Genomic DNA, 40,676 nt, shown 5'->3' on the forward strand with positions numbered 1-40,676 from the left:
GAAAGTTCGATTTATTCAACAAAACCTATATGACTACGATGCGCAGGCAGGAGAGGTAATGGCGCGGATGAAAGCGATGAATACCATGACGCTGTTGAGAATGCAGCTTAGTGTTTGAATTACCTGAAAACATGAAAATGGCTCTGCTTCGCCTAAGAAATTGATTCACTCAACAAAATTTGGTTTTATACAAACGCAGCCTCTGCAATCATGGACAATCCCAGCATTCAGAAGCGAGAACAACAACACTGATGCGATCACCTGCTCGCTTATCACGACGGTGTTCGGTTTCTTGCTCAGAATACCTTCATAACAGATGAGCTATGGTCTCTCGACTGTATAAAATCAAGCACCTCTAATTTTTTTCATTAGAGTAGCAGGTTATTTTCTGATCTTTTTTACTACAAAAGAAAAGATCGTCCGTCTTATCATAAAGTACATTTTCAGACCATATAATATTTGCAGCATTGCGTTCTTCACCTAAAATTAAAGAAATACCATGCGCATTTAAGCCTCCCCAAATCAGGCTGGCAATGAAAACAGCCATGCTACATACCATGAGCGCCGTTTTTGCAAAAAATTTTCTTTTGGAGAAAAAATTGTGAAATAAAGGTAGCATAGTGGTAAATAAAAAATTTCGATCTGTTATGTATTGTGGATTATCCTCAGACGCTTCAGATTCACAATTTTCCCACGTAACGTTCTTCTGCTCTATTTCGCTAGAATCCACATCTGGCATGCCAAAAGATGGCGGTGTCGCAAGCTGATACCCCAATTTTGGGATCGTAATAATAATATTTTTATTTTTGTCTGACAAAGTGCATCGTAATGATCTAATCACTTGCGCAATACTTTGAGAAGTGACATATCCACCCCGCCATACCTCTACCAAGAAATCATCTTGTGAGACGGGTTCTGGATATTTATGACATAGAAGAGCAAGCACATCGGCTTCTTTTTTTCTCAATTGAAAAATCTCTTCATCTTTTTGCAAAACTCTCATTTTCATGTTGAAAGTGAAATTAAGGAAATAAATGCTCCCGTCATTCATTGATATATCCTTCATATTCAGGCCCATTAGATATTTTTTCATATACTCGTCATACTTCAAGTTGCATGCGCGTTGGCTACGCTACTCGACACTCTTACGTGCACCTCGCCCCGTTGGGGCTGTTGCAAGCAGTGTTCAAACCTGCCAAAGGCAGGTTTGTCAGTCACCCGAATCACTTACTTGAGTAAACTCATCGGGATGAAATAAAAGGCACCCTGTCTCTCACCGAAGGCCAGCCGTTGGCTGGTCAAATTCGTTCTCGACGAATTTATCCTTCTCTTGCCGCCTGCCTGAAACTCGAATTATTTAGGGTATATAATGATAATGCACCGTAAATAAACCCGTGGCACAAGCACCCAGCTAAATTTTCATAAGCACTACGATAAAATTTTCTAGCTTTATTTTAACAAAATAATGTTAATAGAGTGTAAAAAAACAGATTAGATGGAAAAGCATTTCATTATTGAGAATAACGATGGACATAGTCTATCGCTTGCTTTTTAAACAAGAAGCAAACGAAATACAACACAGTGCTGTCATGACATAGCATTAGCGGCAGAGAGAAAGGGTGTTTCTATGGATAAACAATAACTTTCATAGATTATCATCAGATAAATTACAGCGAAGCATTAATAATAAAAAAGAAACACATTTCTAAATAAATTTTAGTAATAGCACACATTTTTTGTGTGGCATCTTAGCTAATGTCGATCTTATGTAACGGAGACAGAAACACTAACGTACGAAACTATTTATATAAATAATCATATGCCAATTTAATTAAACTTACCAATAACTCTTGTTTTACTTATATTTTTCCTTTATCGCGCTACATGTAAGCAAGAGAATTTAATCTCTCTTCAATTCTCGTTTTTATCCCGACCTGCCCTGCGTACCTTTCTCCATCAAAAAGGTACGCAGGGCAACCAAGATTTTTTGAGTAAGAAGCTCATGGAGATGACTAATCCTTACTTGCTAACAACAATAACATCAGCATCCAGCAGGCTCTACCAAAAAACGCCTTAAGCTATAATGAGTAAAGAAGCATAAGCATCCCAATAAAATAAAACGTTCACTTCTCAAAATGTTTCCACATATAGATTATGTCCATCTGAGTATATTGTGATGCGTAAAGTCCAATTCGCTGAGCACAATTCATCTCATCGCTATTCTTAAAACGGCACACTACTCTAAGTCTTGATTATTCGCACCATCCTTACTTCCCCCACATATCCTTAATTACACACTTTTAAATTATTATTTACATTTATGTAAAAATTGATGTCTCCGCATTAATTTATAGGTATGATTTTAATCATTATCAGATAGATGCAATAGATATCAGTACAGGGATCACACAATAAGTTATCCGCGTAGTCATCCTTCTGATTTTTCTATGTTATCTGAATACTCATTTGTGTATTGCTGAAATATCAAGCAGATAACAACCCGAAACCCTGCCTGCACATTCTTCTAATGAAGATCTATGTTGTCGGCGTTATAACTTAACAATAGCCTAAGAATTGACTCTATGACATCAACACCTGCATCACTCACCGCATTGCTTTCCCGACGCACTCACCTGCGTGAGCTATTCACCACCCATCAATTTGATGCGCTTGAGGCCTTACTTGAGCAAGAGCACCAGACTTGGCTCGATGGCCCGAATCTGCCTTATTCCTACAATTGGAGCGTTCGTTCGCTTTTTGACCCTATCGTGCCCCATACCGATATCCTAGCGCACCTGCAAGCCTGGGTTTCCTCCCGTCCTAATGCCTACCATGCCCATCTGCTGATGGGGAATTATTGGGAAGATGCTGCGGCGCGTATTCGTACCTCAAACGGAGCTGAGTATGTAGAAGACGATCGTTGGGTGGGTGCAGAACTAGCTCGCAATTTGGGGGTAACTGCCTACCTGAACGCCATCGCTTCACATCAGCGCCCTGCTTTAGCTTTTTCACGTCTATTTCGTCTGACTAGTTATTTAGGTGAGCCGCATTGGCTACAGGTACTGCTGCAAGGTGCTGAACCTTTAACCTATATGCAGCGTCAGGCACAGTTTGAACCTGAGCTTTGGGAAGCAGGCTTACAGCACTTGCGCCATGAAGGAGCCGAACAACTTGCTGAACTCCCTCATACGCTTCCCGCCAATCTGCCCACCCGTGAAGAAAGCGAATGGGAGGATCCAAAGCGTTACTGGCTGCGCACTACACTAAACGTCCGCCCGCAGGACTTTGCGATTCGCAACGAATATCTCTATTTCCTGTATCCGCGCTGGGGTGGGAGCCATGAGGAAATGACTCAGTTTATTGATGGACCATGGTGTGAAGCTCTGACCGAAGCAGAGCGTAATGGTCTTCATGTCACACGATGTTGGGACTATTTGGGTTATTCCTCGCTTATGCCTGACGCCGATGACCAAGAAAGTATTGTCTACTGCCGAGAAACATTTGACTGGCTGCTTAGTCTGGAGCTTCATGCTGAGACACGCGCACGCGTGCTGCGTAAATATGCCAGCTTCCTCAGCCATTATGGTCGTAGCGAAGAAAATGATGAGATCCATTGGAACAACGCAGATATGCAGAAGACCTATGATCTGATGGCAGAAGCGTGGCAGGTCGATCTTCCGGATGCCGATCCAGAAGATGGCTCGATCGACACCTTGATTTGCTGTCTGGATTTTGCCTGCATTGAAGACCGTTTCAGTTTGATGCCACAATTACTGGCACGCAGCCAGTCCTGGGCCGATTCACATTATGAAACCACCATCGCCGCCCTCGCCAGCAAATTTGGCATCTACGGGGTGGCGAAAGATCAATTCGATACCGATACGCTGCTCGCGCGCTGCCGTGTCATGACGTCAGATACGAATTTTGGCCAGGTCGCCGCAAACCTGTTTGGATCTGTTTCCGAAGAGGCTGGCGTATTTATGATGCACGAAGCCGCCGACTGGGGAGAAGCCTCTTCAATGGCAGCGCTCTCCGATTTATATTCTGGGCATTTGTCCCGTCGTAACGGGCGCGATCCTTCTTCTTATGAAGATCAAGAAAAAGCGAAATACTGGCAGGAAAAAGCCGCAGACGCAGGCAATGAATTTTGCCAGTACAATATTGCCTATGGCCTGGTAAGAGATAATGAGACGCTGACGCCAGAGCAATACCAGCGCGTGCGTGAACTGATGCTCGGTGTCCTGCACCGCCCTAACGTGGGAAGAACGGTCTGGACACGTGCAGCAAGGGAATTAAGTTCACTGTTGTTGTTTAGCGATATTGCGGAAGACCAGAAATTCTGTCTGGATGTGGTCCTGCCTGAATTATGGAACGACGAGGATGATGCCAACCGCGACTATGCGGCGGGTTACTATGCCCATGCTTTCCGTACTGGCGCGGGCGTCACCCAAAATAGCTATCTGGCCAAAGTGTGGATCGACCGCGCGCTGGAAATCAGCCCTGATAGCCAGTACAACCACGATCGGGCGAACGAAATCTATCAACGGAGCGGCATGCTGAGCGGCGTTCGCGCCAAAATGGGCTTCAGCCGCGATAAAGCGCAAATGGATGCGCGTGGACGCGCCATCACGTTTGGCGATGACGCCCATCAGGAGCACCAGTAAGCCACGACCGGTTTTCCCGTTTCATCATGGGGAAATCGCGGCATAGTATTATTGGGGCAGCAGCGCTGCCCCTGTTATTTTCAGGTGTTAATATCTATCGAGCTTCAAATCGCACAAGCATGGGCTAAAACGACAAACTGAAACCAGAGCAGCCCTCTATTGCAGTTGCCAATTCAGCGCATTTTGTACCATTATATTCCCCAAAATAAGCGCCGCTAATAAGTGAAAACTCAGAAAGTCCCTTTATCTTTTTCTGACGTGGCACACACCTCAACAAATAAGGCAGGTCAGTGTGGATGGTTTCAGTAACGTAATATTTCGCCACGCTTTTCAATTGCTGGCACTTTCCTTATTCGCGTTTGCGACCCATGCGCAAACGAGCGACCCACTCTTGACAATGCCCTCTCATGACACACCCTCTCTCACGTCTACTGACAATCAGGCTCGCGGCATTCTGATAGCGGTGGAACAAGCCACGCTGTCCAGCGAGTTGGCCGGACGTATTGTGGAAATACCGTTTAGAGAAGGGGAATCCTTCAAGAAAGGCGATTTATTGGTGCGGTTTGACTGTTCCATTTACCAAGCTCAATTGGCTGCGGCTTCTGCTGCCACACGAGCCGCAGAAGCGGAACTGAGCCAAAACCAGCAGTTGGCACAGATGAAATCAGTAGGGAGACACGCGGTATCGCTATCAGCCGCGCACTTTGCACAAGCTCAGGCAGAAAGCCAGGTTTACCAAATTCAGGTTAATCGTTGTCGCATCACCGCCCCCTTCGACGGTCAGGTGGTAAAACGCCGTGCGCAAGCCTTTGAGAGTGTGGCGCAAGGTGCTCCACTGCTGGACGTGGTGAATAACCGCCATCTAGAGGTCAACTTGCTAGTACCATCACGACTTCTGTCGGTGCTTAAACCCGGATTAGTCTTTACCTTCACGCCGGATGAAACCGGAAAACCGTTACAAGCCAAGGTCACACGGCTTGGCGCACGTATTGATGAGAGCAGTCAAACCCTAGGCCTGATTGGTACGCTGGCCCACGCGGACAATACCTTAATGGCCGGTATGAGCGGAACGGCACAGTTTTCGGAGGCACGGTGAGTACTACGCCAACGTCTGTCAGCACCGCTACGTTTGCCCGCTTCCTTGACCTCGAGCAGCAAGCCCGGGCAGCCAACAGCACAGAAGAGCTAGCTTACTGCATCGTCAACGACAGCCAGCCGCTATTCAGTTTTCGCCATGCCGCCCTTGTGATTAACGGTAAGGTGCGCGCCGTAACCGGCGTCACTCAACCTGCACCCCATGCCCCCTTTGTCGCCTTTGTTGAACGAGCCTGTACGCAGTTATCATCCGTCGATGAGAAAGCATTGGCGCAATGCAGAGTGATTCAAGCCTCACAGCTTGATGAACAAAGCCGTAAAGATTGGCAGGCGCTGTCTGCCCCCGAGGCACTATGGTCTCCCCTCAACGATCGTCAGGGGAACCCCTTCGGTGCTATTTGGTATGCAAGAGAGCAACCATGGCAGAGTACCGATCAGGTACTGGCGGAGCAACTCAGCGGGGCTTTTAGCCACGCCTGGCTGGCTCTAGAACCGCAAACTCCCCGTTGGCGTCGTCGGGCTCGGTGGAAAATCGTCGTACCTGCGCTGCTACTGCTCGCTTGCCTGTTCATTCCGGTGCGCCAATCCGTGTTGGCACCCGCCGAGGTTATTCCTCATCAAGGCCGTGTCGTCGCCGCACCACTGGACGGCGTGATCCAATCCTTTACCGTGTTACCGAACCAGAGTGTACGTCAAGGAGACGTGTTGGTTCGCTTTGACAGTACAACGTTGAAAGCCCAGGCAGATGTGGCCGAGCGTGCATTGAATGTCGCCGAAGCGGAGCATCGTGCGAGTTCTCAACGCGCATTTCAGGATACGGACTCCAAAGCCAGGCTCGACTTTCTCGCCGCTCAGGTGGCACAAAAACGAGCGGAACGCGATTACGCCAATGCCTTGCTGAATCGCGCAGAAATCCGCGCCGAACGGGATGGCATTGCGGTATTTGCCGACGCAACGCGCTGGATGGGGAAACCGGTACGCACCGGAGAACGTTTGATGGAGCTGGCAGACCCCGCTCTCACCGCGTTACGCATCGAGTTAGACGTGGGTGACGCTATCCAGTTGCAGCAAGAGGCACCCATTACACTGTTTCTGGACAGCGATCCACTGACGCCACACGCCGCATTGTTAGAACGTATCGCCTATGAGTCGGAACAGACACCAGCCGGCAATCTAGCCTACCGTCTGGATGCACGCTTCACTGACACACCGCCACGTATCGGCCTGCGCGGTACGGCAAAAATTTCCGGCGACTATGTTCCCCTTGCCGTTTATTTGTTCCGTCGCCCGCTGGCAGTGATCCGTCAGGCGATTGGGCTATGAATCTGCACCTGCCTCCCCTGCGCGCCGATCTTCAATTGGTAGAATCGGCTCCTGGCATCAACGGAGCCCCGCAGTGGGTGCTGTCCGATCCTATAACAGGGCGTTATTTTACCCTGACTCCCTCGGCTATCCGCCTGCTGCGTCATTGGCCATTGCGCCAGCCACAGCAAATACTGGCCGCCGCCAACAATGAGCCCGGCCTACCACTGCGAGTGAAAGAGTTAGAGCAACTACTACAGTTCCTACGCCAGCACGATTTAGTCGCGGCAAGCGATCCAGAACAACGTCGGCGCTATTTGGGCAAAGCTCAGGCGATGCGCACCAGCTTGTGGAAAAGTGTGCTGCACCAGTATCTTTTTTTCCGTATTCCTCTGTGGCGACCCGATCCGGTACTTAACCGCTGTTGGCCGTGGCTACAGCGCTATGGCGCGCCCTTTCTGATCTGGGTCTTTCCATTAATCCTGCTGCTGGGCTTATTTTTAGTCAGTCGAGACTGGGTACGCTACACCCATTCGTTTCCACACCTCTTCAGCCTTTCCGGTATGGCCGTGTTCGGTGTCTCTCTGGTGTTCGCCAAATTTATCCATGAGCTAGGCCATGCCTTCATGGCCAAACGGGCAGGCTGCCGTGTGCAAAGCATGGGCGCTGCCTTTATCGTGTTATTTCCCTTGTTTTATACTGACACTACCGACGCCTGGAAACTGAAGGATCGTCAGGCACGTTTGCTGATTGGCGCGGGCGGTATTCTGGCCGAACTGATGTTGGCGGTTATTTCGCTATTGGCCTGGGCATTACTGCCAGATGGCCCGGCACGAACGGCAGCCTTTATGCTTTCCAGCGCGACGTGGCTGACTACATTGGTCGTAAACCTTAACCCTTTGATGCGCTTCGATGGCTACTTTTTACTTAGCGATTTCTGGCGCGTAGAGAATCTGCAAGAACGTGCTTATGCGCTCTGCCGCTGGCGGTTGCGGGAAAGTCTGTTCGGTCATGGTCACCCAGCGCCGGAAAACCTCTCTCCATCCCTGCAACGCAAACTGCTGGTATGGGGCTATGCCTCTTGGATATGGCGCTTTTTCCTGTTCTTTGGCATCGCGCTGGTGGTTTACCACTTTTTTATCAAGGTGATCGGCATTGGTTTAATGCTGGTTGAAATCGTCTGGTTTATCGCGCTACCGATAGCCAAAGAAGCCTATGCCTGGTGGTCAATGCGCAAATCAATACACCCCATCGCTTTTTTGCGCAGCGCCCTGCTGTGCTTGACACTCTTGTTTATCTTGCTCTATCCATGGGGTGGCAGCATCCACATTCCTGCCGTATTGGAATCCGAGAAGGTCAGTACCCTCTACAGTCCGGTTCCGGCGCAGGTTAACCGGCTACACGTTACAGATGGTCAGCGGGTAGATGCCGGAGACATTCTGCTGGAGCTCACGTCAGTCGATCTGGATTATCGTCTCGACATTGAGCGTCAGCGTATCGCCCAGTTACAACAGCAACGACAGCGTGGAGCGGCACGACAGGAAACGGCGAGTGAAATTCAGGTCATGGATTGGCAGTTAGCTGAGGCGCTGGCACGCTATCGTGGGTTGGCAGCACAGCGTCAACGCTTAACGATTCGAGCACCGCAAGCAGGTGTAGTACGCGATCTGGTTCGTGATATGACAGCAGGACGCTGGCTAACGGCGGATACGCCATTACTACGCGTGGTGGAACCCACGCAGGGACGGGTAATTGGCTATATACCCGAAGAGTCGCTCATGCGTACTCAAGAGGGCATGCAGGGCATCTTCCTTACCGACGATCCCGCTTTCCCACGTCTTGACGTCACGCTTCATGACATTGCTCCCACAGGCAGCGCTTACCTGCAACAAGAAATGCTCGCTTCCGATCGCCACGGCCCGATTGCCGTACGACGCGACCGCGACCACAATCCTCAACCAGTGCAGGCACAGTACCGCGTTCGTTTCATAATACAGGAAGAGCAATTCCTGCCGCTGCAACAGCCTCTACGGGGCAGCGTCATTCTGGAAGGAGAAAAGGAATCTATTCTTGGTACAGTGTGGCGTCGGGTAGCGGCATTGGGTATCAGGGAAAGTGGTTTTTAGCGGGTTGGTTATCCTCAACATATACATCTGTCTTAGCTAATATCTGGAGCAGGAGATGCTCCAGATTCTGTAAAAAAGCGTTACACCTTTCCTGATCTCATCAGTTAATAAGATTATTTAACGTTTTCACGTATCTATTGCGTCGAACACACACTACATTTTATTAACAAATGAATTTCTCTCTGGTTTTTTATTACATTGACAACATACACATATCGTAGCAATTCCAGCACATCTCAGCCAAATCAAACCAAATTAATTTTATTAAAAATCAATAAATTAAAAAAATAAATCTTTTTCTTATCGGCCTACGTAAAAGCCTATTGCTAGTTTCACTTTTTATATGTAATTTTGTTTTTATTGTTTACATAAAATTACATGTTACTTAGCAAGTGAAGTTAGGCATCACAAGACCAAGCATCGAAATCATCAAATATATTTCACCCATCGTGGAACTGTCCCCATTCCAAGGAGAGATGTTTATGAAATGCGTTCAACGTCTGTTTGCCAAATCGGCGATTACTGCTGCTCTGGGTGTCGGTTTTTTCCTGCCACAATCTGCACTTGCCTGCAGCGAATCAGGTAGCCAATACCTTGGCAGCGTGTGTTACATGGCTACCCAATATTGTCCTGACGGTTACACAATTGCAGATGGTCGCATACTAAACGTAAGCAATAATCAGGCGCTTTATTCGTTGATTGGCAACTTATATGGCGGCACACAGCCCTCGACGTTCGCCTTACCAAACCTACAGGGCCGAACAGTGGTTGGCTCAGGTGTGTTTAACAGCACAGCGTACCCCGTTGCGAAAACGGTTGGTCAGGACATTGCAGTCGGAACCGGTAGCAGTTCGGTGACACTTACTGCTCCACAGATTCCTCCGCATACTCATCCGGCAACATTTTCGTTGAACGCTGCCAGCCCCTCGGTATCCCTTCCGCTGAGTGGCAGTATCGCCAATCTGCCGTTTAATGCCGCGGCGAGCCTCAGTGTTACTGGGATTGCAAAAATTGGCTCGTCAACCACGACCGGCAGAAACATCAACCTGACTGACAAAGCGTTATTAACTTCTGTCGGTGGTCCAAGTGCATTAATCTACGCACCCGCTGGTGCAACCAATGACAGGCAGCTAGGGCCGGATGGCAGTGTAACCGGCACCGCCACGGGCAATATCAGCAGCACCGCAAGTGGCGGCCAGTTAGCAGGGAATGCAACGGGCCCGCTGACGTTGCCAGTGACGGGTTCGGTCAGCGTAAACGCGAATGTCACGCAACCTGCGCCAGTGGTGGCTCCTGTGTCGGTAGCAGTACCGGTTAGGGATCCATCATTAGTACTTACCGCGTGTATTGCCACCCAAGGTCTTTATCCTGTCAGACCTGACTGACTGCCATAACTGACTGATAATAAAACAGATTTCCCCGTTGCGTATGGTGGCGTAGTTTCGTCGCCATACGCCAAAAAGCAGAACAAAATGTAAAAAACAATTATTTATACAAAAAGGCAATAAATTTAACGCTTATACCTACGTTTAATCATTAGGTGTCATTTGATTAACGCTAGTCATTTATTTAAAAAAACTTTTCTTGGTTGCAAGAATAAATATCGCAATGTGTTCTGTGTTTCGGAGGTATTGTCTATGTTATGGCTCCATCTGTTCAGAAATCGTCACCCATCAAACAAGCAACATAATACCGTCCAGCACGCTGTAGAGCTGGCGAGCAATACTCCATTGGGGTATGCGCTTGAGGCTCGCATGTTGTTCGATGGAGCCATTGCTGCCACTGTGGATCAAACGACGACCACACAGGATAGCGCAGCTCAAACTGCCACAGCCGCCAGCCACACAGAAAACAGCACGCACCAAACCGATACTTCCAGTGATAACGCCACCGATGACACCACTGTGGCGGTAGCAAGCGATCCGACTACATCGTCCAAAGACGTGGTTTTCATCGATACCTCGGTAGCCGATTATCAGACACTGCTCAATCAAGTGCCCTCAGGAATAGAAGTGGTACTGTTAGATAGCAGCGCGGACGGCCTGAGCCAAATGGCAGAGTGGGCGAAGACACATAGCGGTTATGACACCATCCATATCATCAGTCATGGTTCAGAAGGCCGTCTCCATCTGGGGGCTATCACGCTGGACTCCGATAATGTCGCGTCACGCCAAAGCGATTTGAGCGCGCTCGGCGCTGCATTAACCGAAAATGGCGACATTCTGCTTTACGGGTGCTCAGTGGCATCAGGTGAGGGAATGAGCTTTATCAATGCTATCGCTACCGCAACAGGAGCAGACGTCGCCGCATCCAGTGACCTGACAGGCGATGCGGTTAAAGGCGGAAACTGGACGCTGGAACAAAGCGTCGGTTCAGATGCGATACAGGCTGACGCACTGGCGTTCAGCGATTATAACCAGTTGCTGACGCTCGTCTCCTTTGACTCGAATGACTTTAACAGCAACGCTGGGACCTACACCAAACCGGTTACTGGTATCAATCTTACCTTTAGCGGGGTCGATGGGTATTCGTTTGGCAATAACCTCGGCAACAACAACTATAACGTCTTCCCAGATAGTGGGAGCAATTCTACTGGTGACGGCACCAGGCTGACCATCGCCATTGCGTCGGGCTATACCTTCGACTTGACCAGCTTCAGCTACCGTACTTCTCTTGAAGACACCATTACGCTGACCTTTACCTATGCTAATAATACAACGGTCACTGGAACACTGACGGCCACGGCAAGCCAAGATATAACCCTTAGCAATTTCTCCGTCTTTCTCGATGCCTCAAACAATGCGTTGTCAGCTTCAGCCAACGATGTCATCAAGGTAGTGATCGCCTCCGCCAACGGCATTGGCGCTTTTGACTTCGGCACCAATAATTTCGATATTTCTGACGTTAAAGCCATTGTCCCATCGGTCAACAATGCGCCGATCATCAGCAACACAACGGTGAGCAAAACATTCAATGAGGATACCCCTCAGACATTCTCCACGACGGATTTTGGTTTCAGTGATGTGGACAGCGGCGACACGCTGCAATCCATCACTATCGTGGCTGCACCGACAGCGGGTGAACTGTTTATCGATGTGAATGGTGACGGCGTGCGTGGCGTAGGGGATACGCTGATCGGCAATGGTACGGTGGTCACCGCGGCTAATATCGACAAACTAACCTTCCGTCCTGCCGATAACGCTAACGGCGCGGGCTACGCCGCCTTCACCTGGACGGTCAGCGATGGCACCGCGTCGTCCGCCAACGTGGGCACCATGACGCTCAACGTGACGGCGGTGAACGATGCACCGACCGATATTACGCTCTCTGCCACCACCTTTGCGCAATCGCTCGGCAGCAACGGCACTGTTGCCACCCTGACGGCGACCGATGTGGATTCCTCGGTGTTTACCTACAGTCTGGTGAGTGGCAGCGGCAGTACCGATAACGCGCTGTTCACCATTAGCGGCAACACCCTAAAAGCAGTCAACGCCACTGGCATGGCAGCGGGTACCTACTCGGTACGCCTACAGGTATCTGATGGTGCCGCTACCTATGACAAAGTGGTGTCATTGGTGGTGGTGGATGATATCGCCCCCACGTTTGACCAGTCACCCAGCGTCTCCAACGCCACCGTGGGCGGTTTTAACCTAAGCGGCAGCCTCACTGAAACTGGCAATGTGTATTATGTGGTGGTGGCTGACGGTGCCAGTGCTCCAACCGCGACGCAAGTGATCGCTGGACAAACCGCCACAGGCAGCAGCGCCACCGCCTCCGGCAGCCAGGTGCTGGGTTCTTCGCCATTCAACTTTAGCTTTACCTTGGCCGGCCTTGCCGCCAGCACTGCGTATGATGTGTATGTGGTGGCGAGGGACAGTGCAGGTAATAATACGGTCAGTGTAGTTAAGGTTGATGCCACCACGACCAGCGCGGGCACAGCGCCGACACTCAGCGCCACTGGCAGCAACCCGGTATTTATCGGCGGCATGGCCGGCTCGATTGATCTGTTCAGCGGCGTCAGCGCCAATACCAACGACAGCGGCCAGACCTTCAGTTCGCTGACATTGACTGTTTCCAATGTCACCGACAGCGGCGAATTTATCAACGTTGGCGGCAACAATATCAACCTGAGCTCCAACAGCAGCGGCACGCTGACCGGCATCGGCAGCTACAGCGTGACGCGCGTCGGCAACACCGTCACTCTGCAACTGAACGGCATGAGCGCCAGTAACAGTGAGGTAGCCGGGCTGGTGGATGGCTTGCGCTACGGCAATACCAGCACCACCGCCACCGCAGCTACGCGTGCAGTCACCCTAAGCGCCGTCAGCGACAATGGCAGCAGTAACAACAGCACAGCACTCAACCTGACCTCAAACGTCAACGTGCTTGCCAGCAACAGCGCCTTGTTTGTCACCGCCGGGGATGATATCGGCGACGATGCAACTTTTGGCAGTTCGGTGCAAGAAGATGCCAATGACGGCGGCGGGCTCAGTCTGCGTGAAGCCTTGCATTGGGCGAATGCCACGACGGGTATCGACCGTATTGTGTTCCAGACCGACGTGACGCTGGCCAGTTCGCTGCTATCGCCGACCGACAGCGTACTGATTGACGGCCAGAGTTTCACCCTGAACGGTGGCGGCTATTCCGGTTTTCAAATCGTTACCGGGTCGATCACCCTGGCCATCCAAAACCTGACACTGACCAATTTCACCACCGATTACAGTACCGACACCGGCGGCGTGTTTGGGATCAGCTACAGTGCCAGCGATGTCAACTTCCGGCTGTACAACGTGGATATTTCAGGCAACCGTGACACCATGTTCGGCAATGGCGTCTTCGACCTGTTTAACATTGCCCCCGGCAGCTACAACTTCGATTTTGACCGGGTGAATATTCACGACAACCTGATGATTGGCCATTTGAATGAAGGGGTGATCAGACTGTTTGTGTCCCGTACCCAGCAAACAGTGTCCCTGTCGATCACCAATTCCGCCATCACCAACAATACCGGTATTAACCCGGCAGGCAGCACCTTCGGTATCAGTGGGTTGTGGTTAACCGGGAATCAGGGTAACCCCACCAGCACCCACATCAGCCTGATCAACACCACCATTACCGGGCAGGACAACGGCATCGTCTTCGAATTTATCAATAATGCCCTCAGTTGGGTCGCCAGCGTGCGCAATTCCATCATCACCGGCACCAGTCAAGATATTGTCGCCTACACCCCAACGGGACAACCATCCGGCGGCAGCTACACCTTGTACGGCGGCAACAACATCCTGAGTGGCAGCGTGGATCAGGTATCGTCATCCGATCCGCGACTGGCCGCCACGGCCAGCAATGCGATTAATCAAGGCAACCGTTTCTATGTTACGGGCGAGACAGATGTACGCGGCTTGGATCGAGTACGGCAAGGTGCCGTTGATATTGGCGCTTATGAATCGCAGTTTGCTGCTGGTACCGCACCGCAGGTCGATTTGAATGGCAGCACCACAGGCAATAATTACTCCACGACAGTACCCGCCGCCTCCGCCGCTGCGGGTATTTCTGTGACGGATACCTTAGCAACCCTGAGTCAAACCGACGGGGATTCCCGCCTCTGGACGCTGACGCTCAATTTGGCAGGAACGACAGACGGTAGCAGTGAGTCCTTATCCCTTTCACAGCAGGCATTGCTCGCAGCCCATGCCGCCGGCATCAACGTAACTGGTAATGGTAGCCAGACGCTGACGCTGACAGGCGGTGCGACGCAGGAAGCCTTCCAGATCGCGCTACGTGCCATTGTGTATGCCAACGTAGCCGCTACGCCAACGGCAGGAAATCGGACCGTATCGGTAACGGCCAATGATGATGCCAGTAGCACCGCAACCTCTACCTTGACATTGACTGCGAGTAACAATGCGTCTCCGGTAGTGTCCGGCACGATTGCCGCGCAGAGCATCGCGCAAGGCGGCAATCTGAATGTCACCGTACCCGCCGGTACCTTTACCGATCCGGATGGCGATACCCTGACGCTCAGCGCTACGCTGGCGGACGGCACCGCGTTGCCAGCCTGGCTGTCGTTTAACCCAACCACCGGCACTTTCTCCGGCACACCGGCCAATGGGGATGTGGGCAGCCTGACCATCAAGGTCACCGCCACCGACGGCAGTAACGCTTCGGTCAGCACCACCTTTGGCCTGACCGTCACCAACGTCAACGATGCGCCTGTCGTCGCCACGCCGATCCCCGCGCAAAGTGTCGCGCAGGATGGCAGCCTGAGTTTCACCGTGCCCGCAGGCACCTTTACCGATCCGGACGGCGATACCCTGACGCTCAGCGCTACGCTGGCGGACGGCACCGCGTTGCCAGCCTGGCTGTCGTTTAACCCAACCACCGGCACTTTCTCCGGCACACCGGCCAATGGGGATGTGGGCAGCCTGACCATCAAGGTCACCGCCACCGACGGCAGTAACGCTTCGGTCAGCACCACCTTTGGCCTGACCGTCACCAACGTCAACGATGCGCCTGTCGTCGCCACGCCGATCCCCGCGCAAAGTGTCGCGCAGGATGGCAGCCTGAGTTTCACCGTGCCCGCCGGCACCTTTACCGATCCCGATGGCGATACCCTGACCCTCAGCGCCACGCTGGCGGACGGCACCGCGTTACCAGCCTGGCTGTCGTTTAACCCAGCTACCGGCACCTTCTCCGGCACACCGGCCAATGGGGATGTGGGCAGCCTGACCATCAAAGTCACTGCCACCGACGGCAGCAACGCTTCCGTCAGCACCACCTTTGGTCTGACCGTCACCAATGTAAACGATGCCCCGGTGGTCTCCGGCACGATTGCCGCGCAGAGCATTGCGCAAGGCGGCAGTCTGAGTGTCACGGTGCCAGCCGGCACCTTTACCGATCCGGATGGCGATACCCTGACGCTCAGCGCCACGCTGGCGGACGGCACGGCGCTGCCAGCCTGGCTGTCGTTTAACCCAGCTACCGGCACCTTCTCCGGCACACCGGCCAATGGGGATGTGGGTAGCCTGACCATCAAGGTCACCGCCACCGACGGCAGCAACGCTTCGGTCAGCACCACCTTTGGCTTGACCGTTACCAACGTTAACGATGCCCCGGTGGTCTCCGGCACGATTGCCGCGCAGAGCATCGCGCAAGGCGGCAGTCTGAATGTCACCGTACCCGCCGGCACCTTTACCGATCCGGATGGCGATACCCTGACGCTCAGTGCCACGCTGGCGGACGGCACCGCGTTGCCATCCTGGCTGTCGTTTAACCCAGCTACTGGCACCTTCTCCGGCACACCGGCCAATGGGGATGTGGGCAACCTGACCATCAAAGTCACCGCCACCGACGGCAGCAGCGCCTCGGTCAGCACCACCTTTAGTTTGACGGTCACCACCGTTAATGAAGCCCCAGTGGTCTCCGGCACAATTGCCGCGCAGAGCATTGCACAAGGTGGCAGTCTGAATATCACCGTACCCGCTGGCACCTTTACCGATCCGGACGGCGATACGCTGACGCTCAGTGCTACGCTGGCGGATGGCACCGCGTTGCCAGCCTGGCTGTCATTTAACCCAGCTACCGGCACCTTCTCCGGTACACCGGGTAACGGTGATGTGGGTAACCTGACCATCAAGGTCACCGCCACCGACGGCAGCAACGCCTCGGTCAGCACCACCTTTGGCCTGACAGTTACCAATGTGAACGATGCCCCAGTGGTCTCCGGCACGATCCCAGCGCAGAATATTGCACAAGGTGGCAGTCTGAATATCACCGTACCCGCCAGCACCTTTACCGATCCGGACGGCGATACGCTGACGCTCAGTGCCACGCTGGCGGACGGCACCGCGTTGCCATCCTGGCTGTCGTTTAACCCAGCTACCGGCACCTTCTCTGGCACACCAGCCAATGGGGATGTGGGTAGCCTGACCATCAAGGTCACCGCCACCGACGGCAGCAACGCCTCGGTCAGCACCACCTTTGGCCTGACCGTTACCAACGTTAACGATGCCCCAGTGGTCTCCACGCCAATCCCGCCGCAAAACGTGGCTCAGGGGGGTGGCTTCAACTTTACCGTGCCTGACGGCACCTTTAGCGATCCCGATGGTGACACGCTGACGCTGAGCGCCACCCTCGCCAACGGGTCGCCGCTGCCAAACTGGTTACGCTTCGATCCTGCTATCGGCACCTTCTCCGGCACACCGAGCAATGCAGATGTCGGTACCTTGGTGATCAGGGTCACGGCCACCGACGGCAGTAATACGTCCATCAGCACCAGCTTTGGTCTGACGGTAACTAACACCAACGATGCACCCGTGGTCGCCACGCCAATCCCGCCGCAAAGCGTAGCTCAGGGTGGTGGCTTCAACTTTACCGTGCCTGACGGCACCTTTAGCGATCCCGATGGTGACACGCTGACGCTCAGCGCCACCCTCGCCAACGGATCACCGCTGCCGAGCTGGCTGCGCTTCGATCCGACCATCGGCACCTTCTCCGGCACGCCGGGCAATGCAGATGTCGGTACCTTGGTGATCAGGGTCACGGCCACCGACGGCAGTAATACGTCCATCAGCACCAGCTTTGGCCTGACGGTGACTAACGTTAACGATGCCCCGATGGTCGCCACGCCAATCCCGCCGCAAAGCGTGGCTCAGGGTGGTGGCTTCAACTTTACCGTGCCTGACGGCACCTTTAGCGATCCCGATGGTGACACGCTGACGCTGAGCGCCACCCTCGCCAACGGATCACCGCTGCCGAGCTGGCTGCGCTTCGATCCGACCATCGGCACCTTCTCTGGCACGCCGGGCAATGCAGATGTCGGTACCTTGGTGATCAGGGTCACGGCTACCGACGGCAGTAATACGTCCATCAGCACCAGCTTTGGCCTGACGGTGACTAACGTTAACGATGCCCCTGTGGTCTCCACGCCAATCCCGCCGCAAAGCGTGGATCAGGGCGGTGGCTTCAACTTTACCGTGCCTGACGGCACCTTTAGCGATCCCGATGGTGACACGCTGACGCTCAGCGCCACCCTCGCCAACGGATCACCGCTGCCGAGCTGGCTGCGCTTCGATCCGACCATCGGCACCTTCTCCGGCACGCCGGGCAATGCAGATGTCGGTACCTTGGTGATCAGGGTCACGGCCACCGACGGCAGTAATACGTCCATCAGCACCAGCTTTGGCCTGACGGTGACGAGCAGTTTTGTAAGCGGCGATCCTCAGTTCAAAGCCAACGACGGTCTTGGCCGGACGCCGTCAGTCAGCGATACACACCCGTTGTTTACGCAAGATGCCACGATAGCACTGCCGGCATTGGATGGTCTGATTGCCAATCCATCGCTTGGCAGTTTCACCGTGGGTAACGACGGTGCACCGAAGTCAGTGATGTCTGCCATTTTTGCTACCGGACGCCAGAACACCGAGGGAGGCCCCCTCCCAACGAGTCAGATGGCGGGCACTTTCGGACGTGGAGCCGCCAGCGGCATTGGCATTAACTTCGACAGCACACTAGGTTCCTTCCCCAGCTTCAGCAAAGATCCCGCTTTAGGCGGCACCTCATCTCTGGCTAGCACGTTCTCAGGGATCTATCTGCCTTCACTGAAGCCAATGGAGGTCTTCTCCGGCGGCAGTTGGAAGGATATTCCGCTCGATGGGGCGAATAACGCAATGAATAGCACTGATGACGGCACTGGGCGCTCGGTGGCATTTACGCCCTCGCTGCATCAGCAATTACAACAGATAGGTGATTCGAAACAGCAACGTCTTGCGGCCATTGAGCAAGCATTGCAGGAAAGTGGTCAGCAGCAAGGATAACCTGCGCGGCAGCGCAGCAACGGCGATACGCAAGACGATCGCAAGAACAACGAGAACCATCACAAGAATAACATTGGTAATGATGATAATGACGAGGAGCGGAATCGTGTTAAAGGGTCGGAAACTATTTAGCCTTAGCGCCATCGTGCTAGCCGCCAGCGGCTGTGCCGTGACCACCCAGCCGATCAGCAAGGTCGAAAGCGGACAACGCAGCCAGCAAGACCGAGTCGCCATGTTCAGCCAGCAGGAGCCCGTCACGGCACCAATCACGCTGTATGATGCCATGGCACGTGCGCTGAAATATAACCTCGAATCACGCTTAAAAGTGATGGAATATGCGCTGAGCCAGCAGCAGGTGGAGCTAGCACGCTACGATATGTTGCCGAAACTGGCGGCATCAGCGGGCTACGTGGGGCGTAATAATATGAGTGCCTCCAGTAGCCGCAGCGTGGAAACAGGACGTACTTCTCTGGAACCTTCCACCTCACAGGACCGCGACCGAGATGTAGCCGATCTGACTATGGTGTGGAACGTGCTCGACTTTGGCGTCAGCTACGTGACCGCCCAGCAAAAATCAGATCAGCGCTGGATTGCCGAAGAGCGTAAACGCAAAGTCGTGCACACCATCCAGCAAGACGTACGCTCCGCCTACTGGCGCGCCGTGGCAGCTGAACGCTTGTTGGGGCAGATTGATGGCCTGATCGTCCGTGTCAACGCTGCGCGCGACGCGAGCGAACACATGTCGTCACAGCAGATTGGCGACCCCATTGAAGTCCTTAGCTACCAACGCGCCCTGATCGACGCCACACGCCAATTGGAGGAACAGCGTCGCGCACTGTCGCTAGCCAAGACTGAGCTGGCAACCTTGATGAACCTGCCATTGGATACGGCCTACAAGCTTGCGTTGCCACAAAGCGGTGACGAAACCATACCGCAGCTGAATGTCGATGTGAAGGTGCTGGAAGAAGCGGCGCTGGTCAGTCGCCCAGAACTACGCGAGCAGGATTATCAGGTGCGAATTCATGCCGCTGAAACCCGTAAAGCGCTGCTGCGTATGCTGCCCGGCGTGGAAATCAGCGCAGGTGGCCACTATGACAGCAACTCTTTTCTGGTCAACAACAGCTGGGCTGACGTCGGCGTGAAAGCCACCTGGAACCTGTTTAATCTGCTGTCCGGCCCAGCCGCGCGTAAAGCCGCTCAGGCTAACGAGTCCGTGTCGGAAATGCAGCGCCAGGCGATGTCACTGGCAATTATGGCACAGTTATACATCGCCCGAGCCAACTTCAATGAGGCGCAGCGACAATATAAAACCAGTTCAGAATTGCGCAATCTTGACACTAAAATCGTCGAACAGCTGAGAAACCGCTATAAGGCTAACAGCATCGGTGAACTACAGTTGATTCAAGGTGAGCTGAACGCGCTCAACGCCAGTTTGCGTCAAGATCTGGCCTATGCAGAACTACGCAATAGCTACGGCCAGATATTCTCAACGATCGGACTGGATTTGCTACCGAAAACCCTCCCGTCCAACAGCCTTGCAGATATCAGTCAGGCACTGCGTCAATCTGACACCAACTGGCAACAGGGCAAAATCAGTACATTGCAATCGTTCTGATACGCACTATTGTCGTGCCCGAAATACCATGTTTTACGCGATTAGGAGGGGCAGCAGCGCTGCCCCTCCTACTGTCAGACGTCAGTCAGGCGCTTGCGATCGACCTTGCCGCTGCCGGTTTTCGGCAGCTTGTCGAGCACCACAATGCGCCCTGGCACCATGTAAGCCGGTAAGAACTGATGCAGCTGTTTGCGCAGCGCCAGTTTGGTCATCTCTGAGCCGGGTTTATACTCAACGTAGCCGACCAGCACCGCCTCATCCCCTTCCCCCTGAAGCTTGACGGCCGCATCCTGCACTTGTTCGATCCGTTTCAATTGCGCTTCGATCTCTCCTAATTCGATGCGAAATCCCCGTAATTTTACTTGATCGTCGAAGCGACCAAGATACTGATAACGATCGTCCGCCAGCAGCCGGACTTTATCGCCGGTGCGATACATTCGCTGCCCGGATTCCACCTGCTGAATAAAACGATCCTGCGTCAGATCGTCACGTTGCCAGTATCCGCTACTCAGCGCTTCACCGAGAATGCACAGTTCGCCGACCATCCCTTCTTCTAACGGATGGCGATCGTCATCGATCACCAAATGCTGATAGCCCGCCAGCGTATTGCCCAACGCGACCGTGTGCTGGTTTTCCAACGCGGCACCGTCGATCTGTGCCATCTGCGACCAAATTGTCGCTTCGGTTGGCCCGTAGCAATTCCACAGCGTCCTGCAACGGCTGACCAGACGCTGCGCCAGTCGCAGATCCAGCGCTTCACCGCCGCACAGCGCGACCAGATCGGATTTACCCTGCCAGCCCGCTTTGAACATCATGCGCCAGAAAGCGGGTGTGGCCTGCAATACGTTGATGTCCGGCCGAGCCTGCAAATACGCCGCGACCGCCTGCGGATCTTTGTATTCCTCGTGCGTGGTCAGGTGCTGCACGCCACCGACCCACAGCGGCGCAAACACTTCCAGCATGGAGATATCAAACGCCAGCGTGGTAATCAGCAGCCAGTTGGCTTTATCCGTTAACGTCAGCCGCTCTACGCTGGCATGAATAAAGGTTTGCAGCGCCCGCTGACCAATCACAACGCCTTTTGGTTTCCCTGTCGAACCGGAGGTAAACATCATGTAAGCCGCCGTTTCCGGCCCACCGGCCCGCGCCAGCTGTACGCTCGCCGTGGAATCACTGGCCGCATACGGTAAATCGCAGAGATTCAGTATCGGGCAGTCAAACGCCAGCGAACCGCCGGTGTAGCCGTCCTGCAAGACCGCTGCCAACGCCGCCTCCTGCTGAATCGCCTGTAGACGCTCCCCCGGAAAGTCTGGCTCCAGCGGCACAAACGTCACCTGAGAAAACAGGCAGGCCAGCAGCGCCGCGACGGTGTCAGGCTGGCGACTGAGATGCAGCCCCACACGCTGACCCACAGCCACCCCCTGTGCAGCCAGTGCCTGTTGAATCAGCGCCACGCGTTGCAGCAGTTCCCGATAGCGAATTTCGCGATCCTGAAAGGCGATCGCCACGCAATCCTGACGCGCTTCCTGAGTCAGGCGCGCCAGCAGTTCATCGTGCAGCGCATGCGTCGTCGCCCGGTACGGTAACGTTGCCACCCGCGGGCTAAGGCGGATCTGCGCCAGCCGTTCCCAGCGTGGTGCCAGTAGGCCATCAAGTAGCTGCGTGAGATGGCGGGCAATGCGCTGTAGCTGCCGATTATCGAACTGCCCGTCAGGTGCAGTCAGAATGACCCGATCGTTTTGAACTTGTACGATCAGCGCCACGTTTTGCGCCGCTTTTTGTACTACCACAGGTAACGATGCCATCTCCCCCACGATCAGCAAGCTGCTAAACAGCGCATGCTGGATGTCTGCTGTCAGAAGCTCTGACGCAGACTGCGGATCGCACGACGATCCCACGGCAGCGATCCACTCACTGACGAGACGATCGCGCCGTTGAAAATGCACGATCAGCGGCCTTACGTTATCAGGACGATCGGCCGTGACGAGCGCGGCACACACCTGCTCTTCACCGCTGTATTTGTACAGCAGCCAGCTCCATGCTGCGCTCACCAGCGATGCAGGATAGTGCTTAATCAGCTCACTGCTGTGCCGCTGTTCACCGTGCGTGGCTCCCACCTGCTGCCCGAAGGCCGTGGGCTGTTGGATATCCGCCAGCGGGTTCTCCACTGCTTCATCGTTCCCTGTCATGACAGCGTTTCCTCATTGGCGGTCACCCTCGACTGTGCCAGATACCCGCTCAGCGTCTGCGGTGAAGGGTAGCGTTGTAATAACGCCACACTCACCGGTTGCGCTAACGTACGGCTTAATGCCTGTGCCAGCGCAATACGCTGGAGCGAATCGACACCGCTTTCACACAGCGTTTGCGACCAGAGGCCAGATTCACTGAGATGCAGCGCCTGCGCCCACACGCGCAGCAGCGACTGGGCTGACGGCGTATCAGGCGAGCCTGCACGGCTATCCGGCGTGACAGCCTGTCTCATCGCCGCATCGGTCACCTTATTATGTCCAACGATCTCGGCTGGCTGCTGCGGTGAGCTATTCACCAGCGCCACCACTTCGTCATGCCAGCGCATCAGCACCCGACGCGCCTGCGCACTGTCCAGCACATCGGCGTCAAACTCGAAGCGCAGCAGCATGCAGCCCGCCTGCTCACGCACCACCAGATTCAGCGGCATTTCGACTTTTTCATAGGCGGCGGAGAATTCGGGAGATAACCGATGCGGCTCATCAGCACGTTGGCCTTGTTCTGCTTTCGCGCCAGGATAGTTTTCATAAATAAACAGGCTGTTGAAGAGACGCGGGCGTCCGGCCGTCAGGACAATCAGCGACTGCGTGGCATGCTGGTTCATCGCCATCAGCTCATTCTGCAACTGCACCAGATGTTGTTGCAGCGACACCGGCTGCTGCCAGCTCAACGCCAGCGGCAGGCTGTTGATGTACAGACCCACGCTGCTCGCCACATCTTCTACCGGACTTTCCCTGCCCGACAGCACGTTGCCGACAATGCTGACTGCATCACCAGTCGAGCGCGCCAGCAGCCGGTGCCAGGCATATTGCGCAATAATGCTGTGCGTGACGCCCACCTCACGGGCAAAGGCAATGAGTGCCGCCTGATCCTGCTCGTTCAGGCTCACACCGGTGACCTGCGGTTCAATCTGCGTCAGATGCTGGCTGAGATCGGCGCGTTTTCCCGCCGCCGCAAACAGCATCGCCACATCGTTCGTCTGCGCCAGCAGCGGCTGCCGCTGCTGCCAGAAGGCATCAACGGCAGGTTGCTGCGCCACGGCGTGCAGCGCATGATCCACATAAGCACGATCCGACTGAATCGCGGATGTTTCGCCGTGCATAAATGTTTCACCGCGTATCAGCAGCAGATAGTCGCGGTGTACCGCGCCCAGCAGCTGTGGCCCGCTCCAGCCATCAATCACGCTATGGTGACAGCTCAGGAGCACTCGATAGTCACGCTCACCCAAACGGAAACAGGCAATGCGCAACAGCGGCGGCTGCGACAAGTCAAATCCTGAACGTAAATCCTGCTGGCGATAGCGCTCGATGACCGCCAGTGGATCGGCGTCTTGCGCCACATCCTGATAGTAGAAAGGCAGGTCTGCCTGCTTAACAATCACCTGCACGCTGGCACATTCGCTTTCCAGTGCGGCACACAGCGCTGGGAAACGCTGAATCTGACGCTGCCAGGCCTGACGATAACCTTCCACATCCAGCGCCTGCGCATAGCGAATCGGCGTTTGCAGATGATAAGCATCATCCTGCGGACAACGCAGACGGTGATACAACATCGACTGCTGGAGCGATGACAGCGGCAACAAGGTGTCGATGTCATAACGCTGCGACAGGCTATCGAGCTGCGTCTGGCTCAGCGCAACCGCCGGGAAATCGCTGGGGGTAAAGGCCGTGCCGTGGTGCAACTGTGCCAGACAGGCTGCCGTCAGCGCCCGCAGATTCTCCGTCAACCGCAGCATCAGGCGTTCGCTGTCGCGCTGGTTGAGGCAGCCGACCTGGCGCAGCGTTAACTGCCCTCCTGCAATACCGCCGTGGAGACTGATAACCTCCGCCGGTTTATTCTCTGGAGACACACAGCAGCCCGGCGCGATGTCCACCGGACGCCATGTGCCAGCGGCCTGAACCGACAGCCCGAGATAGTTGAACACAATCGGAGACAGCGTTAGCGCATTGCCCTGCGGATGATGGTAGCGCAACGGGTTAAACCCAACGCCTTTATCCGGCACCTGACGCAGCTGTTCCTTGCTGGATTTAATCAGGGAAGCCCAGTCAGGCTTGTCTTGCAGGCACACCGGATAGGTGCTGGTAAACCACCCCACCGTGCGGCTGACATCCAGCGTCGGATCAATCGCTTCGCGGCCGTGCCCTTCCAGCATGATGCGCGCTTTGTCGCCCCAGCCGAGATCGTTTAACGTGCGGGTCAGCGCCGCCAGCAGCAAATCACTGACTTCGGTATTAAAGGCACGATTGGCCTCACTCACCAGTTGGCCTGTAGTTTCGGCGTCTAGCGTCAGAATCGCGGCGCTGGCCTGGCCCTGCGGATCTTTCGCCGCCAGCAGCGCTGCCTGATCCACGCCGTCTTCCTGCGCCTGCCAGTACGTCAACTGATCCGTATGCTGTGTGACGTAGTTATGCAGCGCCGTGCCCCACTGGCGATAGCTCGACGTTTTCGGCGCCAGCGCTTCACCAAGGTACAGCCGCTCCAGATCGTCAACCAGAATGCGCCAAGACACGGCATCAATCACCAGATGGTGGAAAGCGAGGAACACCGCCGTGTCCGCCTGCGGATGGTGTCGCACCAGCGCACACCCCATCGTTCTTCCCTGCGCGGGATCGAATTCACTCTGCAACGCGGTAAACGCCTGTTGCAGGCCGTCATCGCCAAGCTGGCGATAATCCAGCGTCGACACAACCGGGCAAGGCACCTCCGTCAGATAGCGTTGCCCGTCGGCATCACAAGCCAGACGCAGCGCGTCATGCTGCGCCATCAACGCCTGCAACATCGTGGTAAGTCGTTCGGTATCCACGTCCGGCAGTTGGATCATCGCCGCCTGATTCCAGTGTTCTGGACATGCCAGCGGCTGTTCCATAAACCAGCGCTGAATCGGCAGCAGCGCGAATTCGCCTTCCAGCGTGCCCTGCTCCGCGACAATGCCTGTGTCACGGTTATTCTGCGCCAGCACGCGGCACAGACGCCGCACGCTCTTCGCTTCGAAAACGTCTTTCACCGTGCAGACATAGCCCGCGCTGCGCAGGCGAGTGGTCAGTTGGATACTGAGGATGGAATCGCCGCCTAAGCGGAAGAAATCATCCTCAACGCCTAGCGGCGTATTCAGCACGCTACGCCAAATCGCCAGCACATCGGCTTCCAGCGGATTATCGGCTTCGCCGTCCCCCTCGCTGGCTTCCAGCACCGGCGGCAGCTGTTTCGTATCAAGCTTGCCGTTCGGCGTCAGCGGCATGTCTTCTAGCAGAATCAGTCGGAACGGCACCATGTATTCCGGCAGATGCTTCGCGACATCAATCAGCACGGCGGCGGGTTCCGGCGTGCTGCTATCGGCTTTCACCGTGCCATAGGCAACCAGCGCCGGACGGTTCCCCACCTGCGCCACGATGACTTTAACCTGCTTCAGCGACGGGCATACTGTCGCCAGCTGTGCCTCGATCTCACCCGGTTCAATGCGGTAACCGCGCAACTTGATCTGCTCATCAATACGGCCACAGTATTCATAGTCGCCGTTGTTCAGCAGTCTGGCCTTGTCGCCCGTGCGATAAATGCGCAGCGTCGCCGTGCCGTGTTCAGCATTATTTACGTCATTCAGCGTGATGTGTTCAAAGCGGCTGGCCGTCATCTGTGGCTGGTTGAGGTAGCCACGCGCCAGCCCAAGCCCCGCAAGACACAGCTCTCCCGGTACGCCCGCTGGACACAGTTGCCCGGCCGTATCCAGAATCAGCGCCTGAATATGAGTAAGCGGTTTACCGATAGTGACAGGCTGGCCTTTGCGCAGACGGGTACTCAACGCCGTGACGGTACACTCCGTCGGCCCGTACATGTTGTACAGCGCCACCTTATCGGCCCAGTTTTCCACCACCGCGTTCGGGCAGGCTTCTCCGCCCATGCCAATCGCCTGAATGCCATTAACCTGCTGTGGATCGAGAATCGACATCAGCGCCGTCGGCAGGATCAGATGCGTCGCGCCCGCCTGTTCGGCCTGCACAATCGCCCGATCGTTGGGTTCGCCAAACGCCAGCGTGCCACCGCTGCTCAGCGGCAGCAGCGTCGTCATGTTACCGGCGTCAAACGAGAGCGACATGCAGTTGAACATCGTGCTTTGCGGCGTGAACGCGATGCGATCGCGATGATCGTCCAGCAGATTGATCAGCGAACCGTGTTCGATCATGACGCCCTTCGGCAAACCAGTCGATCCCGAGGTGTAGATCACCTGTGCCAGCTGCTGTGCATGGCGCGGAATGGCTGGCGCTTCATCGCCCGGTAGATCCTGCCACTGCGCGACAACCGCAGGATCGGTCAGATCGATACGCTGTTCGGCGGACCACTGCGCCAGCTGCTGCCCATCGCCGCCGAGAATGACGGAAAGATTGGCATCGGTAATGATGTGGCGCAGCCGCTCCGGCGGATAGTCAGGATCCAGCGGCACATAGGCAGCGCCCGCTTTCCAGACGGCCAGCAGCGCAATGACAAAATAGCGATCGCGTTTCGCCAGCACGCCAACCAGCGACTGTTCGCCCAGCCCCTGACGGTGCAGCCAATGCGCCAGTTGATTCGACTGCCTATTCAGTTCAGCGTACGTCAGCGTATCCGTGCGCTGTTCACCATCAAAAGCAATCGCCAGTTGCTGTGGAGCGCGCTGGACCATCGCTTCAATCACATCGGTTACCGTCAACTGTGGCTGCGGATAGCTACGCGGCAGTTGCTGACTTTCCGCCAGCACGGCAGCAAACCGTTCCGCTTCCATCAGCGGCAGGTGCCAGACATCGGTTTCCGGGGCCTCAACCACGGCTTCAATCAGCCGGATAAAGCGGTCGGCGTAATACTGGATCGTCTGGCGCTCAAACAGCGCGGTGGCAAACAGCCAGTCCAGCCGCACCTCGCCCATCAGCTCCGTCACTTTGACCGAAATATCGGTCTTGGCAGGCAGCACGGGCGAGGTTTCTTCCGCCGCATCACAACCGGGGATCAGATCGTTGAAATCTACTTTGGCCTGATAAACCAGCATCACCTGGAAGATCGGGTTGATCGCAGTGGTGCGATCGGAGCCGATCGCCTCGCTTAATGCTTCAAAACGGTAGAGTTGATGATCGAAAGCCGACAGATCCTGTTCGCGGCAGTATTGCAGGTAATCAACGAAGCTTTGGCTATCCTGCAACTGGGTACGCAGCACGATGGTGTTAACGAAAAATCCGACGACATCTTCGATATCCGGCCGCTCGCGGTAGGCCAGCGGCGAACCAATCACGATATCTTTCTCGCCGCTGATGCGCGCCAGCATCAGAGAAAACACCGCATGCAGGCCAATGAAATTAGACGTGTTATAGCGCTGGCATAGGCGTTTGAATTTATCCCACAGATCGTTGTTGATCGCGGAGAAGATCACTTCCCCACCGCTGTTCTGATGCGCCGGACGCGGTTTGTCCAGCGGCAGGCTATGCACTTCGGGGATCCCCGTCAGTCGCTCAACCCAGAACGATTTGAATTCATTGTGGTAATCCAGAAACGAGGCGGAATTAAACCAGTGTGCGTAATCGATATAGTTAAGCTGGGTCGGTTCGACGGGATGAGGCTGGCGATTTTGACAAGCAAGAAAAGCCGGTTTGAAGTCCGCGAACATATTCTTCACCGACCAGCCATCGGAAATAATATGGTGCTGGGTGATCATCAGAACGTGCACCCGTTCGCTCATCTTCACCAGCCGCACGCGGGTGAGATCGCCCGCCGTGAGATCGAACGGACGGCTGATTTCCGCTTTCACCTGCTGCTGCAAACGCCCTTCCCGTTCGGCTTCCGGCAACAATGAGAAGTCATCATGCTGTATCACAAACGGTTGATAGGCATCGATACGCTGCTCACCTTTGCCTTGTTCATTGACCACAAAACGGGTGCGCAAGCTGGCATGACGCTGCGCCAGCGCGTCAAAGGCAAACTCCAGCGCAGCCACATCCAGCGTGCCGGTCAGCCGAAAATAGACCGGCATATTGTAGAGGTGTGATTGCTCTTCGTACTGCTCGATAAACCACAGTCCGCTTTGCGATGACGATAGCGGGCCAGACGTCGCATTCTGCGGCGTGATGGGGCGCTCAAACGCCTGCTGCGCCGTCAGGCAGCGCACAATGGCGTCTTTGTTTTCCTTAATCGTGCGCCCAATCTCTGCCGTGATCGCGTCTTTGTTGGACTGCGAAATCAGCTGCCCCTGTGCATTCAACGCCAGACGAACGCCCTGCCGTTCCAACTGCTTTAACAGCGTTACGATATCTTTCATGACTTATCACTCTCTCAGCAAATCAGGCCGTCAGCGTTGCCCCGCCATCCACCACCACGTCCTGCATGGTGATGTGGCTGGCCAGATCGGAAGCCAGAAAAACCACGGTATTGGCGATCTCTTCCGGCTGAGCGATCTTGCCCAGAGGAATTCCCAGTTTGTACTGGTCAGGAAAGCCCGCGATAGTGCGCTGCTCAGCATCCGCGCTGTGCCACATGCCGCGCTGCATCGGCGTATCCGTCGATCCCGGCGACACCAGATTGCAGCGCACGCCGTAAGGCGCTAACTCCAGACCCGCGCAGTGAGACAGGCTGGTGAGCGCCGCTTTCGAGGCACAGTACGCCGCCATTTGCATACGGGGAACATGCGCGGCATTAGAGCCAACGCAGACAATCGCGCCGCGACGCTGCTGCTTGAAATGCGGCACCAGCGCGTTCAGCAGGTAAAACGCACCAGAGGCGTTGACGTTAATGCACTGGTGCCAGTCGTCCACGCTCAGCGCATCGATATCACCGAGACGCAGAATCCCGGCCGCGTTGACCAGAACGTCGAGCCCTATTTCTGCCAACTGCTGGCGACAGACCGCCGCCACGCTGTCCGGTTCGCTGATATCCAGCGTCACACAGCTAAACGGATGATCGTCATGTCGGAATGCGCGATCAAAGCCGATCACATTCGCGCCCAGCGCGACAAACTGGCGGGCAATACTTTCGCCAATGCCGCTCGCCGCCCCGGTTACCCAGACGGTCTTGCCGCTGAAATCAAACTGAAGAGGTTGTGCCTTGTTCATCATTTTCCCTACCACACCATTTCCACGCTGTTTTCATCCTGTGACAGCCTGTCGTCCAGGTAGCGGCAGAAGTCGCTGAGCTGGGGATGATCGAACACATCAGACACCTTGATGCTGACGGAAAATTCGGCGGCCAGACGATTAACGATCTGGATGGTCTGTAATGACTGCCCGCCCAGTTCGAAGAAGTTATCTCGCGATTGGATCCCCGACACGCCGAGGATCTGCTGCCAGATGGCGCTGACCCGGTTCTCGGTTTCGCTGGCTAACGCCTGCGCAGGTGCCTCGTCGCGGTATTCCGCCAGCAAGCGCTTGCGATCGACCTTGTTAGAGCCGGTTTTTGGCAACTGGCGGAAGGCGCGGTAATCGGTCGGGATCATCGCTGGCGGCAGCACGCTACTCAGACGCTGTTTCAGCGCTCGTGCATCAACCTCGCCCGCTTTCGTGGCGACAAACGCCACCAGTCGCCGCACGCCGTTGGGGTAAACAATGCCCTGCACACAGGCTTCATCCACATCCGGTTGCGCCAGCAGATGGGCTTCAACCTCCCCTGGCTGGATCCGGTAGCCGCTGATTTTAAATTCGTTGTCCATACGCCCGAGGTACAACAGCTGTCCTTTTTCCAGCCGAACTCTGTCGCCGGTGCGGTAAGCCGGAAGATCCTGATCGCCCACCGCTATTTGCGTAAACGCCGTGTGTTCTGTACCGATATAACCCGCCGCCAGCGTTGGCCCCAGCAGCACCAGTTCTCCTTCCGCAGCAGAGCGATCGCCCGCCGCCAAAATCAGCGCGTTGACGCCCGCCAACGGCAGACCGATAGGAAGCTGCGCCACATCGGCAGACTGCGTTTGCAGATCGCAACTGGTCGCGACTACCGTGGTTTCTGTGGGGCCATAGGTATTGATTAAGCGCAACGTATTCGGTGCATGACGCTGCCACTGTGCCAGCTGTTCGGGGTACACCGCTTCACCGCCGATGATGATGGCGCGCAGTGCGGAAGGCATGGTCAGCGTGCCGGTTTTCAGCCCCACTACCCATTCATTCCAGAATGCCGTTGGCAGATCGAGCAGCGTAATCGCCTGTTCTTCTACCTGTTCGACAAAGGTCGGAATCGATTCCAGCATCTCATCGGTACGCAGCACCAGCGTCGCACCGCTGGTCAGCGTGGCAAAAATTTCTTCGATGCTGGCATCAAAATTGAACGGGGCAAATTGCAGCACGCGATCCGCCGCACGCAGACCGTAGCGCTGACGTGCCGCCGCCGTGAAGTGATCCAACGCGCTGGCGCCGATCTCCACGCCTTTCGGCAATCCGGTCGATCCCGATGTGAACATCACATAAGCAATCTGCCCGTCTCTCGCTTCAACTGGCGGCAACGCGGCGGCCTGTGCGTTGGATGACAGAAGATGCCCCGCCAGAACGATCTCGCCGGAAAAGACCGACGCCAGCCGATGTTGATAATCCGCCTGCGTGACGATCGTATGCAGATCGGCAATCTGGATGATGTGCTGCTGACGTTCACGCGGCTGTTCAGGATCGAGCGGCACATACACCGCACCGCACTGCATCACGGCCAGCAGGCAAATGATGGTTTCAGGGCTACGGTTCAGCATAATGCCGATGCGTTCGCCGGGCTGAACGCCGCGCCCATGCAGCGCCGCGGCAGCCTGACCGCTCAGATCCAGCAACTGCTGGTAGCTGTACTGTCGATCGCGCTGCGTCAGCGCCGGATGGTTCGGGTTTTTACGCGCCTGTTTGGCGATCGCCGTCAGAACCGGTTCGGCAAACGGCTCAGGCTCGCGGCTGGTGATTAGCGCCAGTTCGCGTTCTTCACGCAGCCAGCGTCCCAGCAGCTCGCCACTGGTCTGCTGCGGCTGTGCCAGCCAGCGTTGAAGCAGCGTGAACAGGGTTTCTTGCAGACTGGCAAGCGCTTCCGCGCTGTAACAGGCTGGGTTAGCATCAAAATCCAGCACCGGTGTGCCATCCGGTTTGAAATGGATCTCGATCGTCAGATCTTCTACTGGCCCGGCACTGAGATTCAACGTGCTGGACGACAACGATCCGTAATTGAGCGGATGATCGAACGGCATGATATTGATCAGCGGGCCGAAGAGGCGCTGTTCGCCGCCGACGCGGTTCAGATCGCGCCGTAAATGTTCATAGCGATAATGCTGATGACGACGCAGCGTGCGTTTGGTGCGGGCAACCTGCTGTGCCAGTGTGACAAAGTCCGCCTGTTCATCTACCTGAATGCACAGCGGCACGATATTCATCTGCATGCTCGGCACCGTCAGCGAGGCGGAGCCGATACGGTTCATCACCATCATGCCGAACGTCAGCCTGTCGCTGCCGGACACCAGCTTGAGGTGCGTCGCCAGCATCGCCAGAAACAGATCCGGCCAGCTGATTTTGTTGCCTTCACACAGCGCCGTCAGCGGCTGCCAGATATCCGTCGGCAACACGCTGCTCTGGCGCAAAAAACGCGCCGCAATCGGGGCTTTTTTCTCGCTGAAGCTGGCCGGCTCCGGCATTGCGTTCAGCGTTTCTAGCCAGAAATCACGCGCCTGCGTCGTCTGCCCGCTGGCATCACGCTGCTGTTCTTCTTCCAGTACTTCGCTGAACGGGCCGAACTCCGCCACCGCCACGGGTTGCCCCGCCGTCAGCGCGGTATAGATCTGGGCGATGCGTTGAAACAGCATCGTGGTGCCAAAGCCGTCCAGCGCAATGTGGTGAACGCAGCTATAGAGAAAATCACGCTTTTCACCACACAGTAGCGCAAAGCGGCAGGGTAATCCGTTTCGCAGATCCAACGGCTGGGAGATTTCCTCACGCGCCCAGTGGCGTATTGTCTGCTCTTCATCCGTCATCGGCGCAGGCAACAGTTCAATAATCGGCAGCACGCCGATCGGCACCGGCAGTTGTGAAGCCACAAAGCCGATTTCCGGCTGGTCGGCCTGTTCACCCGCAATTTCAACAAACTGGCAGTACAGGCACTCGCACTCCATGACTGCCTGACGGATCGCGCTTAGCATGGCTTCACTATCGACTTTGCCATCAAACGCGATGCACTCCGCCGTGTTGAACGTCGCTTTATCATCGTTCAGGGCATGACCCAGCCACAGCCCGCGCTGCGCAACGCTCAAGGGCTTCATGATGCGGCTCCCTGCTGTTTTTCGATCAGCGCCCACCAGGCATTCAGGCTAGGGTTACGCGCCAGATCGACAAAGCTCAGCGTGACGCCCTGATTGCGCCATTCGGTCAGCAGCGCCATCATGCGTACCGAATCCAAACCGTAGTCGATCAGGTTTTCATCTTCATCGAATTGATCTTCTTCTTCGTCGATCAAGGTCAGCAGGTGCGCTCTCAGTCCTTGTTTCGTCAGTGCCTGTGCCATTTTTGCTCCTGTGAGTTCTGTCGTGCTAACCACCCGTCCGGCGCGTGTCGCCACATATTTCAGCGCCATCTGGTGTTCCTGAAGTGAGAAATCCGCCACCGCATCGCCAACCATGAATGGCTTGATGTCGCGCATGAAGGCATCCGTCGCGGTAATCATGCAGCCGATATGCCCGTAAACGCCGCAGATAATCAGCTGATCTTTACCCATTTCCTTCATCATCGGTTCCAGCGGCGAACGGTGGAAGGCGCTATAGCGCCACTTCACCAGCACCGTGTCGTGCTCATCCGGTGCCAGCGCGCTCACGACACGCTGTTTTTCAGGATGATTATTCAGCCCTGCGCCCCACATGTCGTTCAGCAGCGCCCGGTCGGCCGCGCTTTGTGCGTTCGGCTGCGCGGTATACACCACCGGAATCCCCTGTGCTTTGCAGTAGGTTCGCAATGCCACAATGTTCTCAATCAGTTGCTGCGCCAGCGGGCTGTCCGCGCCATAGAAATTCACGAAATAGTCCTGCATGTCGTGAATCAGCAGCACCGCGCGTTCAGGCTCAAACGCCCAGGAAACCTTGTTCTCAGGGAAATCCTGTGCGCGCGGCAGGGGATAAGAAGCAATAGAAGGGATTGCCATCACAAAATCCTTATTTATTTTGAACACCAAGTTGGGTTTTGAGTGCTAAGTTGGGTCTGGATGCGCTGACGGAGTGATTTCTTATCAATCTTGCCGACCGGCGTGACAGGTAAGGTGTCGATCATCTCGAAGCGGTCCGGCAGTTTGAATTCAGCAATACCCTGATTACGAAGATATTTTCTTAACGTGATGGCTTTCAGCGAGGGATCGCTGACCACCAGAAAAGCGCAGCTCTTTTCGCCCATAATCGGATCGGGCATGGACACCAGCGCAGCATGGAGAATGCCATCATGCTTGAGCAGCAGGTTTTCGATCTCTTCCGCGGCAATCTTTTCACCGCCTCGGTTAATCTGATCTTTTTCCCGCCCGACCACGCGCAGATAGCCATCCTCAGTCATCTGCACCACATCGCCCGAGTGGTAAAAACCGTCACTATCAAAAGCGCGGGCATTGTGTTCCGGGCTGCGGTAATAACCGCGGAAGGTATACGGACCACGCGTCGCCAGCAGACCCGCTTCGCCTCTCGGCACCGGATTACCGTCGATATCCAACACCTTCACTTCATCGTCCGGGCTCATCGGATAGCCCTGCGTGGTGAAAGTGTGCTCGTCGCTGTCGTCCAGTCGGGTGTAGTTCACCAGCCCTTCCGCCATGCCGAGCACCTGCTGTAGCTGGCAGCCCAGCACCGCCGGAATACGACGGGCAACGGTTTCACTCAGCTTCGCCCCGCCTACCTGCAAGAGCTTCAGGCTACGCAGCGCGCCACCAAACTGTTCGGCTGCCTGAATCCACAGAGCGGCGGCGGGCGGCACCAGCGAGGTAATATCGATCTGATGGCGTTCGATCAGCGGGAAACAGGTCATCGCCCCCGGATCCGGAGCCAGCACGACACGTCCACCGGCGTAGAACACGCCAAGCGAACCGGGCGAACTTAACGGGAAGTTATGTGGAGCAGGCAACGCGCACAGATAACGGGTGTGTGGCGTCAGCTCACAGATTTCCACGCTGCGGCGCACGCTGTAGTAATAATCATCATGGGTGCGGGGAATCAGCTTCGGCGTGCCGGTACTGCCGCCAGAAAGCTGGAAGAAAGCCACCTGCCCCGACGCAGAAGGCTGATACTGGCTGGTCGACGCGTACGGTTGCAGCCAGTCCGTCAGACTATGCCCCAGCGGGCTGTCGCCGAGCATCACCACCGTTTGCAGGCGGGGAACCTGCGTCTGTAGCCGATCCAGAAATTCACCGTTGCCAAACAGCGAATGTTCAGCCGAGGCGATCAGTAAGCGTGGTTCGATCTGCGTGGCGTACGACAGCAGCTCCAGCTTGTTATGGCTGAACAGTGCGTTAACCGGCGCGACGCCCATTTTCAGCAACGCAAAAAAGGTCAGGTAGAATTCGGCCACGTTCGGCAACTGCACCAGCGCGGTGTCGCCACAGCGCAGGCCGCTTTCCGTCAGACGCGATGCCAGTGCGGAAGACTGTCGATCCAGCTCCCGATAGCTCCATTGGCGCTCGCCGCACACTACCGCAACCGCGTCAGGTTGCGTCGCCAGATGACGTTCCCAGGCATCCGTTAGCGGCAGGCCAACCCAGTAACCCTTGTCGCGATAACGCTGTGCCAGTTCCTCTGGCCAGGGCGTAAATTCAATGCTCATAGTCCATCCACACCTGAGTTAAGCCCAAACGCATTCAGCATCGTGTTTAATTTGGCGGCGGTTTCAGCCCATTCATCCTCGGGGACAGACGCCTCAACAATGCCCGCACCGGCAAACAGGCGGACTTTGTTGTGTTTAATGGTGCCGCAGCGAATCGCTATAGCCCATTCACCATCGCCGTTGGCATCACACCAGCCGACGATGCCGCTGAATACGCCGCGATCGTGCGGTTCCAGCTCGGCAATCAGCTGACGCGCTTCCTGTGTGGGGAAGCCGCACAGTGCGGGGGTAGGATGGAGCTGGCAGGCGACCTGAAGTGCCGTCATCTCTGAGTTCGCCAGTTCACCGCGGATAGCGGTAGACAGGTGCCACATGGAGGCGGTGTGCATCAACGAAGGGGCCGATGGAATCGTTAACGACGAGCACAGCGGCATCAGGCGTTGGCGGATGTCGTCCACCACCAGCTTATGCTCGTGCTTGTCTTTACCTGATTTCAGCAGGCGCTGGCTGTTCAGGTAATCCAGATGCTCATCGTTCATCCGTCGCGCCGATCCCGCCAGCGGATTAGAGACAATGACGTTCCCCTGCTTGCGCACCAGCAGTTCCGGGCTCGCGCCCAGCAATACCGAACCATCCGGCAGCGGCAGTGAGAAGTGGTATCCACCCGCGTTCTGCACCATCAGGTTATTGAGGATCGTTTGCGCCTTAACGGGGCTCGTTAGCTCAATGTCCAAAACGCGTGACAGCACCGCTTTGCTCAGTTCACCACGGCGGAACCGCTCAACGGCCTCTGCCACGATGGACTTGAACTGACATTCGTCTGGGACGCTGTTTAACGTTAGCGCGGTAGGGCCCGCGGCCGTGTGCTTACGGGCACGGCTGACGAGTTCAGATTTCGTCGTAACGTTATAACTATCAGGGATATAGAGACAAGACGGTTGCGTGGTATCAAAGGGAATCGCCCCCACAACAATAGGCAGCGACTGCCCTGCCTGACGCGCTCGCTGGAATGCCTGCGCGATTGCAGGGCTAAGCCTGTCATCGTGCGAGCCAGGAACACAAACAGGGGACGAAATACGTTCAAATAAGCCTGAAGTAGACAGGCTTCGGTGTTCCGATGCATATAAAAAAGCGGTTTGTTCCGAATAGGTTAACCCGCTAAATGCTTCAGTTTTTGTAATCAGTGTATCCACAAGACAGCTCCTGCGCTCGCAAATTAAATACCAATGATTATTAAAATCATTATCATTTATATTAAGCGCAGTTAAATTACACTGAAGTAACGTGTTCGGTCAATCCTTCCACAGAATGGTTATTCACACCCATTAATTAGGGGTTATATTGATGTTAATCAATTTTTTTGTGCATGTTTCATAATGGATAATGGTTAGCAACAGGAATGTATTGATTATAAAACCCACATCACAGATGATAATGAAAATACTTATCATTCATTGTCAGAAAAATTAAGCTGCGCTAGACTGCGCAAATATTTTACTAATTATGTCTAAATGTGAGCCTGTCATGGATGAAAGCATGTACCGCCTGCACACCCGATCCGTTGTGCATCTGGCGCTGCTCATTAACATGCTTTCCCTTGGTAGCCTGATGATGGTGATGCCGCTAGGCCCCGATTTCGTCAGCGCCCTGTCTATGGATGCCAAGAACATCGGCTACATTAGTGGCGGTGCAACGTTTGCCTCCGCCATCGTCGGCTTCCTCGCCGCTCCCTATCTGGACAGATTTAACCGTAAACATGCTCTGCTCGTGCTGCTGACGCTACGCTTTGGCCTGACGGCAGCCTGCATGTTTTCCACCAGCCAAACCGATCTTTTGCTGCTGTTTATTCTGGCGGGCTGCGTTGCCGGGCCGGCATCCGGTGTCTTGATGGCTGCGGTTGTCGATATTGTGCCAGCCAACGAGCGCGGAAAGCAGTTGGCTTATGTCGGCATGAGCTTTTCGCTCGCGGCGATTGTCATCATGCCGCTGTCGTTGGAGTTGGCTCATCGTATTAACTGGCAAGCGCCGTTTTATACTTTCGGCCTCGGTGGCCTGTTGCTGGTGTTGTTGGTGCTGTGGCTCTTTCCTTCCATGCCGCCGACGCATCGGGTTCAGCAAGGTAATTCCCCCACGACGGCACCCACGTCGGTATTACATGACCTGTTAGCATCCCCCCTTTTCCTGCTGGGGCTGACGGTAATCTCGCTGCAAATGTTCGGTCATTTCCTGCTGATTCCCCACTTTTCCAACTACTTTCAGTTCAATCTGGCCTTCCCGCGGGATGATATTTCCCTGCTCTATCTCTGCGGCGGGCTGGCAAGCATGGTGACCATGCAGCTGTGCGGCAATCTGTTGGATCGGGGATATGCCAGCCGAACGATTGTAGTCACAACGCTGCTGCTGGCCGTTGTGATTCTCTGCGGTTTCGTTTTGCCTTTTTCACTTTCCCTGTATCTGGTGTTCACCCTGTTCATGGCGCTCAGCGCAGCCCGCTCCAGCAGTACGCTGGCAATTACCGCCGGTATTCCACTGCCGCATCAGCGCGCCGCGTTCATGTCCTATCAGGGAACCGCCGCCAACGTGGCATCCGGGCTTGCCAGCGTCGCTTCTGCCGCTTATCTGAGCACCTCTGCCGAGGGAAAAATTGACGGATTCTCACAGCTCGCCATCGCCAGCACCGTATTTGCGCTGGCCGCCATGCTGCTGACCCTGCGCTTAATTTCGCAGTTGGCTGAACGCAGCCGAAAGATGGCCACACGCCAGCCAGCACAGATTACACCCTAAATAATTCGAGTTTCAGGCAGGCGGCAAGAGAAGGAATCCCGATGAGCTTACTCAGGTAAGTGATTCGGGTGAGTGACAAATCTGCAAGAGGCAGGTTTGAACGCTGCTTGCAGCGGCCCCAGCGGGGCGAGGTCCACGAAAGTGGGCCGAGTAGCGCAGCCAACGCACATGCAACTTGAAGTATGACGGGTATACAGGGCAATAAACCGATCGATTCACGTACGAGTGGGTCGGCAATACATGCAACACAGCACGTTTACGGGGATATTTTTCCACTCTTTGATGGGGTCTTTGACATGCAGCTAAAACCGGAAAGTCGTTTTTCACATCATCATTTTCCACACAGCAAGGTGTATCACGCCCTGCTGATGACCGGATTACTGGCACTGCCTGCACTTGTACAGGCAGAAAACGCGGCAGATGAAAAAATCGTCGTGACAGCAACACAGACGAAACACACCACGCTAAGCGCCCCCGCCAGCGTTTCTGTCATCACCCGCGCCGAGCTGGAAAAGATGTCGGTGAATAACGTTACCGACGCGGTGAAAAAGCTGCCGGGCATTAACATCAATCCCTCTACCAGCTATGGCCGTAATGAAATAAAAATCCGTGGCATGCGGGCAGACTACACGCTGCTGCTGGTGAATGGTCGTCGTATTAACTCCCAAGAATCGCTCGCAACCGATATGGGGAATGATTTCGATCTTAGCTCCATTCCCATGTCGGCGATTGAGCGTATCGAAGTGATTCGTGGCCCGATGTCTTCACTGTACGGTGCCGATGCGCTGGGCGGTGTGGTAAACGTGATTCTGCGCCAGCCGGGGGAGAAAGTGGCCGGCGAGATCGGCTATAACTTTCAGGCTCCAACCGAAGGATCCGGCGGCGATAATAATCGTCTGAATGGCTACGTCAGCGGGCCGCTGGTGGAAAATACGCTGCTGGGAAGTTTGATTGTTGACGGCGGAAAACGTGACGCCTGGCGTACCGAGCTATCACAAAACCGCAACACAGATGCTCTGGAAAAACGTGATAACTACAGCGTGCTGGGTAACCTGACGTGGTTGATCGATTCTCAGCAAAGTCTGGATTTTGATGCGACTTATACCAAAGATGACCGTTTCGTCGACTGGAATAACTTTGGCGCAACCGTCCATAATACACAAAAAATTGATCGCCTCGGTCTGGGACTCACGCATAACGGTAGCTGGGATAATTTCGATACGCGGTTACGCTACTACTACGAAAATATCGATTTAATGGATAATTCTGAGCTTAATAAAGGCATTGCCGATATTACTCAAAATAATCAGACAGTTGATGGACAAATCTCCGGTTATTTGGGCGATCATCTGCTAACCGGTGGCGGCGAATACCGCATAACGTCGCTGGAACACAGCATGAACATGAAAGGCGGGAAAGTAGACGTCAATCAGAGTGCTCTCTTCCTGCAAGACGAATTCAAAATCGCTGATTTAGCCCTCACCTTTGGCGGTCGTGTTGACCACCATGAAGTCTACGGCACCGAGTTCAGCCCACGCGCCTACGCTACTTATAGTTTAACCGACAACTGGGTGATTAAAGGCGGCGTCAATAAGGCCTTTAAAGCCCCTACGCTAGCCCAGTTTACCCAAGGCTATTCCAAAGCTGACTGTCGCACAAGATGCCAACGCATAGGTAATCCAGATCTCAAAGCTGAAACATCCATCAGCTATGAAATTGGCACTGCGTATGAGGCAGAACGCTTCGGCACAGGCGTTACTCTGTTTAATAATGATATCAAGGATATGATCCAGGCAGAGGCGTGGGATAATAAAGCCCCAACGGTGACTTACTTCAACGTCAGCAAGGCCCGCATTCAGGGAATCGAAACCTCATTCTGGATTGATGTAACAGATGACCTAAACTGGACCACCAACTGGACCGTGGTTGATGCCGAAGATCGCACCACCAGAAAGCGTCTGAAGCAAACCCCGAAAAATACGGTTAATACCCAACTTAACTGGCAGGCACTGGATAACCTCTCAACCTATGTGTCCTATCAGTACACGGGCAACCAATATTTGCGTGATAAAGAAACGAATAAAACACGCGGCTTTAATACTGTGGATATCGGTGCAACCTACACGCCAGTTAAAAACGTGGATCTGAAGCTGGGCGTCACTAACCTGACCAACGAAAAGCGAGACTATGTTGCCACTAATCTCGATTATTTCCTGTCTGGGCGTACGGTGTATGGCGGCGTGAGCTATAAATTCTGATACCGATACATTCTCATTAATCGCTCTCAG

At 54.9% G+C, this 40,676-nt stretch carries 17 protein-coding genes; 9 read left to right on the plus strand and 8 right to left on the minus strand.

All coding sequences use genetic code 11. The annotated features are described in order from the left end of the window. Nucleotides 1–355: 355 nt before the first annotated feature. On the minus strand, nt 356–1,093 hold the full coding sequence (locus K7X24_RS20485) for a transcriptional regulator (protein WP_224558111.1): 738 nt from the start codon (nt 1,091–1,093) through the stop codon (nt 356–358). 1,489 nt (nt 1,094–2,582) lie between these two features. Between K7X24_RS20485 and K7X24_RS20490 the strand changes: the two genes are divergently transcribed. The 7 genes from K7X24_RS20490 to K7X24_RS20520 all read left to right on the plus strand — a co-directional run bounded on the left by K7X24_RS20490 (nt 2,583) and on the right by K7X24_RS20520 (nt 20,614). After that, a complete protein-coding gene (locus tag K7X24_RS20490; RefSeq protein ID WP_224558112.1) occupies nt 2,583–4,664 on the plus strand; it encodes a DUF4034 domain-containing protein in 2,082 nt (693 codons plus the stop codon). 292 nt (nt 4,665–4,956) lie between these two features. Next, nucleotides 4,957–5,760 carry an efflux RND transporter periplasmic adaptor subunit gene (locus tag K7X24_RS20495; RefSeq protein ID WP_224558113.1) on the plus strand — a complete coding sequence of 268 codons (804 nt, stop codon included), beginning with the start codon at nt 4,957–4,959 and terminating at the stop codon, nt 5,758–5,760. Next, nucleotides 5,757–7,082, plus strand: coding sequence for an efflux RND transporter periplasmic adaptor subunit (locus tag K7X24_RS20500; RefSeq protein WP_224558114.1), 1,326 nt, complete (start codon nt 5,757–5,759; stop codon nt 7,080–7,082). The genes K7X24_RS20495 and K7X24_RS20500 overlap by 4 nt, the downstream gene beginning before the upstream one ends. After that, nucleotides 7,079–9,187: an HlyD family efflux transporter periplasmic adaptor subunit gene (locus K7X24_RS20505; protein ID WP_224558115.1), complete on the plus strand. Its 2,109-nt coding sequence runs from the start codon at nt 7,079–7,081 to the stop codon at nt 9,185–9,187. Before K7X24_RS20500 ends, K7X24_RS20505 begins: the two co-directional genes overlap by 4 nt. A 482-nt stretch (nt 9,188–9,669) precedes the next feature. Further along, nucleotides 9,670–10,572: a phage tail protein gene (locus K7X24_RS20510; RefSeq protein WP_224558116.1), complete on the plus strand. Its 903-nt coding sequence runs from the start codon at nt 9,670–9,672 to the stop codon at nt 10,570–10,572. 252 nt (nt 10,573–10,824) lie between these two features. Next, entirely contained in the window at nt 10,825–18,999 is an 8,175-nt protein-coding gene (locus K7X24_RS20515; protein WP_224558117.1) for a putative Ig domain-containing protein, read from the plus strand. 106 nt (nt 19,000–19,105) lie between these two features. Further along, a complete protein-coding gene (locus tag K7X24_RS20520; protein ID WP_224558118.1) occupies nt 19,106–20,614 on the plus strand; it encodes a TolC family protein in 1,509 nt (502 codons plus the stop codon). Between the two features lie 74 nt (nt 20,615–20,688). Here the strand turns inward: K7X24_RS20520 and K7X24_RS20525 are convergent, their stop codons facing one another. From K7X24_RS20525 to K7X24_RS20555, 7 genes are read right to left on the minus strand one after another with little or no spacing between them, the layout of a single operon-like run. Next, nucleotides 20,689–22,803, minus strand: coding sequence for an amino acid adenylation domain-containing protein (locus K7X24_RS20525; protein ID WP_224558119.1), 2,115 nt, complete (start codon nt 22,801–22,803; stop codon nt 20,689–20,691). Next, a complete protein-coding gene (locus K7X24_RS20530; RefSeq protein WP_224558120.1) occupies nt 22,800–29,135 on the minus strand; it encodes a non-ribosomal peptide synthetase in 6,336 nt (2,111 codons plus the stop codon). Before K7X24_RS20530 ends, K7X24_RS20525 begins: the two co-directional genes overlap by 4 nt. A 22-nt stretch (nt 29,136–29,157) precedes the next feature. After that, nucleotides 29,158–29,928, minus strand: a complete 771-nt coding sequence (gene dhbA / locus K7X24_RS20535; RefSeq protein WP_224558121.1) for a 2,3-dihydro-2,3-dihydroxybenzoate dehydrogenase — start codon at nt 29,926–29,928, stop codon at nt 29,158–29,160. 5 nt (nt 29,929–29,933) lie between these two features. Next, nucleotides 29,934–33,077: a non-ribosomal peptide synthetase gene (locus K7X24_RS20540; protein ID WP_224558122.1), complete on the minus strand. Its 3,144-nt coding sequence runs from the start codon at nt 33,075–33,077 to the stop codon at nt 29,934–29,936. After that, nucleotides 33,074–33,949, minus strand: a complete 876-nt coding sequence (locus K7X24_RS20545; RefSeq protein ID WP_116362616.1) for an isochorismatase — start codon at nt 33,947–33,949, stop codon at nt 33,074–33,076. Before K7X24_RS20545 ends, K7X24_RS20540 begins: the two co-directional genes overlap by 4 nt. Before the next feature lie 14 nt (nt 33,950–33,963). Then, nucleotides 33,964–35,604, minus strand: a complete 1,641-nt coding sequence (locus tag K7X24_RS20550) for a (2,3-dihydroxybenzoyl)adenylate synthase (RefSeq protein WP_224558123.1) — start codon at nt 35,602–35,604, stop codon at nt 33,964–33,966. Then, complete coding sequence (locus tag K7X24_RS20555; RefSeq protein ID WP_224558124.1) at nt 35,601–36,797, minus strand: isochorismate synthase MenF; 1,197 nt, start codon at nt 36,795–36,797, stop codon at nt 35,601–35,603. Before K7X24_RS20555 ends, K7X24_RS20550 begins: the two co-directional genes overlap by 4 nt. Before the next feature lie 331 nt (nt 36,798–37,128). Here K7X24_RS20555 and K7X24_RS20560 point away from each other — a divergent pair, with 331 nt between their 5' ends. Both K7X24_RS20560 and K7X24_RS20565 read left to right on the plus strand, forming a co-directional pair. Beyond that, nucleotides 37,129–38,388 (plus strand): MFS transporter, encoded by a 1,260-nt coding sequence (locus K7X24_RS20560; RefSeq protein ID WP_224558125.1) that lies wholly within the window; start codon nt 37,129–37,131, stop codon nt 38,386–38,388. A gap of 296 nt (nt 38,389–38,684) precedes the next feature. Then, nucleotides 38,685–40,646, plus strand: a complete 1,962-nt coding sequence (locus K7X24_RS20565) for a TonB-dependent receptor domain-containing protein (protein WP_224558126.1) — start codon at nt 38,685–38,687, stop codon at nt 40,644–40,646. The last annotated feature ends 30 nt before the right edge of the window (nt 40,647–40,676 follow it).

The organism is Pectobacterium versatile (assembly GCF_020166435.1).
GTDB lineage: Bacteria > Pseudomonadota > Gammaproteobacteria > Enterobacterales > Enterobacteriaceae > Pectobacterium > Pectobacterium versatile.

What these genes read in the sequence shown, in the direction of transcription:
- K7X24_RS20485 (WP_224558111.1), bottom strand. Translation starts at nt 1,093, where the DNA reads ATGAAAAAATATCTAATGGGCCTGAATATGAAGGATATATCAATGAAT.
- K7X24_RS20490 (WP_224558112.1), top strand. Translation starts at nt 2,583, where the DNA reads ATGACATCAACACCTGCATCACTCACCGCATTGCTTTCCCGACGCACT.
- K7X24_RS20505 (WP_224558115.1), top strand. Translation starts at nt 7,079, where the DNA reads ATGAATCTGCACCTGCCTCCCCTGCGCGCCGATCTTCAATTGGTAGAA.
- K7X24_RS20510 (WP_224558116.1), top strand. Translation starts at nt 9,670, where the DNA reads ATGAAATGCGTTCAACGTCTGTTTGCCAAATCGGCGATTACTGCTGCT.
- K7X24_RS20515 (WP_224558117.1), top strand. Translation starts at nt 10,825, where the DNA reads ATGTTATGGCTCCATCTGTTCAGAAATCGTCACCCATCAAACAAGCAA.
- K7X24_RS20525 (WP_224558119.1), bottom strand. Translation starts at nt 22,803, where the DNA reads ATGACAGGGAACGATGAAGCAGTGGAGAACCCGCTGGCGGATATCCAA.
- K7X24_RS20530 (WP_224558120.1), bottom strand. Translation starts at nt 29,135, where the DNA reads ATGAAAGATATCGTAACGCTGTTAAAGCAGTTGGAACGGCAGGGCGTT.
- dhbA (WP_224558121.1), bottom strand. Translation starts at nt 29,928, where the DNA reads ATGATGAACAAGGCACAACCTCTTCAGTTTGATTTCAGCGGCAAGACC.
- K7X24_RS20540 (WP_224558122.1), bottom strand. Translation starts at nt 33,077, where the DNA reads ATGAAGCCCTTGAGCGTTGCGCAGCGCGGGCTGTGGCTGGGTCATGCC.
- K7X24_RS20545 (WP_116362616.1), bottom strand. Translation starts at nt 33,949, where the DNA reads ATGGCAATCCCTTCTATTGCTTCTTATCCCCTGCCGCGCGCACAGGAT.
- K7X24_RS20550 (WP_224558123.1), bottom strand. Translation starts at nt 35,604, where the DNA reads ATGAGCATTGAATTTACGCCCTGGCCAGAGGAACTGGCACAGCGTTAT.
- K7X24_RS20560 (WP_224558125.1), top strand. Translation starts at nt 37,129, where the DNA reads ATGGATGAAAGCATGTACCGCCTGCACACCCGATCCGTTGTGCATCTG.
- K7X24_RS20565 (WP_224558126.1), top strand. Translation starts at nt 38,685, where the DNA reads ATGCAGCTAAAACCGGAAAGTCGTTTTTCACATCATCATTTTCCACAC.